49 protein-coding genes and 1 riboswitch (1 of these 50 cut by a window edge) are annotated in these 57671 nt (G+C 29.3%); of the genes, 34 read left to right on the top strand and 15 right to left on the bottom strand.

Features of this window, described 5'->3' with window-relative positions; genetic code table 11:
• Positions 1 to 102: 102 nt before the first annotated feature.
• Positions 103 to 525 (bottom strand): hypothetical protein, encoded by a 423-nt coding sequence (locus KO506_RS04215; protein WP_068356002.1) that lies wholly within the window; start codon positions 523 to 525, stop codon positions 103 to 105.
• 88 nt (positions 526 to 613) lie between these two features.
• On the opposite strand from KO506_RS04215, the gene KO506_RS04210 reads away from it, so the two are divergent.
• On the top strand, positions 614 to 1336 hold the full coding sequence (locus tag KO506_RS04210; RefSeq protein WP_215993636.1) for a tRNA1(Val) (adenine(37)-N6)-methyltransferase: 723 nt from the start codon (positions 614 to 616) through the stop codon (positions 1334 to 1336).
• 1 nt (position 1337) lies between these two features.
• Here the strand turns inward: KO506_RS04210 and KO506_RS04205 are convergent, their stop codons facing one another.
• Together KO506_RS04205 and KO506_RS04200 are read right to left on the bottom strand one after the other, a co-directional pair.
• The gene (locus KO506_RS04205) at positions 1338 to 1769 is read right to left on the bottom strand and encodes a hypothetical protein (RefSeq protein WP_215993635.1); all 432 of its coding nucleotides are present in this window, start codon (positions 1767 to 1769) and stop codon (positions 1338 to 1340) included.
• Between the two features lie 90 nt (positions 1770 to 1859).
• On the bottom strand, positions 1860 to 3227 hold the full coding sequence (locus KO506_RS04200; protein ID WP_215993634.1) for a saccharopine dehydrogenase family protein: 1368 nt from the start codon (positions 3225 to 3227) through the stop codon (positions 1860 to 1862).
• A 71-nt stretch (positions 3228 to 3298) separates the two neighbouring features.
• Here KO506_RS04200 and KO506_RS04195 point away from each other — a divergent pair, with 71 nt between their 5' ends.
• From KO506_RS04195 to KO506_RS04155, 9 genes are all read left to right on the top strand, one after another.
• Positions 3299 to 3679, top strand: a complete 381-nt coding sequence (locus tag KO506_RS04195) for a DUF423 domain-containing protein (protein ID WP_215993633.1) — start codon at positions 3299 to 3301, stop codon at positions 3677 to 3679.
• 84 nt (positions 3680 to 3763) lie between these two features.
• Positions 3764 to 5374 (top strand): phosphoenolpyruvate carboxykinase (ATP), encoded by a 1611-nt coding sequence (pckA, locus tag KO506_RS04190; RefSeq protein WP_215993632.1) that lies wholly within the window; start codon positions 3764 to 3766, stop codon positions 5372 to 5374.
• 98 nt (positions 5375 to 5472) lie between these two features.
• Complete coding sequence (locus KO506_RS04185) at positions 5473 to 6699, top strand: Nramp family divalent metal transporter (protein ID WP_215993631.1); 1227 nt, start codon at positions 5473 to 5475, stop codon at positions 6697 to 6699.
• The gene (gene pxpA, locus KO506_RS04180) at positions 6689 to 7432 is read left to right on the top strand and encodes a 5-oxoprolinase subunit PxpA (RefSeq protein ID WP_252726778.1); all 744 of its coding nucleotides are present in this window, start codon (positions 6689 to 6691) and stop codon (positions 7430 to 7432) included. The genes KO506_RS04185 and pxpA overlap by 11 nt, the downstream gene beginning before the upstream one ends.
• Complete coding sequence (gene pxpB / locus KO506_RS04175; protein WP_215993630.1) at positions 7425 to 8156, top strand: 5-oxoprolinase subunit PxpB; 732 nt, start codon at positions 7425 to 7427, stop codon at positions 8154 to 8156. The genes pxpA and pxpB overlap by 8 nt, the downstream gene beginning before the upstream one ends.
• Complete coding sequence (locus KO506_RS04170; RefSeq protein WP_215993629.1) at positions 8149 to 9000, top strand: biotin-dependent carboxyltransferase family protein; 852 nt, start codon at positions 8149 to 8151, stop codon at positions 8998 to 9000. Before pxpB ends, KO506_RS04170 begins: the two co-directional genes overlap by 8 nt.
• Before the next feature lie 121 nt (positions 9001 to 9121).
• On the top strand, positions 9122 to 9454 hold the full coding sequence (locus KO506_RS04165; RefSeq protein ID WP_068355973.1) for a YtxH domain-containing protein: 333 nt from the start codon (positions 9122 to 9124) through the stop codon (positions 9452 to 9454).
• Between the two features lie 4 nt (positions 9455 to 9458).
• Positions 9459 to 9818: a hypothetical protein gene (locus KO506_RS04160; RefSeq protein ID WP_215993628.1), complete on the top strand. Its 360-nt coding sequence runs from the start codon at positions 9459 to 9461 to the stop codon at positions 9816 to 9818.
• A gap of 7 nt (positions 9819 to 9825) precedes the next feature.
• Positions 9826 to 10026 (top strand): DUF6327 family protein, encoded by a 201-nt coding sequence (locus tag KO506_RS04155; protein ID WP_068355968.1) that lies wholly within the window; start codon positions 9826 to 9828, stop codon positions 10024 to 10026.
• Positions 10027 to 10092: 66 nt separating this feature from the next.
• On the opposite strand, the gene KO506_RS04150 is transcribed toward KO506_RS04155, so the two are convergent.
• Positions 10093 to 11121, bottom strand: coding sequence for a helix-turn-helix domain-containing protein (locus tag KO506_RS04150; RefSeq protein WP_215993627.1), 1029 nt, complete (start codon positions 11119 to 11121; stop codon positions 10093 to 10095).
• A gap of 254 nt (positions 11122 to 11375) precedes the next feature.
• Between KO506_RS04150 and KO506_RS04145 the strand changes: the two genes are divergently transcribed.
• The gene (locus tag KO506_RS04145) at positions 11376 to 11537 is read left to right on the top strand and encodes a DUF1328 family protein (protein WP_215993626.1); all 162 of its coding nucleotides are present in this window, start codon (positions 11376 to 11378) and stop codon (positions 11535 to 11537) included.
• 126 nt (positions 11538 to 11663) lie between these two features.
• Here the strand turns inward: KO506_RS04145 and KO506_RS04140 are convergent, their stop codons facing one another.
• From KO506_RS04140 to KO506_RS04120, 5 genes are all read right to left on the bottom strand, one after another.
• Positions 11664 to 14903, bottom strand: coding sequence for a choice-of-anchor I family protein (locus KO506_RS04140; protein WP_215993625.1), 3240 nt, complete (start codon positions 14901 to 14903; stop codon positions 11664 to 11666).
• 129 nt (positions 14904 to 15032) lie between these two features.
• Entirely contained in the window at positions 15033 to 17420 is a 2388-nt protein-coding gene (locus tag KO506_RS04135) for a sodium-translocating pyrophosphatase (RefSeq protein ID WP_215993624.1), read from the bottom strand.
• Between the two features lie 288 nt (positions 17421 to 17708).
• Positions 17709 to 18242, bottom strand: coding sequence for an inorganic diphosphatase (locus tag KO506_RS04130; protein WP_215993623.1), 534 nt, complete (start codon positions 18240 to 18242; stop codon positions 17709 to 17711).
• A gap of 123 nt (positions 18243 to 18365) precedes the next feature.
• On the bottom strand, positions 18366 to 20876 hold the full coding sequence (locus tag KO506_RS04125; RefSeq protein ID WP_215993622.1) for a DUF5686 family protein: 2511 nt from the start codon (positions 20874 to 20876) through the stop codon (positions 18366 to 18368).
• Between the two features lie 141 nt (positions 20877 to 21017).
• On the bottom strand, positions 21018 to 21995 hold the full coding sequence (locus KO506_RS04120) for a pyruvate dehydrogenase complex E1 component subunit beta (protein ID WP_215993621.1): 978 nt from the start codon (positions 21993 to 21995) through the stop codon (positions 21018 to 21020).
• Between the two features lie 266 nt (positions 21996 to 22261).
• Between KO506_RS04120 and KO506_RS04115 the strand changes: the two genes are divergently transcribed.
• From KO506_RS04115 to KO506_RS04085, 7 genes are all read left to right on the top strand, one after another.
• Positions 22262 to 23035, top strand: coding sequence for a polysaccharide lyase family 7 protein (locus KO506_RS04115; protein WP_215993620.1), 774 nt, complete (start codon positions 22262 to 22264; stop codon positions 23033 to 23035).
• A gap of 146 nt (positions 23036 to 23181) precedes the next feature.
• Positions 23182 to 23928 carry an electron transfer flavoprotein subunit beta/FixA family protein gene (locus tag KO506_RS04110; RefSeq protein WP_215993619.1) on the top strand — a complete coding sequence of 249 codons (747 nt, stop codon included), beginning with the start codon at positions 23182 to 23184 and terminating at the stop codon, positions 23926 to 23928.
• Between the two features lie 118 nt (positions 23929 to 24046).
• Positions 24047 to 25003 carry an electron transfer flavoprotein subunit alpha/FixB family protein gene (locus tag KO506_RS04105; protein WP_215993618.1) on the top strand — a complete coding sequence of 319 codons (957 nt, stop codon included), beginning with the start codon at positions 24047 to 24049 and terminating at the stop codon, positions 25001 to 25003.
• Positions 25004 to 25193: 190 nt separating this feature from the next.
• On the top strand, positions 25194 to 25805 hold the full coding sequence (locus tag KO506_RS04100; RefSeq protein WP_215993617.1) for a bifunctional nuclease family protein: 612 nt from the start codon (positions 25194 to 25196) through the stop codon (positions 25803 to 25805).
• Positions 25806 to 25821: 16 nt separating this feature from the next.
• Positions 25822 to 27225 carry a NupC/NupG family nucleoside CNT transporter gene (locus tag KO506_RS04095; RefSeq protein ID WP_215993616.1) on the top strand — a complete coding sequence of 468 codons (1404 nt, stop codon included), beginning with the start codon at positions 25822 to 25824 and terminating at the stop codon, positions 27223 to 27225.
• A 110-nt stretch (positions 27226 to 27335) separates the two neighbouring features.
• Positions 27336 to 30530, top strand: coding sequence for a VIT domain-containing protein (locus tag KO506_RS04090; RefSeq protein WP_215993615.1), 3195 nt, complete (start codon positions 27336 to 27338; stop codon positions 30528 to 30530).
• A gap of 132 nt (positions 30531 to 30662) precedes the next feature.
• Positions 30663 to 31487 carry a thymidylate synthase gene (locus KO506_RS04085; RefSeq protein WP_215993614.1) on the top strand — a complete coding sequence of 275 codons (825 nt, stop codon included), beginning with the start codon at positions 30663 to 30665 and terminating at the stop codon, positions 31485 to 31487.
• Positions 31488 to 31555: 68 nt separating this feature from the next.
• Here the strand turns inward: KO506_RS04085 and KO506_RS04080 are convergent, their stop codons facing one another.
• The gene (locus KO506_RS04080) at positions 31556 to 31852 is read right to left on the bottom strand and encodes an isoamylase early set domain-containing protein (protein ID WP_068355927.1); all 297 of its coding nucleotides are present in this window, start codon (positions 31850 to 31852) and stop codon (positions 31556 to 31558) included.
• A 302-nt stretch (positions 31853 to 32154) separates the two neighbouring features.
• On the opposite strand from KO506_RS04080, the gene KO506_RS04075 reads away from it, so the two are divergent.
• Entirely contained in the window at positions 32155 to 32643 is a 489-nt protein-coding gene (locus tag KO506_RS04075; protein ID WP_215993613.1) for a dihydrofolate reductase, read from the top strand.
• Here KO506_RS04075 and KO506_RS04070 read toward each other — a convergent pair.
• Entirely contained in the window at positions 32640 to 33074 is a 435-nt protein-coding gene (locus KO506_RS04070; RefSeq protein WP_215993612.1) for a DUF6146 family protein, read from the bottom strand. The genes KO506_RS04075 and KO506_RS04070 overlap by 4 nt on opposite strands.
• Positions 33075 to 33291: 217 nt before the next feature.
• On the opposite strand from KO506_RS04070, the gene KO506_RS04065 reads away from it, so the two are divergent.
• Positions 33292 to 33849, top strand: a complete 558-nt coding sequence (locus KO506_RS04065; RefSeq protein WP_215993611.1) for a DNA-3-methyladenine glycosylase I — start codon at positions 33292 to 33294, stop codon at positions 33847 to 33849.
• A gap of 242 nt (positions 33850 to 34091) precedes the next feature.
• Entirely contained in the window at positions 34092 to 34796 is a 705-nt protein-coding gene (locus tag KO506_RS04060; RefSeq protein ID WP_215993610.1) for a DNA alkylation repair protein, read from the top strand.
• Between the two features lie 2 nt (positions 34797 to 34798).
• Here the strand turns inward: KO506_RS04060 and KO506_RS04055 are convergent, their stop codons facing one another.
• A complete protein-coding gene (locus tag KO506_RS04055) occupies positions 34799 to 35008 on the bottom strand; it encodes a hypothetical protein (protein WP_252726777.1) in 210 nt (69 codons plus the stop codon).
• 104 nt (positions 35009 to 35112) lie between these two features.
• Here KO506_RS04055 and KO506_RS04050 point away from each other — a divergent pair, with 104 nt between their 5' ends.
• Positions 35113 to 35499 carry a nucleoside triphosphate pyrophosphohydrolase family protein gene (locus KO506_RS04050; RefSeq protein WP_215993609.1) on the top strand — a complete coding sequence of 129 codons (387 nt, stop codon included), beginning with the start codon at positions 35113 to 35115 and terminating at the stop codon, positions 35497 to 35499.
• A gap of 7 nt (positions 35500 to 35506) precedes the next feature.
• On the opposite strand, the gene KO506_RS04045 is transcribed toward KO506_RS04050, so the two are convergent.
• From KO506_RS04045 to metK, 3 genes are all read right to left on the bottom strand, one after another.
• Positions 35507 to 38200 (bottom strand): DEAD/DEAH box helicase family protein, encoded by a 2694-nt coding sequence (locus KO506_RS04045; RefSeq protein ID WP_215993608.1) that lies wholly within the window; start codon positions 38198 to 38200, stop codon positions 35507 to 35509.
• A 196-nt stretch (positions 38201 to 38396) separates the two neighbouring features.
• Positions 38397 to 40892, bottom strand: coding sequence for a zinc-dependent metalloprotease (locus KO506_RS04040; protein ID WP_215993607.1), 2496 nt, complete (start codon positions 40890 to 40892; stop codon positions 38397 to 38399).
• Between the two features lie 141 nt (positions 40893 to 41033).
• On the bottom strand, positions 41034 to 42290 hold the full coding sequence (gene metK / locus KO506_RS04035; protein ID WP_215993606.1) for a methionine adenosyltransferase: 1257 nt from the start codon (positions 42288 to 42290) through the stop codon (positions 41034 to 41036).
• 310 nt (positions 42291 to 42600) lie between these two features.
• Positions 42601 to 42731: riboswitch (SAM riboswitch) on the top strand.
• 190 nt (positions 42732 to 42921) lie between these two features.
• On the opposite strand from metK, the gene KO506_RS04030 reads away from it, so the two are divergent.
• From KO506_RS04030 to cobA, 12 genes are all read left to right on the top strand, one after another.
• On the top strand, positions 42922 to 44196 hold the full coding sequence (locus tag KO506_RS04030; protein ID WP_215993605.1) for an O-acetylhomoserine aminocarboxypropyltransferase/cysteine synthase family protein: 1275 nt from the start codon (positions 42922 to 42924) through the stop codon (positions 44194 to 44196).
• A 53-nt stretch (positions 44197 to 44249) separates the two neighbouring features.
• A complete protein-coding gene (gene thrA, locus KO506_RS04025) occupies positions 44250 to 47651 on the top strand; it encodes a bifunctional aspartate kinase/homoserine dehydrogenase I (RefSeq protein WP_215993604.1) in 3402 nt (1133 codons plus the stop codon).
• A gap of 69 nt (positions 47652 to 47720) precedes the next feature.
• Complete coding sequence (locus tag KO506_RS04020) at positions 47721 to 48887, top strand: trans-sulfuration enzyme family protein (RefSeq protein WP_215993603.1); 1167 nt, start codon at positions 47721 to 47723, stop codon at positions 48885 to 48887.
• A 146-nt stretch (positions 48888 to 49033) separates the two neighbouring features.
• Complete coding sequence (locus KO506_RS04015) at positions 49034 to 50239, top strand: polysaccharide lyase family 7 protein (protein ID WP_252726776.1); 1206 nt, start codon at positions 49034 to 49036, stop codon at positions 50237 to 50239.
• 112 nt (positions 50240 to 50351) lie between these two features.
• Positions 50352 to 50765, top strand: a complete 414-nt coding sequence (locus KO506_RS04010) for an RrF2 family transcriptional regulator (RefSeq protein WP_215993602.1) — start codon at positions 50352 to 50354, stop codon at positions 50763 to 50765.
• A gap of 40 nt (positions 50766 to 50805) precedes the next feature.
• A complete protein-coding gene (locus KO506_RS17075; RefSeq protein WP_252726775.1) occupies positions 50806 to 52023 on the top strand; it encodes an acyloxyacyl hydrolase in 1218 nt (405 codons plus the stop codon).
• 226 nt (positions 52024 to 52249) lie between these two features.
• On the top strand, positions 52250 to 52513 hold the full coding sequence (locus tag KO506_RS04000) for a DUF2061 domain-containing protein (RefSeq protein ID WP_215993601.1): 264 nt from the start codon (positions 52250 to 52252) through the stop codon (positions 52511 to 52513).
• Positions 52513 to 53127 carry a phosphoadenosine phosphosulfate reductase domain-containing protein gene (locus tag KO506_RS03995; protein WP_215993600.1) on the top strand — a complete coding sequence of 205 codons (615 nt, stop codon included), beginning with the start codon at positions 52513 to 52515 and terminating at the stop codon, positions 53125 to 53127. The genes KO506_RS04000 and KO506_RS03995 overlap by 1 nt, the downstream gene beginning before the upstream one ends.
• 10 nt (positions 53128 to 53137) lie before the next feature.
• On the top strand, positions 53138 to 54043 hold the full coding sequence (cysD, locus tag KO506_RS03990; protein WP_215993599.1) for a sulfate adenylyltransferase subunit CysD: 906 nt from the start codon (positions 53138 to 53140) through the stop codon (positions 54041 to 54043).
• 116 nt (positions 54044 to 54159) lie between these two features.
• Positions 54160 to 55407: a sulfate adenylyltransferase subunit 1 gene (locus KO506_RS03985; protein WP_215993598.1), complete on the top strand. Its 1248-nt coding sequence runs from the start codon at positions 54160 to 54162 to the stop codon at positions 55405 to 55407.
• A gap of 132 nt (positions 55408 to 55539) precedes the next feature.
• Positions 55540 to 57633, top strand: a complete 2094-nt coding sequence (locus KO506_RS03980; protein ID WP_215993597.1) for a HEPN domain-containing protein — start codon at positions 55540 to 55542, stop codon at positions 57631 to 57633.
• Between the two features lie 19 nt (positions 57634 to 57652).
• Positions 57653 to 57671, top strand: partial view of a uroporphyrinogen-III C-methyltransferase gene (gene cobA / locus KO506_RS03975; protein WP_215993596.1) — the 5' end (the start) only. The gene runs 749 nt beyond the window's last position; the window shows 19 of its 768 coding nt (coding positions 1-19); it begins with the start codon at positions 57653 to 57655; its stop codon lies beyond the right edge, outside the window.

Here is a 57671-nt window from a genome sequence, read left to right as displayed (position 1 = left end):
TAAAATGTAAGAAAGTTTTGTGGATTTTTCCTCCAAAAAAAAAGTAGAATTTTAAATCTTTATTTAAAATTCTACTTTTTTATAATTGAAGTTATTACTTGTTTATATATTTTCTTCCTTTAAAATATCGTAGTTAAATTCAATATTTATCCACTCAGATCCATCACCAGTTTTGCTTTCATCAATAATCAATTCATCATCAACATAAATTTTTAATGAAAGTTGTGTAGGAATAGAGTTTTTTCTATAAATATTTCCTTGAATAAATCTAAAATCGTAATCATCTAAAGTAATAACTACAGGTATTGCGTTGCCAGATGAATCATAATTAAACAGATATTCATTTAAAATATGTTTGTCTTCAATATAGTCATAATAATTAATCTGTACTGCGTCATTTTCTTGCAATGTATTTACTTCTATTCTAACTGTTTTATCTAAAACTTCTGTAGTTTCTTCTTCTGTTTGTATAGTGCCAGTAGTACAACTATAAACAACAAGTAGTAAAAGAAATAATCTCTTCATATTAAATGATTTTAGGGTAATGTACAAAAATACTGCAAACAGTGTAAAAATAAGAATTATTAGAAATAAATATTGTTAATTTTGCAGAATGAATTCAATTTTTAAATTTAAAGAATTTTCAGTAAATCAAGATAAAACAGCTATGAAAATTGGCACAGATGGTGTTTTGTTAGGTGCTTGGTGCACTGTAAATTTTTACCCAGATTCAATTCTAGATATTGGTTCTGGCACTGGTGTTGTTGCGTTAATGTTGGCACAACGTTCTGATGCAATGACTATAGATGCTGTAGAAATAGAAGAAAATGCATACGAACAATCTGTAGAAAATTTTGAGCAATCTGATTGGGGAGATCGTTTGTATTGTTATAATGCCACTTTTCAAGAATTTGCTGATGAAATTGCTGATGAAGAAGAAACTTATGATTTAATTATTTCGAATCCGCCTTTTTATACAGATGATTTTGAAACCCAAGATAAAGCAAGGAATAAAGCAAGATTTACAAGTTCGCTATCTTTTGAAGATTTACTATCTGGAGTTATAAAAATCTTATCTAAAAACGGAAAGTTTACAACAATAATACCTTATAAAGAGGAAGTGAATTTTATTAAACTAGCCAATATTAAAGGTTTGTTTCTAAATAGAATTTGTCAAGTTCAAGGCAATCCTGCATCAGAAATAAAAAGAAGTTTGTTAGAGTTTTCTTTTATTGAAACCGCACTAAATAAAGAACTTTTAATTATAGAAACCGAACGTCATCAATACACCAAAGAGTATATTAATTTAACCAAAGATTTTTATCTTAAAATGTAAATTATTCATCAATTGTATAATTAAAATCTACATGTGCCCATTCTAACTCTGTACCAATACTTTCGGTTTCAAAGTGCAAAACTTCATCAATATAAACTTGAACTTTTAAAGAAAATTCTAAATTATTTTTTCTGTAAGCTTCACCTTCAATTGTGTTATATGTGTAATCATTTAATGTAATAACTATAGGTTCTGGGTTACCTTCATCATCATAAGTAAATTGCATTGGCCCATAAACCCATTCAGACAAATCAAAATCATAATAAGATACCATTATTTCATCGAATTCTAATTGAGAAGTGGTTAGTACTATTTCTATAGTTTTTGCTGTAACTTCTATTTCATCATCTATTTCTTCAATGGTTGTATTTGTGGTGCAAGAAGTATATAATGTTATTAAAACTATTGTAGTTAAGTGTTTTAGAAATTTCATAAGTTGTCTAATAAAGTTTGTTGTTTTTAATTAGACACCAGTAAAATAAAAAAGTTTGATTTTTATTTTAAAAACTTTATTGTTGATTTTTTAACCCATTACATGATTAGGATTATAACCCAAATATTCTACATTTCTTTCTTTAAATTTAATACCATAATTTTCGAGTTCCTTTAAAATAGGCTTATAAACTTCTTTGGTTATGGGTATTTGAACTCCAGGAGTTTTTATTTCTCCTTTTAAAATTTTTAAAGCCGCAATTGCAACAGGTAATCCCACAGTTTTTGACATGGCTGTATAGGTCTGATTTTCGCCTTCAACAACCAAACTGCTTTCAATTTGGAGTTTTTTACCATGAATTTCATAACCAAAAAGGTGCTGCATTACAATCATATCTTTATCGTTTTCTTGTAAAGTCCAAGAATCTTCTAAGATTTTCTGTAAAATTTGAGCAGGTGTAGCGTTTTTAAGTGCTATTTTTTTCTTCGGATTAAAAAGATCAAGTTCAACTAATTTTTCCCACATAATATCATCTTGATCAATTTTTAAATAAGAACGTAATTTTAATTCTACAGAATCTGAAGGAGAATAAGCTAAAAATAAGTTTGTAAAATCACGATAACTCATATACTCAGAATCTTCTATGGTATAAGAATCATCAGTCATACCCAACTGAACAAAAATGTTCCAAGCCCTAGAAAAACCAACTCGTCTAATGGTTCCTCTGTACATAGTTGGTATATCATCTAAACCATAAACACTTCTATATTTTAAAGAATCTCTATTGGCATAAGCTTCAAATTTTTCGTTATCAATTTTTAAAAATTCTGTTCTTCGAAACAATTTATGATATGGAATGTATTTATAAGTACCTTCTTGTATAAACATGGCAGCTCCTCCTTGGCCAGCCAAAACTACATTTCTAGGATTCCAGGTAAACTTATAATTCCATAAATTTGAATCACTTTCAGGGGTAACCAAACCACCACAAAAAGACTCAAACAACAACATTTTAGCACCACTTTCTCTAATTCTATCTATAACTTGCATAGCACTCATGTGATCTATTCCTGGGTCTAAACCAATTTCATTCATAAAAACCAAACCATTTTCTTTGGCGGCATTATCTAGTGCTTTCATTTCTTCGGATACATAAGAAGCTGTAACCATATGTTTTTTAAGTTTGATACAATCTTTGGCAACTTCTAAATGAAATCTTGCAGGTAACATCGAAATTACAAGATCTGCTTTTTCGATTTCTTTTTCTCTTTGATGCGTATCAAAAACATCCAAGATAATTGCCTTAGCATTTTTATGATTGTTGATTAATTTTAGCACATTTTCTGTGGATATATCTCCAATAGTTAATCTTAAGCTTTCTTCATCAGATTTATCTAATAAATATTTAATTAAAGCTGAGCTCGATTTTCCTGCGCCAATTATTAGTATATTTTTCATAAAAGAAAGCTGTATTTTTGTTTTAAACGAAGATAATATAATTGTTTAAAAATTAACAAAATCATTAAAAAATGTTTAAAAACTTAGTAATTACTTGTTTTTTAGGTTTATCAGCAGTTATTTTAGGTGCTTTTGGTGCTCATGCTTTAAAAGAAACTTTAACTGTTGCTGAGTTACAAAGTTTCGAAACTGCAGTTCGTTATCAAATGTATCATACAATTGTTTTGTTATTTGTAAATATGTATGTTGGGTTTTCTATCAAACAAAAAAATACAATTAGTTACTTTTTTTTCTTAGGAATTCTTTTTTTCTCAGGCTCTATTTATTTAATTCAATTAACAAAAATTACAGCTAAATCAATTTGGTTTATAACTCCTTTAGGAGGATTATTCTTTATAATCGCTTGGATTTCAATGATTATAATATTCTTAATAAAAAATAGGAAGAATTAAATAATTCGTAAAAGTTATATAATAAATGGGTTGTTTTAAAATATTCATTAGTTTTGTTACTTATAAAAACCAAAAAATATTGATATGGTAGATACAAATACGAAATCGATTTCGTTAAATAGTCTAGGAATTAAAAATGCAACAATTCGTTATCAATTAACTTCTAGCGAATTACACAAAGAAATTTTAGAAAAAGATTTAGGAGTAGAATCATCTTTAGGCGCAATTGCTATAAATACGGGTGAATTTACAGGTCGTTCTCCTATGGATCGTTTTATTGTAAAAGATGCAATTACAGAAAATGAAGTTTGGTGGAGCAAGATAAATTTACCCTTTGAACAAGATAAATTCGATAAATTATATAACAAAGTTGTAGATTATTTATCTGAAAAAGAAGTTTTTGTAAGAGATAGTTATGCTTGTGCAGATGAAAATTACAAATTAAATATAAGAGTTGTAAACGAACATCCTTGGAGTAATATGTTTGCTTACAATATGTTTTTACGACCAACAGAAGAAGAGTTAGAAAACTTTACTCCAGAATGGACCGTAATTAATGCACCAGGTTTTATGTCTGATGCTGAGGTTGATGGAACTCGACAGCACAATTTTGCAATTTTAAATTTCACAAAAAAAATTGCTTTAATTGGTGGTACAGGTTATACAGGCGAAATTAAAAAAGGAATTTTTTCTGCTTTAAATTTCATTTTACCAATGTATAAAAACACTTTGCCTATGCATTGTTCTGCAAATGTTGGTGCAGCTGGAGATACTGCTATTTTCTTTGGTTTATCTGGTACAGGAAAAACAACGTTATCTACAGATCCAAACAGAAGTTTAATTGGTGATGATGAACATGGTTGGACAGCCGAAAACACCGTTTTTAATTTTGAAGGTGGTTGTTATGCAAAAGTGATTAACTTATCTCAAGAACAAGAACCAGAAATTTTTGCAGCAATTAAAAAAGGAGCCATTTTAGAAAATGTTGTAATGGATGATAATGGAGTTGTCGATTTTTCAGACACTTCTATTACTCAAAATACTAGAGTTAGTTATCCTATTTATCATATAGATAATATAAAAGAGCCTTCTATTGGCGAAAATCCGAAGAATATTTTCTTTTTAACTGCAGATGCTTTTGGTGTTTTGCCTCCAATTTCAAAATTGACTCCTGCACAAGCTGCCTATCATTTTATTTCTGGTTATACAGCAAAAGTTGCAGGTACAGAAGCAGGTGTAACTGAACCAGTGCCAAGTTTTTCAGCATGTTTTGGAGCGCCTTTTATGCCTTTACACCCAACAAGATATGCAGAAATGTTAAGCAAAAAAATGACAGATGCAGGTGTAAATGTTTGGTTGATAAACACAGGTTGGTCTGGAGGTAAATATGGTGTAGGTAGAAGAATGCCATTAAAATACACAAGAGCCATGATTACTGCTGTTTTAAATGGAGATTTAGGTGATTATAGATACGAAGATTACCACATTCATTCTGTATTTGGTGTTGCACAACCAAGATCTTGTCCTGGTGTGCCAACAGAATTATTGAGTCCAAGAGCAACTTGGAATAATGATGAAGCTTATTATGAAACTGCGTTTAAATTATCGAATGCATTTAGAAATAATTTTAAACAATTTGAAGATTTTGCTAATGAAGAAATTCGCAGAGGAGGACCTCAAAGATATGCGCATTAATTTTTAGTAATGTTTGTTTAGACAAAAAACACCTCTTTTGAGGTGTTTTTCTATTTAAAAAAGTATCTTTAGTCAAAGAACTAAAAAATTATTTTTGAATGATTAAAAAATGGTTTCAAAATATTGGACCAGGTACTTTAGTAGCTGCTGCTTTTATTGGTCCAGGAACAGTAACACTTTGCACTTTGGCTGGTGTAAGTTTTGGCTTTAATTTACTATGGGCAATGTTATTGTCTATTATTGCAACCATTGTTTTGCAAGAAATGGCTGCAAGATTGGGTATCATTTCTCAAAAAGGATTATCAGAAGTTATTCGTGAAGAAATTAAAATTCCGTTTTTAAAATACTTTGTTACCATTTTAATTTTAGCTGCTATTGTTATTGGTAATGCTTCTTATGAAGCAGGAAATATTAGTGGAGGAATTTTAGGTTTAGAAACTGTTTTTGGCGAGTTTAAACTCATTTTTGGTGAGTTAACCATTAATTTAATGAGTTTAATAATTGGTGTAATTGCCTTTGTGCTTTTATATATTGGTAATTATAAATTTCTTGAAAAAGCTTTGGTGGCTTTAGTTTTATTAATGAGTTTTTCTTTTGTAATTACAGCAATTGTAACCAAACCCAATGTATTAGAAATTTTAAGAGGATTGTTTATTCCTAAGTTTCCAGAGAAAAGTTTATTAACAATAATTGGTTTAATTGGTACAACTGTTGTGCCTTACAATTTGTTTTTACATGCTTCTTTAGTTAAAGAAAGATGGAACAAAAAAGAGGATTTAAAATTCGCGAAAAAAGATACAATAGTTTCTATAATTTTAGGAGGAATGGTTTCTATGGCAATCATTATTTCTGCAGCTTCAATACCATCTAAAGATATTTTAAATGCTGCAGATTTAGCAGAAGGTTTAGCGCCTTTATATGGCGAATTTGCCAAATACTTTCTGGCTTTAGGCTTATTTGCTGCTGGTATAACTTCTGCAATTACAGCACCTTTAGCAGCAGCTTATGTAGCAAAAGGATGTTTGGGTTTAAAAGGTGGTTTACAATCTAAATCATTTCGATTTGTTTGGATTGTTGTACTGTTTTTAGGTGTTTTGTTTTCTTCAATTGGCATTAAACCTATAGAAATTATAAAATTTGCGCAAGTTGCAAATGGTATGTTATTGCCAATTATAGCCGGAATTTTATTATGGATTATGAATAAAAAGAATGTTTTAGGTGGTTTTGTAAATTCTAAAACTCAGAATATTTTTGGATTTATAATTTTATTAATTGCTGTTTTTCTTGGTGTAAAAGGTATTCTAAAAGTGTTTAATGTATTCTAAAATGATTATTGATATTAATTGCGATGTTGGAGAAGGTGTAGTAAATGAGCATTTACTAATGCCTTATATTTCATCCTGTAACATTGCTTGTGGAGGCCATTTTGGTGATGTTAAAACCATTGATAAAACTATAAAATTAGCGAAAGAAAATAAGGTGAAAATTGGTGCACATCCTTCCTTTCCTGATAAAGAAAATTTTGGCAGAGTGTTAATGCAAATTTCTGATGAAGACTTAAAGAAGAGTATTCAAAATCAAATGAATTTATTTTTAGAAAGATTGTCTTTGTTTGATGCAAAATTACATCACATAAAACCACATGGAGCTTTGTATAATGCAATTGCTGTAGATGAAAAATTGGCTATTTTCTTTATTGATGTTATAAAACCATATTTAAAAGAAACTTATTTATATGTGCCATATAATTCTGTAATAGAGAAAGTTGCTTTGAAAAATAACATCAAGATTATGTATGAAGCATTTGCTGATAGAAATTATAATAACGATTTAACTTTGGTTCCTAGAAAACAGAAAAATGCTTTATTAGTTGATAAAAGAGCGGTTGTGAATCATGTTTTACAGATGATAAAACATCAGAAAGTAAAAACAATTTCTGGCTTAGAAATACCAATAAAATCAAATACTTTTTGTGTGCATGGAGATACTGAAAATGCTATTGAAATCGTAAAATTTATTCATCAAGAAATTCAAAAAGAAGGGTTTAAAATTGATTAAAAATATTACATATAAACCTTTTGGTGTAAAAGCAATTCTAATTGAATGGCAATCTATTATTGATGATAAAATATTAGAAGATATTTTACTTTTTAAACAAAAAATTACATCAACAAATAATACTGAAATTGTCGATATTATTCAAGGTTATAATTCTTTGACCATCGTTTATGAACACTTTGTTTCGAATTTTAATGATGAGGTTCATCAATTAAAATTAATTTATGCATCAACTTTAAAAAAAAAAAAACAAAACAATTTTCAATGGGTAATTCCTGTTTGTTATGATGTTACTTTCGGAATTGATTTAGAAGAAATTTCTCAAAAATCAAATTTAGCAATTGATGAAATTATTCAAATGCATTCATCTGCTTTATATAAAATTTATTTTATTGGTTTTTTACCTGGTTTCTTATATTTAGGTGGTTTAGATTCAAAAATTTATTTTGATAGAAAACCAAATCCGAGATTAAATGTGCCAAAAGGAGCTGTAGGAATAGGAGGTAAGCAAACTGGGGTTTACCCAAATAAGTCTGCTGGTGGTTGGAATATTATTGGTAAAACTCCTGTTAATTTTTTTGATGTAGAAAAAGAAAATCCTTGTTTTGCAAAAGCTGGCGATTTTATCAAATTCAAATCCATTTCTTTGGATGAATTTTATCAACTAGAAAAAGAAATACAAGTAAAGAAATATCAACTTATTAAAACTTTACACAATGCTTAAGGTTTTAAAATCAGGTTTTTTTACTACTATTCAAGATAAAGGTAGAGTTGGTTTTGCTTCAGTTGGTGTACCAATTTCTGGTTCAATGGATAGTTATTCTGCAGATTTAGCAAATAGTATTTTAAATAATTCTGTTAATTGTGCAGTAATAGAAATTACATTAGGTGCTTGTAAATTGGAATTTACTAAATCCACTACAATCTGTATTTCTGGTGGCGATTTTTCACCTACGATTAATAACGTAGCAATTTCTCTAAATAAAAGAATTTTAATTCATCCAAATGATATTTTATCCTTTAGTAAAATAAACTATGGAATTCGTTGTTATTTGGCTGTTAAAGATGGGTTTTTATCAGAAGAGAAATTAAATAGTAGAAGTTTTTATCCAAATATTACCAAAGATTTTTTACTTAGAAAAGGAGATTCCATTCCTTATAAAGAGGTAGATAATGGAATTGAAACATCAAAAGCATCCATCAAAATAAATAGAAATCACTTTATGACTAAGGTAATCGAATGTTATAAAGGTCCTGAATTTGATTTGCTAAATAACCATCAACAAAAAGAAATCTTCAACACCACTTTTACTATTTCTAAAGATAACAGTAGAATGGGATATAAATTAAATGAAGCTATAGAAAATAGTTTGTCGCAAATTTTAACTTCTGCAGTTTTGCCTGGCACTGTGCAATTAACACCTTCTGGTAAATTAATTGTTTTAATGAGAGATTGCCAAGTAACAGGTGGTTACCCAAGAGTTTTACAGCTTACTGAAAAAGCGGTTAATCAATTAGCACAAAAAACTACGAGTGCTGTTTTTCAATTTTCATTAATTAGTATCTGAGTTAATATTCAATTTATTTGAGTTAAGTTCAACTTCACTTATCCTATACTTTTGTAGTGTATTTATTACATACTTAGTAATAATGCAAAGAAATTAAGTTTAACCATTAAAAAATTATAAGATGAGTAATAGTAGTAACACATTAATCGGAATATTAGCAGGAACAGCAATTGGAGCAACATTAGGAATATTATTTGCGCCAGATAAAGGAACAAAAACTAGAAAAAAAATTGCTGATGAAGCTGTACATGTAAAAGATATAATTGCTGATACAGCAGTAGATTTAAAAGAAAGAGCAGCAAGTACTTTAGAAGTACAAAAAGAAAGTTTAGATACGCAAATAGAAAATGTAGTCTCTAATGTAAGTCATAAAACAGAAGATGTAATTACAACTTTAGAACAAAAATTAAAAGAGTTAAAAGCTAAAAACAAAAAATTACAAAAGACAGCCTAAGAATATGAATATTTTTGAAGCTTTTAAAAGTAATTCTGAAGAAGGAGTAGATGCAGGTAAAGATTATGTAAATGCTTCTTTTGAATACGGAAAACTGAAAACTTTTCAGATTCTAACCTATTCTTTAAGTGCATTTACTAAACTTCTTTTAATTGGTAGTTTACTTAGTATAGGATTAATTTTTGTGTCTGTGGCAGGTGCAATTGCCCTAGGTAATTATTTAGGTAATATTGCTTTAGGACACTTAATTGTAGGACTTTTTTTAGCCTTCTTAGGATTTTTAATTTACCTGCTGAGAAAAAGAATTATTGATAAAAAAATTATTAGCGAAATGTCTAATCAATTTTTTGAATCAGAAAAATAGTACCATTATGAAAACATATACTTCTTTTATTGAAATAGAAAAAGATCTTAAAAAGTTAGAACTTGAAAGAGAAATTGCTAAAGAAGAACTAAAAATTGTAAAACACAATTTCGAAGGTATTTTAGAACCAATGAATTGGATTAATTCATTATTTAAAATGTTAAGTAAATATGGTGTTTTGCTTATGATAAAGAAAATATTAAAATAAGTAGTTAATTTTTTTTAATAGTGGTTAGTTGATTTTAAGCCTTGGTATTTTATAATACCAAGGCTTTTATAGTAAAACTACTTTTAACTTCTTTTTAAATTGATTTGGTGTAATGTTATATTTTTCTTTAAATATTTTAGAAAAATAACTTCTACTACTAAAACCAATACTATACACAATTTGAGAGATATTTAAATCGCTATTTTTTAGCATATCTCTTGCAGATTCTAAACGAACGTGTCTTATATATTCTGTAACAGTTCTGTTATATAAAAACTTAAACCCTTCTTGTAATTTTGCTTGAGTTAAACCAGATTTAAAAGAAAGCTGATTTAAAGTATATGGTTTTGAAGGATTTTTTAAAATATCGTTTCCAATTTTACGCACCAATTTTAAATCACTTTTACTTATAGATTCAGGTATAGATTCACCAGCTAAAAGTCTGTTGTGTTGTTGGATGTGCATAGAAAGAATTTCATAAATTTTTGCTTCAATTTTTAAAATTCTTAACATTCCTTTTGCCTTAATATTGTGCAGTTTTTTTATTAATTCTGCCATTTTAAGATCTAAAGTACCATAGCTCGAAAATCTGTTATCATGATCTGTATCTACAAAAACTTCATATAATTTTTGATTTAAAGTAGAAACGTTTGTAGTTCTCTTTTTTAAGAAATGTTTACGAACAATCTGAATTACATTAATTTTTAATTGTTCGTTTTTTGGAAAGATAATATCATTATAACCACCATCTTTATTTGTATAAATTAAAGATTGAAATTGACTAACTTCTTTAATGTTATTATGAATGCCAAATTTATGTTTTATACTGCCTAAAGAAGGATAAATAAAACGAATAGGATTAAACTCGTCATGCGCTTTTGTGTGCATAAAAATCTCTTTATGAAATTTTATATCAAAATCTATGAAATTTACCCCCCAATCAAAAGGAATAAATCTTATGCTACCAATAGCGTTTTCATTATTTATTCTCAGTACAAATTCGCTCCAACGTTCTGTAACTTCACCTCCAATTGCTTCTTGTAGTTGTTCTAAAAAGTCCTTAGGACTATCAGCAATAATTTCAATATGTAACATAGTAATGGCTATATAAATAATTGCTAATGAATAGCATCAGTTAATTTTAGTAAAAGTAGTTTAAAATTAGTTCTAAATTCTTAAATAAAATCATAATTTATTTGATATGAGTTAAAAACTAAATGGCATGCACTAACAACAGGTCTGTTGTCAAAGTATCTTTGAAGTGTAAGAAAAGTAATAAAACACTTTTAGGATGTAAAGCATTTAGCATCTATAAATGAATTAAATGCTCACTTAAAAAAATATATATTATGTTACGTTGGACAATCACATTTGTAGTAATCGCTTTAATTGCAGGAGTTTTAGGTTTTGGAGGAATTGCAGGAGCTGCAGCAGGAATCGCAAAAATTTTATTCTTTGTATTTTTAGTATTATTTGTTATATCATTAATTAGAGGTAGAACAGTAAGATAAATTACAAGCTTATTTATATATAGTTATCAATTATCCAAATAATAGTAAAGCTATAAAACAAAAGCACTTTTTATGTGAATATTAAATTCATATAAAAAGTGCTTTAATTATTTTAAAGAAGTAGTGTTATTTTACTAAAAGTTTCTGACTAAAACCTTTAGTATTTGTTACTACATATATACCAGATGTTAAATTATTAACTTCTATAGATTTTGTGTTTTTAGATACTTTTACCAATCTACCAGATAAATCATAAATTTTGTAATCGTCTTCTTTACTAAAACTTACATAACCATCTGTAGGGTTTGGAAACATGCTAAAAGTTTTATTACCTGCAATATAATCTCCTGTATTTAAAACGTTGTCTAAAGAATATATACTCAAAGTTCCACTAACTTCGTTAGAAACTATTATTAAAGCTGTTCCATTAGGGCTTTCGTTTTTATCAACAAAAACAATACCTTCTGGGCCTAAATCACCACCATCAGTTGTGGTTTCTCTGCTATTTAGATATTGTAAAAATTTAGGCGATGTTGGGTTGGTTACATCGTAAATCATTATTCCACCAATTCTTTCTAATAAAATAAAAGCATAATAAGAACCTTCAATTTCTTTTACCAAAATACCTTCTGGTTCTGGGCCTTTGTTATCACTTCTATTTTTAAAGCTATTGTTGGTGTTACTTGCATTAAAAATACTACCATAAGTATTGTCTGCAGCTGTAATTACTTCAAAATCGTTTCCACTATCGTAAACAATATTACCAGTATTTGCCTCAAAAATACTAAAAGAACGACCGCCAAATACGTGAATTTCTTCGAACTCAGCATCACCATCTGTATTACCAGAAGCATTAGTAACATTAATATCTCCAAGATTTGTAGATAAAGCTAAAATATCTGCATCACCAAAAACTGCAGGATCTAAAGTGTAATCAGAATCGTTTAATTTACGTTCTTCTACTAATCCTCCATACTCTCTTGCATCACCTTCGTTTGCAGTTGCTATGTATGATGTTCCATTTATATTAAAATAAGAAATAGCATCTGGCATATACATTCCGTAAATTGGCCAAGAAGCATTAAAGATAAAGTCAGTTTCATCACTTGTATCTAAAGAATTTTTTGCTAAACTATGGTCTTTTAAACCTAAAGGCAAAATTTTGGTAATTGTATTTGTTGATAAATCAATTACTGCGTATGCATTGTTTTCTTGTAAAGAAACATATGCCATTAAATTATCATCAGAAACAGTTATATATTCTGGTTCTAAATCTTCAGCTACTGTAGATCCTGGTCCAAAAATTCTAACTCCTGCAGTTTTTAAGGCAGCTTCTTGGTTATTAAAAGCTTTAAAATCTAGCGTATTTACATTTGTTTGTGTAATGCCATTTAAACCACCAGTAACATCAATGATAGAAATGCTTCCTTCAGGATCAAAAGAGTAATCATCATTTGGTTGTCCTTCGTTTGCTACAAGTAATTTTGTGCCATCAGGTGTAAAAGTTAACATGTCTGGTAAAGAACCAACAGTTACAGATATTTGGTTACTACCATCAATATCAGAAAATAAAACTATACCATTATCTGTTGCTGGGTTTGCAGCAATTGCAGCAGCTAAAAGTCCATTATAAACAGCTACACTTTGCACGCCAGAAGTGTTTGCTGGTAATGTTATTGTTGAAATAGGTTTTATATCACTTGGATTTGAAAAGTCTAAAATTTCTATACTATTTGAGTTGGTAACAAATAAGCGTTGTGAAACTGCATCATAAGCAGTAATTTCTGCAGTTCCTGATGCATCAACTATATAACTATCTAAATAATTTGCGTTTAAAATAGAGTCATCACTTGTAGGTACATTAGTATCATCATCTAAAATATAGACAGAAAATGTATCAGCACTACCAATAATACTATTTGTTTGATTTTCTAATTTTACCATAAAATATAAATCAGAATCATCTGTATTATTGTTTAGAATAGGAATTGTAAGCGTTTGTGAATCTGTGTTACCTGCAGAAAAAGTTACAGTTTGCGAAGTAGAAAATGTAAAATTAGAACCCTCTGTTGCAGAACCAACAGGTAAAAGAGAAACATTTACAGTTGCTGTTGTTGCAGGAGCAGATGAAATTTTTAAGGTGAGGTTTACATTAGCATCAGCTTCAGAAACTGAAATATAACTTGCATTAAATTCAATTATTGGTTGTATTGGAGGTGAAATATTTCCTGGGGATGCTATATTAGGAACATCACTATTGTCACCACCTAAAGTTTGTGTAGCAATTGCATTACTAGTATTGTTAATTGTACTAAAAGATGCTAGTTCTAAATCGTAAGATTGCCCATCATTGGCAGCTGTATCTGGGTAAACACCTATTGCTATTGTAGATGTTGTAGAAGGATCTCCCATCCAAAGAGCAACAGCATCTCCACCAGCACCTAAGCCAGAACCATCTGTATACCCTACTTTAATTCCTGTTAAATCTACTACAGAAGACCAAACTGTATTGAATGTATTTACTTCATTGCCAGTATTATCTGTAACTAAAACAATTGCTCTTTCTCCTGGTTGAATATCTGTGATACCTTGTATAACAACTGCTTTTGTAGGATCTGCAGAATCGTCATCATAATATAAATCATCATCTGTACCAGAAACCCAAGCTTTGTTTCCTGTATTATGAATTTCGAACCAGTCTGCAGTTAAATCTGTGCCTTTTTGACCTGGAAAAATTTCTGTAATTACTAAGTTTACAAGGCTAACAACATTTCCTGGAGAAGCAATGTTAGGTACGTTATTGGCATCACCTCCTAAAGCAGAAGTTTCAAAAGCGTAACTTGTATTGCCTATAGTACTAAAAGCGGCTAATTCTAAATCGTAAGATTGGCCATCATTAGCGGCTGTGTCTGGGTAAGTGCCAAAATCTGCAAGTATAAATGTACTATTATTTGGGTTTCCTATCCATAGTGTAACAGCATCACCACCTGCACCTAAACCAGAACCATCTGTGTAACCAATTTCTATATTAGACAAGTTAATTACAGGGGTCCAAATTGAACTGAAAGTATCAATTTCATTGCCTGTATTATCAGTTATTAGAACAATTGCTCTTTCACCTGGTTGTAAGTCTGTAATTCCGTTAATTAGAACTGCTTTATCAGCATCTGCTGAGTCATCATCATAATATAAATCTGGGTCTATGCCAGATACCCAAGCTGTTGTTCCTGTATTTTGAATTTCAAACCAATCTTCTGTTAAGTCAGTTCCTTCTTGACCAGCAAAGATTTCTGTTATTTTAAGATTAATTTGAGAGTAAGAGATAATGCTTGTTAATAAAGCAATAAATAAAGTAGTTTTTTTCATTATGGTTTAATTTTTTAGAAGCTTAAAATTACTACCTTATAAAAAGAACTTTATTAACTCTAGGTTACTATAATGTAAAACAAAAAACACCTCTTTTAGAGGTGTTTTTGTTCTTTCTAATAGAGTTTTTTACTCTTCTTTTTCAATTATTACTTCTACTGTTTCTTTAGTTTCTTTTTTATTTTTAGAAACGTTTACGGTAATTATTTTACCAGCTTCTTTTGCTTTTTGTTCAATTTCTTCAACAGTGCCTTCTATTTTTTGAACATCTTCAGTAACTTCTCCATTTACAGTTTTTGTTGTAGTAATAGTTGCCATAGCTAAATCTCCAGAAGTTTTGTTGATTTCTACTTTTACTTCTTTTTTAGTATTGTAATTAGAAACATCAGCAGAATTCATTGCAATACTGGGTGCAATTACTAAAGCTACAACAGACATTAATTTAAGAAGTATATTTAAAGAAGGACCAGATGTGTCTTTAAAAGGGTCACCAACAGTATCACCAACAACAGCAGCTTTGTGAGCATCTGTCCCTTTTCTGCCTTGTTCTTCTATCGTTTTCTTAGCATTATCCCAAGCACCACCTGCATTCGATTGAAAAATGGCCATTAATACACCACAAGTTGTAACACCTGCTAAAGCACCACCCAACATCTCTGCACCACCTATAAAGCCTATAGCAACAGGTACAGCAATTGCTAATAAACCTGGTAAAACCATTTCTTTAATAGATGCTTTTGTAGAAATGTCTACACATTTATCATATTCAGCAACACCATCTGCAGCATCAAAAATTGCTCTTTGTTCTTTAGTTGCTTTTGTCATATCAGAATCTACAGCTCTCATTACTTCTAATGCTGCTTTTAACTGAGGAATATCTCTAAATTGACGACGAACTTCCTCAATCATAGCCATTGCAGCTCTACCAACAGCATTCATAGATAATGCAGAAAATACAAATGGTAGCATTCCACCTACTAATAAACCCGCCATAATTTTAGGCTGAGAAACATCAATAGCAGTAACATTTGCAGTTTTCATAAAAGCAGCAAACAAAGCTAAAGCAGTTAAAGCAGCAGAAGCAATTGCAAAACCTTTACCAACAGCAGCAGTTGTATTACCAACAGCATCTAACTTATCAGTACGTTCTCTTACTTCGCTTGGTAATTCTGCCATTTCTGCAATTCCACCAGCATTATCACAAATTGGTCCGTAAGCATCTACAGCTAATTGAATACCTGTATTTGCAAGCATACCAACAGCAGCAATTGCAATACCATATAAACCTGCAAAATGGTGAGATACAATAATTGCAGCTGCAATTAAAATGATAGGAATAGCTGTAGACATCATACCTACTCCTAAACCAGCAATTATATTAGTAGCAGCTCCAGTTTTAGATTGTTCAACAATAGAAAGCACAGGTTTTTTACCTGTAGCAGTGTAATATTCAGTTACTTTACCAACAGCCAAACCAGCTACTAAACCAGCAATTGTTGCCCAGAAAACACCCATAGAACCAAAAGGTAAACCTGCTACAGCTTCTGGAATTAAAGCGTTAATTATAAAATAAGAAGCAACAACCATTAAACCAGCAGAACCAAACTCACCAATATTTAAAGCAGTTTGTGGGTTTCCACCATCTTTTACTCGAACAAAAAATGATCCTAAAATAGACATTATAATTCCTGTTGCAGCTAAAACTAAAGGTAAATAAACAGCTCCCATTCCATTTAAATCTGGAGTTATGATAAAAGCTCCTAAAACCATTGTACCAATAATAGAACCTACATAAGATTCAAATAAATCTGCACCCATACCAGCAACATCACCTACATTATCACCAACATTGTCTGCAATTGTTGCAGGGTTTAGAGGATGATCTTCTGGAATACCAGCTTCTACTTTACCAACTAAATCTGCACCAACATCTGCTGCTTTTGTGTAAATACCACCACCAACTCTAGCAAATAATGCAATTGATGATGCACCTAATGAAAAACCGGAAAGTACGTTTAATACTAGTGTTAGGTTTTCTGCTCCTGGCCATATATTTTGATAGATAATAAATAGACCACTCAAGCCTAAAACACCTAAACCTACAACACCTAACCCCATAACAGCACCACCTGCAAAAGCTACTTCTAAAGCTCTTCCTAATGATGTTCTTGCAGCTTGTGTGGTTCTAACATTTGCTTTTGTAGCAACCTTCATTCCTATAAAACCTGCTAATGCAGAACAAATTGCACCAATAATAAATGATACTGCAACAATACCACTAGAACCTTCTTCAGAAGATCCTTTAAAGTATAATAAGATAGCTACAGCTACCACAAAAATTGCCAAAACTTTATATTCAGCTTTTAAAAAAGACATTGCACCTTCTGCAATATTTTTGGCTATTCTTTTCATTCGGTCTCCACCTTCATCTTGCTTGGATACCCAAGCGCTTTTAATGAACACAAACGCCAAGGCTAGAACACCAAAAAGCGGTAAAAATTTAACTACTGTTTCCATATTAGTTAGTTGATTTTAATTAAAAATTTTAAAACGATGTTAAAAGTAATAAAATTAAATTGATAAAAAAAGCTTACTTAATTTAAAGATTATTTATTTATAAGCTACTTAAATTATTATATTAATAAAACTATGATTAAAGTCAGTTTTTTTTATATGTTATATTGAATTTAAATATGGTAAATAAATGTTTAGATAATTATTATCTATATAGATTCTTTAGAAAAGTTTATTGCAAAAAAAAACATCTTAATGAATAAGATGTTTTTTTATTAATTTTCGTTTATTTTAGATTGTAAACGTTCTTTTTTTCTTGTGTTCACTTTCATCATAACGTTTAACACATTCATGATAAATATTAATTGCAGCTTTTGCATTTCCCCAACCACCAGTATCAACTTTTTTCTTTTCTAAATCTTTATAAACTTGGAAAAAATGTTCGATTTCTTTTAATCTATGAGGATTAATATCAGCAATATCTGTTTTTTTACTCCAAATAGGGTCAGAAACAGGTACACAAATTACTTTTTCATCTGGTCCTTTTTCATCAGTCATATAAAAAACACCAATTGGTCTTACTTCCATTACAACCATTGGGTAAGTTGGTTGATGACCTAGTACTAAAACATCTAATGGATCTGAATCTAAAGCTAAAGTTTCTGGAATAAATCCGTAATCACCAGGATACATCATAGAAGAAAATAACATTCTATCAAAACGAATTTTATGTAAAGTAAAATCGTATTCATATTTATTTCTACTTCCCTTAGGGATTTCTATTAACACATCAAATGTTACTGCTTGTTTTTGTTCTTTAGTCATTATATCTTTTTAAATTTAACTGATCAGATTACAAAAATAACGAATAAAGAAGTTTATCCAATTATTTTACGTTATAAATTACGCAATGGTTTTAGTGTAATTTTTTTTAATAGGTAAAAATACTTAAAATTTAAACCTTAAACCTGCTGTAATACCAAAATTTCTAGCATCTGGTTTTTCTAAATAATTACCTCTAAAATTAAAATCTACACGTAATATTTTAAAAATATTAGATACACCAACACTGTATTCGTAATATGGTTCAGAATCTGGTGCAATTAATGGAATTTCAAAATTATTACCAGTAGTATTTAGTGCTATATTTTGGTCTGATAAACTTCCCCAAAATGTTTTAAGGCCAATAATTGTTCTTAAGTTGGCTTTTTTTAATAAAGGAATTCTCGAAAATATTCGACCATTAAAATTGTGTTCTAAATGAAAAGAAGCATAAGTGTCTGATACAAATTCATAGAAATCTAGCAAATTAAATGTGTTTTCATACATAAAATAAGTTTGATTTCCTGGAGCTACACTTAATAAAGATAATGGAACTGCACCATAAGTTTTACCAGTTTCTAAAGAAGTGGTTAATCTACCAAAACCACCAATTTTCCAAAGTCTAAAAAATGAAAACTGAACCTTGGTATAATCGAAATCGCTATTAAATAGGTTTTTGGATCCTTTGGTAATTTGTGTATAAAACTTTGTGAAATATGGATTAGCAAATTCTCTATGAACTCCATAACCAGACATTTTTCTCCCTGGATAAAAACCTGCAGAAAAAATAGTTTCAAATTGATTGGTTTGAGATGAGATGCCTGTTGATGCATCAGAATCGTTATAATCTAAACTAAATGTACTAGATGCAGAACTAAGTGTTTTGTAATTTGCAGATAATTTAAATTCTATATTTGGTATTGGCTCTAAACCTAATGTAAAATTAGTTAAGTTTAATTTAGTAAGCTTGTCATTTGTGCCAGTACCTACTAAAGAAGATGATCCATCACTTTGCCCTAAAACATTTGATGTAGCTGTTAAAGAAGTACCAATCTGTTCTACATCATCTCTTTTACCTAAAGAAATTGTGAATCTATTTTTTTTATTTAAAAGCCATTTAGCTTGTACTCCATATTTAAATTTTTGATCTCTTAAACCATAAGCACCATAACCTTCTACTCTAAATAAATCGTTAGAAGTTTTAAAAGTTCTACCACCAGCTCTAATACGTAAACCTTCTACATCATTATAACCAAAAGTAGAAAAAATAGGTCCGTAATCGAAGTTTAAATATTCTATTAAAAAATATCTAGAATAGATAGATTGTCCAACTTTATTTATGGTTTGAAATTTTTTAACTGTTTTTAAAGTGTCTATTAACTGATAAATTCCTTGCTCATTTTTGTTTAAATCTTCAAATCTGTTTTCATCCCAAAAACTTCTGGGTTTATTATAAAGAGAATCACTACCTATATTGTACACTTTTTTGTCGTAAAACTCTTTGTCTTTGATAGGTTTATTAAAAACATAATCTTTGTAAATTGTTGTTTTTTTACCATAAACTCCTCTTGATTTTTCTTTTTTTGAAAGTGAAAAATCAGATAAAAAATAATCTTTTTTTAGTACAAAAATAGAATCGTTTAATAAGTCATATTCTTGTTCTATATAAACATCTTTTACCCAGTTGATATTTGCATTTTTTACAACTTGTAAATTAATTTTCTTTATGGCGAATGTAGTATCACTTACCCAAAAGTCTCCTTTAAAGGTTAATTCATTTTTTCTTCTTGGATAGTAAACTAGGTTATAACTCCATTTTTTGTCTATAAAAGCACTATCTGCTAAGTAATAATTATAGTTGCTTATTCCTGTTTTAGATAATGGACTCACAAAGCTTTTATCGAAAATTTTAATATAATTATCATAGATGTTATAATCTGCATACAAATCATCTATGTAAGCAATTAGTTCTTGATTGTTACTAAAACCTGAGTTTTGGTTTGCTATTAAAATATCTTTTTCTTTATTTAAAGTATTGTCTCCATAAACATTAGATAGAGATTCGTTTAAGAAAACTGGTAGATAACTTTTACCTGTAATGTTAGAAGTATCTACATCATCAAAAATAAATTCTAAATTTTTAAAGATTCTTTTGTCTTTTAATTTATCATCTATTGTATTTAAATCAAATTCTACTTTTTGATATTTTTTATATTGATATTGATTAAAATGTTTTAATCCGTTTTTACGCTTTTGAGCCCAGATTTTTCTTAGAATATCAATTGCAGGATTGTTTTCTTTGGGTTGTTTACCAGTAACAATAGTAATTTCGTTTAAAGATTCTTGTTCTTCTTCTAAAGTAAGAACTAAATTAAACTGAATGTTGCTAGTTAATCTATAATCTAAAGTTTTATAACCAATAAACGATATACTTATTTCTTGCCAAGTTTTATCAGACTCTAAATAAAAAGAACCATTGTCATTACTAGTAGTACCTTCTGCAGAACCTTTAAATTGTATATTACAATAAGGTATTGGTTCTTTGTTAGTGTCTAATACAATTCCTTTTACTTTAGTTTGTGCTAGTAATGAGGTGCTTAGTAGAATTGTAAAGATTAAAAATAGTTTAATTTTCATTTACTTTTAAAAGGATAAAAGAACAAATAAAGAAACAGTTTTTTCTTTATAAAAAGTTAAAAAATAATATATTTTTTAATCATAAAAAAAGACCTTTTTATTTAATAAAAAGGTCTTTTTAATATTGTTTAAACTAAACTCTTATAGGTATAAAACTTCTTTTACAGCCTTAACTACATCATTAGAATTTGGTATCCATTTTTCTAATAAAACTGGAGAATAAGGTGCAGGAGTATCTGCAGTAGTTATTCTTTTAATAGGTGCATCTAAATAATCGAATGCTTCGTCTTGAATTCTGTAAGTAATTTCTGATGCTACACTTGCAAATGGCCAAGCTTCTTCTAAAACTACTAATCTATTTGTCTTTTTTACTGATGTTAAAATTGCTGCATGATCCATAGGTCTTACAGTTCTTAAATCAATAATTTCTACAGAAATATTTTCTTTTGCTAATTCATCTGCAGCCTTGTAAGCTTCTTTAATAATTTTACCAAAAGAAACAATAGTTACATCTGTACCTTCTCTTTTTATATCTGCAACACCAATTGGTATAATGTATTCCCCTTCTGGGATTTCCATTTTATCACCATACATTTGTTCAGACTCCATAAAAATTACTGGATCATCATCTCTAATAGCAGCTTTTAATAAACCTTTTGCATCATAAGGATTAGAAGGTACTATTACTTTTAAACCAGGTGTGTTTGCAAACCAGTTTTCAAAAGCTTGAGAGTGAGTTGCACCTAATTGACCAGCAGAAGCAGTAGGTCCTCTAAATACAATTGGGCAATTGAACTGCCCACCAGACATTTGTCTAATTTTAGCGGCGTTATTTATAATTTGATCAATTCCAACTAAAGAGAAGTTAAAGGTCATATATTCTACAATAGGTCTGTTACCATTCATAGCAGAACCAATTGCAATACCTGCAAAACCAAGTTCAGCAATAGGAGTGTCAATCACTCTTTTTTCACCAAACTCATCTAACATTCCTTTACTAGCTTTGTAAGCACCATTATATTCTGCTACTTCCTCACCCATTAAATAAATGCTTTCATCTCTGCGCATTTCTTCACTCATTGCTTCGCAAATAGCTTCTCTAAATTGAACTGTTTTCATTTGTTTTAATTAGTAGTTTATTGTTCAGAAACAAAAGTAAGAAATTTTGATGTAAACAAAACACTTCTTTGTGCTATAAATCTTTAGATTTTAATATGTTTTCTACTTATTGTAACTCAAGAACTAGATTCCTAAAAAAAAGGAACCTTAAATTTACTTAGATTAAAAATCTATTTTAAAATTTTGGTATGCATTTTGGTGTTGATATAACTTTACAATTAATTATATTTACTGATAAATTAAAATAATTTAAATATTTATATCCAATGAATAAATCAAGATTTTACTTGTCAATTACTTTTTTTCTATTAATGATTTTTTCAAGTTTTGGTCAAAATCAATCAGAAAAATCTAAGTGTAATTTATGTGATACTTTGCCAGGTAAAATTTCAGAATTTGAAGCTGCATTAATAGATTCTAAACTCCATTATTATACAAACAATGGTAAAACCAAATTAGACTTAAAAAAAGCAGAAGAAGTTTGTGATGCAAATTATTTTTATACCTGTAATAATCTAATGGTATTAATTTCTACAGGACATAAAAATGATAGAACAGAAATTAGACAAGATAAAAACTTGAGTTTAAATGATTATAGTGCAATGTATTTTAAAGGAAAATTCGAAAATGCACCAGACTCTAATGAAAGAAAAGGAGTTACTATTGGGCAAATTCATAATGATACAAAAGGTGTTAAAAGACCGCTTTTAAGAGTAGAAATTGCTGGTGGAAATGCAATTAAAGTAATTGTTACAGATAGTTATATTAAAAATGAAGGGAATGTTGAAAATGACTTTTTCACATCATTTAAGAATAAAGATGAGGTAGAATGTAAAATAGAAATCAATGAATCTGATGATAAAGTTACTGTTTATGTAAAAAATATAACTCAAAATAAAGCAGAATCAAAAACGTATAATGTAAGTGATCTTTGGAAAGAGATGGATGGTAATTTTTACTTTAAAGCAGGAGCATATACTCAGGTTTCAGGGCCAAAAACTAAAGTGAGTTATAGTAAATTTCAATTTATTTATGAGTAAAGGTTTATACTTAAAACATACTTTAAAATAATTCTCAATTTTAAAGTGATTTATTTTTATTTCAAAAAATTTATTATGCATGCATAGTATTTTTTAAAAAAAAGACGTAGTTTTGTAACAGATAATTTAAACTAAAAATAGAATTTATGAAAATATTGGTATGTATTAGTCACGTTCCAGATACAACTTCAAAAATTAATTTTACTGAAAATGATACAAAGTTTGATACAAATGGAGTGCAGTTTGTAATCAATCCTTATGATGAGTTTAGTTTAACAAGAGCAATGTGGTTTAAAGAAAAGCAAGGTGCAAGTGTAACTGTTGTTAATGTAGGTAGTGCATCTACAGAACCAACTTTACGTAAAGCTTTGGCTATTGGTGCAGACGATGCAATTCGTGTAAATATGGATGCTACAGATGGTTTGTCTGTTGCAAAACAACTTGCAGAAGTAGTTAAAAATGGTAGTTACGATTTAGTTTTAGCAGGTAGAGAATCTATTGATTATAATGGAGGTATGGTTCCTGGTATGTTAGCTGCTTTAGTAGATTTTAATTTTGTTAATGGTTGTGTAGGTATGGAAGTTGATGGAACTTCTGTTACAGCAATAAGAGAAATTGATGGAGGTAATGAAACTTTAAGCACTTCTTTTCCTTTAGTAATTGGAGGCCAAAAAGGTATTGTAGAAGAAAAAGATTTACGTATACCTAATATGCGTGGTATTATGATGGCTCGTAAAAAGCCTTTAAATGTTGTTGAGCCTGTTGCAGTAGAAAGTGCAACATCTATAGAGTCATTTGAAAAACCTGCACCAAAAGGAGCTGTAAAATTAGTAGATGCAGATAATGTAGATGAGTTAATTAGCTTATTACATAATGAAGCAAAGGTGATATAATCGTAAATTATATCGTTCTGAACTTGTTTCAGAATTTAATAAATTAATAAAAATTTTTTAGGATAGTTTTTAAGTCTAATTAAAAATCTAATGTCTAAAAATCTAAAATTTAAATAATATGTCAGTTTTAGTTTTTGCAGATTCAGCAGAAGGGAAATTTAAGAAAAGTGCTTTTGAAGTAGTTTCTTACGGAAAAAAAGTTGCTGAAGAATTGGGTAGTAATTTAGTTGCTTTAACCATAAATAGTAGTAATAACGAAGAATTATATACCTATGGTGCAGAAAAAGTTGTTACTGTTTCTAATGATAGTTTGGCAACCTTTAATGCAAAAAGTTATGCATCTGTAATAAAGCAAGTTGCAGAAGCAGAAGGTTCATCAGTAGTTATTTTAGACTCAAGTATAGATACTTTATATGCAGCACCAATTTTGGCTGTAGCTTTAGATGCAGGTTATGTATCAAATGTGGTGGCTTTGCCAAGTTCTACTAGTCCTTTTACAGTAAAAAGAAAAACTTTTTCTAACAAAGGATTTAGTAATACAGTAATATCAACAGAAAATAAAGTAATAGGTGTTGCTAAAAATTCTTATGGAGTTTTTGAAAACCCTGTAGATGGTACAACAGAAACTTTTGAGGCAACAATTGCAGATTCAGGAGTAACATCAACAAAAGTAGAAAGAGTTACAGGTAAAGTAACTATTGCAGATGCAGATATAGTTGTTTCTGCAGGTAGAGGTTTAAAAGGACCAGAAAATTGGGGAATGGTAGAGGAGTTAGCAGACGTTTTAGGTGCTGCAACAGCTTGTTCTAAGCCAGTTTCAGATTTGGGATGGAGACCTCATGGAGAACACGTTGGTCAAACAGGTAAGCCAGTTGCATCTAATTTATATATTGCAATAGGTATTTCTGGAGCAATCCAGCATTTAGCAGGTATTAACGCATCAAAAGTAAAAGTTGTTATTAACACAGATCCAGAAGCACCTTTCTTTAAAGCTGCAGATTATGGTATTGTTGGTGATGCTTTTGAGGTTGTTCCTAAATTAATAGAGAAGCTCAAAGCTTTTAAGCAAGCTTAATTCAAATATTCAAACACAGTTTTTTAATGAAAACCTATTAGTTTAATAGCTAATAGGTTTTTTCTTTTTTTAGTAAAAACTATTAAAAATAAAGGAGTAATCTATTATTTTTATTAAATTGTGCCCTCTAAAAAGTGTAAAATATTATCTGTTTTTTTTTGATATTACTTTTTAGATTTGTAGAAGATATATGAGTTTAATACAACTAACCATCAAAGGAATTTCTTACAGTCAAACACAAAGTGGTGCGTATGCATTAGTTTTGAGTGAAATGGAAGGAACAAGAACTTTACCTATAATTATTGGTGCTTTTGAAGCGCAATCTATTGCAATAGCTTTAGAAACTGAAATTAGACCACCAAGACCATTAACACACGATTTATTTAAAACCTTTGCAGATACTTTTACTATTGTAGTAAAAGAAGTTATCATTCATAAATTAGTAGATGGAGTTTTCTTTTCTAGCTTAATTTGTGAAAGAGAAGGTGTAGAAGAGGTGATTGATACTAGAACTTCGGATGCAATTGCAATAGCTGTTCGTTTTAATGCACCTATTTTTACTTATGAAAACATTTTAGATAAAGCTGGTATTTATTTAAAAGTTGAGGAAGAAATGGCCATTGAAAACAAACAAGAGTCACAAGAAATTCCTATAGATTTTGAATTAGAATCTTCTGATGATAAGAGCGATTTTTCTACCTTGTCTTTAAGTGAATTAAATAATCAATTAAACAATGCAGTTGATAATGAAAATTATGAATTGGCAGCCAAAATAAGAGACGAAATTAGTAAACGTTCTTAAAAAAAATATCTTCATTATGAAAAAAACACTCATTGTTTTTCTTTGTTTTTTCTCAGCTTCAATCTTTGCTCAAGAGACTGAAACTTTAGTAGCAACCGCAGAAATAATACCTAGTCAAGGTTTTTCATTTACAAGTTTATGGAGAGGAATTCTTGGTATGTTTGTACTTATTCTTATCGCTTTTTTATTTAGCAGTAACAAAAAAGCCATAGATTGGAAAAAAGTAGGTGTTGGTTTAGCTTTACAATTATTAATTGCTATTGGTGTTTTAAAAGTTAGCTTTATTCAGAAAATATTCGAATTTATTGGTAGTATTTTTATCGAAATTTTAGAATATACAAAAGCAGGTAGCGAGTTCTTATTTGCTGGTATTGTTGCAGATACAAATACATTTGGTTACATATTTGCATTTCAGGTTTTACCAACTATTATTTTCTTTTCAGCATTAACTTCTCTATTGTTTTATTTAGGTATCATTCAAAAAGTAGTAAAAATATTAGCAATTGGTTTGTCTAAGTTTTTAGGTATTTCTGGTATGGAGAGTTTGTCTGTGGCTGGTAATATCTTTTTAGGTCAAACAGAAGCACCACTTTTAATTAAGGCGTATTTAGAAAAAATGAATAAGTCAGAAATGCTTTTGGTGATGATAGGAGGTATGGCTACAGTTGCAGGTGCAGTTTTAGCAGCTTACATAGGCTTTTTAGGAGGTGGAGATAAAACTTTAGAATTAATTTTTGCAAAACACTTATTAGCAGCTTCTGTAATGGCAGCTCCTGGAGCAATTGTAATTTCGAAAATCTTGTATCCACAAACAGAAGAAGTAAATACAGATGTAACTGTTTCTCAAGAAAAAATAGGTTCTAATATTTTAGATGCAATTGCAAACGGTACTACAGAAGGTTTACGTTTGGCAGTAAATGTTGGTGCAATGTTATTGGTTTTTGTAGCTGTAATTGCAATGATTAATGGAATTCTAGGTTGGGCAGGAGAAATAACAACTTTAAATGAAATTATAGCAGTAAATACAGGTTATGACAAGTTTTCATTAGAATTTATTTTAGGTTATATTTTTGCGCCTTTAATGTGGTTAATTGGTGTTGCATCAGAAGATATGGCTTTAATGGGGCAATTATTAGGTATTAAATTAGCTGCAAGTGAATTTGTAGGTTACATACAACTAGCTGAATTAAAAAATGTAACTAGTGTTACTCATTTAACGTTTAATAAATCTATAATTATGGCTACTTATATGCTTTGTGGTTTTGCAAACTTTGCATCAATAGGTATTCAAATTGGAGGTATTGGTTCTTTAGCTCCTGGTCAGCGTAAAACATTGTCAGAATTTGGTATAAAAGCTTTAATTGGTGGTACAATTGCTTCTTTAATGTCTGCAACAATTGCTGGGATGATTATTGGATAATTAGTTCTTACTAATTTTTTGTTTTGTAACATTTTATTACCTCATAAAATATTTTAACATTTTTTTGGCATACGTTTTGTTTAGTTGATAAGCCTAAACCAGCCCAGAAAATGAAAAAGATAACCTTATTACTTCTTTTTATTTATGTAATAAAAGGATACAGTCAAAAATCACCAGCTTTATACATTGGTAAAAAACAATTAGAACTTTCTAACTTAGATATAAGCGTTAAAATTGTAGGAAATATTGCTACAACAACTTTTGATATGTCTTTCTATAATGCTAGTTCAAGAGTTTTAGAAGGAAGCTTGAAATTCCCTTTAGGAGAAAATCAAGAAGTTTCCAGGCTTGCTTTAGAGATGAATGGTATATTAAGAGAAGCAGTTGTTGTAGAAAAAGAGTTAGGTAGAATTGCTTTTGAAGAAATTGTTAGAAGAAGAGTAGACCCTGCTTTGCTTGAAAAAGGGAAAGGCAATACTTATAATTTGAGAGTGTATCCAATACCTGCAAGAGGAAGCAAAAGAGTTGTTATTGCTTATGAGCAAGAATTGTTATTTAAAGATAATGCATATTATTATCATTTACCTTTTAATTTTAAAGACGCTATAAATACCTTTAATCTTAGTATAGTAGCGTTAAATCAAAAAAAGAAACCGATTGTTGTTGAAGGGGAAGAATCAATATCTTTTTCAACTTGGCAAACTTCATTTAAAACTTCATTCAAAAAAGAAAATTATATACCCAATAAAAGTATTTTGATAAAAATACCAGTTGATTTAAAAAAACAGAAATTAATTACTACACCAAATTATTTTTACTTCTATAAAACGATACAACCAAAACTTAAAAAGCGTGATAAACCAAAATCAGTTTCCCTGTTTTGGGATGTTTCTTTATCTATGAAAAATAGAAATTTAGATAAAGAAACTGATTTATTAGAAGCATATTTTAAAGAGTTAGAAAATGTTGAAGTACAATTAGTTTTATTTAGTAATACAATTATCTGTAATAAAAAATATCATATTAAAAATGGAAATTGGACAACTTTAAAAAATAAATTAGGGCAATCAATTTATGATGGAGCAACCTCTTATAAAGAAATAAGTAATCTAAATACTAAATCTGATGTAATCATATTGAGTTCAGATGGCTTAACCACATTGAGTAATCCTTCATTTAATAAAAAAACACCAGTTTTTCTTATAAATAGTAATACAGAAGTTGCACATAATGCATTAAATTATATCGCAAAAAAGTCTAAAGGAGGAATTGTTAACCTGAATATAACTAGCATTAAAAAAGGTTTATCAGTATTAAATAATTTAGCTTTTCAATATTTGGGATTTAATTCAAATAACAAAAATATTGAAGTATATCCATCATTATCATCTAAAGGAGTATTAGATTTTTCGGTTGCTGGTAAAAATTATCTTAATGGAGAAAAAATATCTTTTTTATTTGGGTATGGAAATGTTGTTTCAGAAGAAGTTAAAGTTATTTTAAAAACAGAAAAAGTAAAAGATGAAAATATAATAAATAGAATTTGGGCAAAAAATAAATTAGCAACTTTACTTGATAAAAAGAAAGAAAATAAAACAAAAATTATTGATTTAGCTACTAGTTATAGCTTAGTAACTGATTATACATCCTTAATTGTTTTAGAGAACGTACAAGATTATATTAAGTATAATATTATTCCGCCAAAAGAATTACTAGTTGAATATAATCGACTAAAAAATACTAAAAAAAAGTTTAGAAATATAGCTAATTTACCTCTTGATGATAAATTATCATTTTCCTTTTCAGAAAGAATAGAAGTTGTTGAAGATGAAAGGGAAATTGAAGAAACCGTTATAGAATCGACAGAAAGTGATGAAGGTAAGTCTATTAATATTGAAGATATTGTTGAAGTAGTAGAAGAAGAGGTTATATATGATGTTCCTTTTATGATAATCGAAGAAGCACCAACATTTCCTAACTGTACAGGTAATAACCAAGAAAAGAAAGACTGCTTTAATGAAGAATTGCAAAGACATATTCAAAATACTTTGAACTTAGAGTTAATTAATTTATTAAATTTAACTTCTGGTAGAAAAAGAATTCATGTTCTTTTTAAAATTTCTAAAACAGGGCTAATTCAAGACATTAGAGTTAGAGCACCACATCTTAGCATTAAGAATGAAATAATAAGAGTTCTTAATTTATTGCCTCGAATGATTCCAGGAAAACAAAATGGTATGCCTGTAGATGTAAAATATACAATGCCTATAACAATACAAATCGATAATTCAGGAAAGATTCAAAGCCCTGTTTTTTATTCAAATACACAAAATCAAAGAACATCAATTCAAAGAAAACCTTTTAAATTATATAAAGGAGATTTAAAAGTTGTAGATAGAATTCTAAAAACACCTTATTTAACTTCTTTATCATTTTTTAAAGATAAAGAATCTGCGTATTTATTTTACCTTACTCAGAGACAAAGTTATCAGGATACTCCACATTACTATATTGATGTATCTGATTTTTTTTATAGAAAATTTAATGATAGGGAATATTCTGATCGAATTTTATCTAATGTGGCAGAATTTGATGCGGGTAATTATGAGCTTTTAAGAGCTTTTGCTTATAAATTAGAAGAAAGGGACAAAAAAGAAGCTGTACTTTTTATTTATCAGCAAATATTAGAACTAAGACCAGAAGATGCACAATCTTACAGAGATTTAGCTTTGGCATATCAAAGTGTTGGTTTATGTCAGAAAGCATTTGATTTGTTTTTAAATATTGTTAATAAAACCATTTATGACAACAATAAACACAGAGGAGTTTTTAAGGGTTTACAAGATATTGCAAAGCAAGAAATAATTTTTTTGATAGATAAATATAAAGATGATTTAGATTTAGAAAAAATACCTAAAGAATATTTATCAAATGTTAAAAAGTTAGACTTAAGAGTTGTGTTAGATTGGAATCAAAATGATACTGATATAGATTTACATATTATAGACCCCAATCTAGAGGAATGTTTTTACAAACATTCAAAAACCCAACAAGGAGGTAGAATGTCTAGTGATATGACGCAAGGTTTTGGACCAGAAGAATTTGTATTAGAGAAAGCTAAAAAAGGGTTTTACTATATAAAGATCAAATATTATGGAGATAGAAAACAAAAAATAGAAACACCAACTTTTATGAAAGTAACGATTTACAAAAATCAAGGAAAAGAAAATGAAGAAAAGACAGTTAGAGTAATTAGATTAACAAAACAAGATAAAGAAGAAATTATTGCTAAAATTAAAATTTAGGAGTTTCTTACCGTTAATAACTTTTAAATATTTTTAAAATAAAATTACCTAAATGGTTTCAACCTTTTTCTATTTTTACAAACAGTTTTTTTTAACTTACAATAATATTCAATTAAACGCATACGCACTTTTATGAAACAATATCACGATTTAGTAAAACACGTTTTAGAAAACGGAAATGAAAAAGGCGATAGAACAGGAACAGGTACAAAAAGTGTTTTTGGTTATCAAATGCGTTTCGATTTAAGTGAAGGTTTTCCAATGGTAACTACTAAAAAGTTACATTTAAAAAGTATTGTTTACGAACTTTTGTGGTTTATAAAAGGTGATACAAATATTAAATATCTACAAGAAAATGGTGTAAGAATCTGGAATGAATGGGCAGATGAAAATGGAGATTTAGGTCCAGTTTATGGTCATCAATGGCGTAATTGGAATAGTGATGAAGTAGATCAATTAAAAGGAGTTATTGATACTTTAAAGAAAAACCCAAATTCTAGAAGAATGTTGGTTTCTGCTTGGAATCCTTCTGTATTGCCAGATACTTCAGTATCATTTTCAGAAAATGTAGCAAATGGTAAAGCAGCTTTACCACCTTGCCACGCATTTTTTCAATTTTACGTTTCTAATGGTAAACTATCCTGTCAGCTATATCAGAGAAGTGCAGATATATTTTTAGGAGTTCCTTTTAATATTGCTTCTTACGCTTTATTTACAATGATGATTGCACAAGTTTGTGGTTATGAAGCAGGCGAATTTATTCATACTTTTGGTGATGCACATATCTATAATAATCATAAAGAACAATTAAATTTACAATTGTCTAGAGATATAAGACCTTTACCAAAAATGAAAATGAATCCATCTATCAAAAATATCGAAGACTTTACTTTCGATGATTTTGAGCTGTTAGATTATAATCCACATCCACATATAAAAGGTGTGGTTGCAGTTTAAAAGAAACAAAAAAGAGCTTTCAAAATTTATAATTGAAAGCTCTTTTTTATTTTATCATAATAAGTTAATTATAAACTTAAAACACTGTTATCTGCTCCTGCAAAATCGCTCCAAGCAAAACTATCAGCAGCTTCTTCGTTTACATATTCACCATCAACTAGATATTTAAATTCGTAAGAATTACCAGATTCTAAATCAACAGTACCTTTAAAAGATCCGTTTTTTAATTTTTTAAGCGGCATTGCCTCAACATTCCATTCATTAAAACTTCCTACAACTGCAACACTTTTAGCTTCTTCAGCTGGTACAGTAAAAGTTACTTTACAAACTGGTTTACTTTTTAAAAATTGTTTTTTAATTGCCATAATTATTAGGTTAAATTATGGTGTAAAAATATGCAAGAAGATGTTTATAGCAAACACTATTTGGCAATAAGATTTAAGATTTATCAGTTTAATAATAACAGCATACAAAATATTGATAATTCAAAATAATTATATATCTTAATTATTGTTTATATAAAAATGAGGGGTGTTCTTTTTACTTGATTTTCAGGGTTTTTACTACTAAAACGTATTCGTGTAAGCAAAACATAGTTTAAAATTAACCTAAAACATCAATTTAAATGAACATTTCTGTTATTTTTGTGTAAAATGAAGAGGATTATATGGTAACAATAATAGCTGCAATTGCAGAAAATAATGCTTTAGGAAAAGATAATGACTTAATTTGGCATTTACCTGCAGATTTAAAAAGGTTTAAAAAAGTAACTTCTGGTCATCCCATTTTAATGGGTAGAAATACTTTTGAATCTATAGGTAAACCTTTACCAAACAGAACTACAGTAATTATTACCAGAAATAAAGATTATATAAAAGACGGATGTTTAATTGCTAATAGTGTAGAAGAAGCTTTAGAATTAGTACAAGACAAACCTGAAATTTTTATTATTGGTGGTGCACAAGTGTATAATTATGCCATGAAAAATAATTTAGTTGATGCTTTAGATATAACTAAAGTACATCATGAATTTGAAGCAGATGCTTTTTTTCCTGAAATTGATGCTGATGTTTGGCAAGTAGTAAAACAAGAAGATTTTAAAGCAGACGAAAAACACAAGTATGATTTTAGTTTCTTACGTTTCGAAAAAAATTAATTAATTCTATTGGGTCTAAAACCCCCACCTAAATTCATTTTATATTTTTGTTGTGCAAATAAAAAGTAATTGAATAGTTTATAATTTACTTCATAGCCATAATCTACAAATGACTGGTAATCAATAATATTTTCGTAGATGCTCGCATTAAATTGTCTAGGATTATTTGCTCTTTGGTTCCAGGTAACTACCCATATTTTATTTCTAGCTTCTAAATATTGTTGCGAATAAAAACCTTCTGGTTTTGCAACAGAATTTAAAAAGTTATTAAAACCAATATCAATAATTGTAATTTCGTACTCTAAGCTGTCATTTGCAATAACAACTGGTTCTTCTTTTTTTGTTAGTGTTTTATTTATGGGTGATGATCCACAGGCCCAAAAAAAGACACCAACAGCGAATAATACTAGTATTTGTTTTAAAGTTTTCATAATATCTAAATATATTAAATTTATATAGGTTTTTTGTTAAAAAGGATAATACATCCATTTAATCTTATTCAAAAGTAGGTTAGATTGTTTGTAAAGAAAAACAAGAATGAGTAAAAACTACTTTTTAATGAGTAAACAGAAATAAATGCTCAAAAGTTATTCCAAATTGTATTATTTTTAAATCTTTAATTTTTATTTTTAAGTTAAAATCAACTAAATGAAACAAAGATGTTTTTGGGTTACAGATAGTAAGTTGTATCAAGATTATCATGATTTTGAGTGGGGAGAACCTGTTTTTGATGATGCAACTTTGTTTGAGTTTTTAATTTTAGAAACTTTTCAAGCAGGTGTAAGTTGGATTACGATTTTAAATAAAAGAGAAAATTTTAGAAAAGCTTTTGATAATTTCGATTATAAAAAAATAGCCACATATTCAGAAAGTAAGTTTAATGAATTAATGCAAGATGCAGGTATTATTAGAAACAAATTAAAAATAAGAAGTGCTATTTCTAATGCACAATTGTTTATGGATATTCAAAATGAATTTGGTTCTTTTTCTAAATTTATTTGGAGTTATGTTGATGGAAAACCAATTCTAAATGAGTTTCATAAAAAGGAAGATGTACCAGCTACAACTCCTATATCTGATAAAATTTCTAAAGACCTAAAAAAACGTGGTTTCAAATTTACGGGTTCAACCATAATGTATGCTTATATGCAAGCTGTTGGTATGGTAAATGATCATACAACAGATTGCTTTAAATATCCGAATTAATTAAGGTTTTACAAATCCTTAAACCAGAATTAAAACAGATTATAACTGTTTTTTTATTGTTATTTTAGAAATAGAAAGTACTCCTTTTGGGAGTTGGAAATGGCCAGAAATAGTTTTTGGATTTTTAACCAAACCACAATATACTAAGTGGTATAAAATTATTCTATTTTAGATATTGGTTGTTTTGTGTTTTATATGGCACTCTATAAAACAGCATGGAATAGACTTAAAAATATTAATAATTGAATTTGACTTACGAAGAAATAATAGAAAAGCTTTACGAATTAGAGAATCAAGAAAAAGTGATTTTTAAAGCACAAAAATTTGGTATTATTTCTAACAATTCTTTAGGAATCTATCATAAAGATTTGAGATTAATTGCTAAACAAATTGGTAAAGATAATCAGTTGGCTATTGAATTATTTGATAGCGGAATTTATGAAGCAAGAATATTGTGTAGTAAAATATTTAATCCAAAAGGTTTAACTGAAAACTTGATGGAAAAATGGGTAAGAACTTTTGAAAATTGGGAAGTTTGTGATAGCTTTTCTATGGGAGTTTTTGCGAAAAGTGATTTAGCTTTAACCAAAATATTAGAATGGTCAGATAGGGAAAAAGAGTTCGAGAAAAGAGCTGCATTTGCAATTATGGCTGCATACTGTATGGCAGATAAAAAATCTGAAAATGAACTTTTTAGTCAGTTTTTTAGGTTGATAAAAAAAGCATCATCAGATGAAAGATTGTATGTTAAAAAGGCAGTTAATTGGGCTTTAAGAAATATAGGTAAAAGAAATATCGATTTAAAAAAAGAAGCCATAAAAATTGCAGAAGAACTTTTAAAAACGAAAAGTAAATCTGCTATTTGGATTGCCAAAAATGCTTTAACAGAACTTAAAAAGGAAGAGATTAGAATGTCTGATTATCCTAGAAGTATTTATAGAAATTAGAATTAATTACCAAAAATAATACGAATAGCGATAAAAACAGCAATAATCAATCCACCGTAAATTGCTACTTTTTTACCAGCATTTTTATAATAACGCTCGTGGTTTTTAATATCTTTCTTGTAGCTAATAAATATTAAGGTACCGAAAATTAAAACAAAAAAGACGATAAAAATTATTCTTCCAGTAGTAAAATAAGCATTTATAAACATCATCTTTATTCTTAATAAGTATTAAATTAATCCAATATAAAACTCTTTAAATTATTATAAAGTTTCTATATCTTGTGTTTGCAAAATTACAAATAAAAGTAGACTAAATGAAAAACAAAATAGCAGCAGTTCACGAATTTCACACAGCGTTTAAATTAAATATTCAGAATAAGCCAACTGTAGATATTTCTGATGATAGAAAAAAACTACGTTTTGAGTTGATGAAAGAAGAAAACGAAGAATATTTAGGAGCAGCAAAAAACAATGATTTAGTTGAAGTTGCAGACGCTTTAGGAGATATGCTGTATATTTTATGTGGCACAATTATAGAACATGGTATGCAAGATAAAATCGAAGAAGTTTTTAATGAAATTCAACGTTCTAACATGAGTAAATTAGGCGAAGATGGACAGCCAATTTACAGAGAAGATGGTAAGGTTTTAAAAGGGCCTAATTACTTTAAACCAGATTTTACTAAAATTTTAGGGAAATAAGAAAATACTATCTCCATTTATTTACATGATCTACTTTATCTTGAAACTGTGAGGATAAAGCTTTTATTCTAAATTCAAGTAAAGATTTTCTACCTTCTATTGTTCTCGTAAAAATTAGGGAACAATTACCAACTAGTTTTTTCCATTGATTTTCAAAATACTGAGCTAATTTTTTATTTCTGCCTAGTATTTCTGGTACAGAATGATAATCTTTTTGGCTAAAGAATAACATAAATTTGTTTTTTCTGATAATAACATATCTTGGATTTTCTATTGGAACCACAATTTCGTGAAGAGCGTTTATAAAAATTGATTTTTCAAATGTAGTACCTCCTTCTAAATGACAATAGACAGCCCCCCATTTGTCTATAGTAGTTTCTACTTTTAGTTCTGAATTATTTGTATGCAATAACTCAGCTTTAATTAAAGAATGTAGTAAAGCATCACCAATTTTTTGAATGTCTTTAGAGATATCTCTGTATTTAATATAAAGATGAAGAGTAACAAATGTAAACCTTCCGTAAATTATTACACCAACAATTCCCAAGGCAATAAGAAAATTGTAATACTGTTCTACAGAATTAAAATGTCTAGAAATTCGATTCAAAAGATCTAAGCCTGTTTGCGTAAAACCTATAAGACTAGAACTTAAGGTCGCAATAAGATTTGCTATGGTTTTATTTAAATACATCGATTTTACGGCTCGATATTCTTTTTTCTCAGAAAAAGGAATTTTTATTTCTTCTATAAGAGTAATACCAGATTCTAGAGCAGTATCCCATCTTTTTTTAAGAGATTTTCTATCCTTAGAAAATAAAAACATTTTTGAGTTTTCTTTTTCTATTGCTTCTTTAAAAGTAATGTTATTTGGTAAGTTTAAACGTCCAATTCCATTTTCTATACTTGGTTCTTCTTTAAAAGAAACACCAACAAAACTTTTAAAACGTCTTTTAAGTATGTCTAAATCATCTCCACCATTTTCTGATGTTTGGTCTATAGTTGCTAAATGCCAAATATTACTAGTTTTCTTTAAATTATCTTTCTGTGTTCTAATTGCTCTACCACGCATTTGGTTTGATAAAACAAAAGAACCAACAAAACTTGCTAGAATTAAAGTATTAATTGCAGGTGCATCCCAACCTTCACCTAATAAGGATTTTGTGCCTATTAAAATTTCAATTTCCCCATTTTTAAAAATTTCAGTTACTATATTAATAATATCATTTTTTATTTGTGATGATTGATGAATTAAAATATAGTTATCATCATAAGGTACTTGAGAAGAGTTTATTTTGGTAATTCCATATTGATAAGCCAACGTTTTAAAAGCCTTAAAAGCTGTTTTAGGAATAATGATTATAGAACCAGTTAATACTCCTATTCTTTTATTGTTACGGTTTTCTCTTCTTAATTTTTCAAAAATCGGAATAATTCCAATTTTAGTTAATTCTAAATTGTTTTCATCAGCATTAACAAAAAACTCCTTACGTATGTAATCAGAAAGAATAACCATACGTAAGTTTTTACCAAGTTGTTCGTGTTCAAAATCTACAATTTTTTGAATTCCATTAAGTTTACTTATACTAGATTTTAAAGAGTTTGTAATAAGATTATTATGAGATAGGTTAATGCGTTTTTTTTCGATAGCACCTTTTCTCTTTAATTTATTTAAAATTATTTTTTGATGTTCTTCAAATGGTGTAAAATGTTTTTCGTCTTGAAATAAATAGAAATCTAGAAGTGTTTCTAGCCAATTATAGTCAAGTTCTGGGATTTTAATTTTAGAATCACCAATAATTTCAAGATGTATTTTAGGAATCTCTTTTTTGTTAGCATAAAGAAAAATTAAGCAAGCAGAATAGAAAGAAAGATTTTTATAAATCCAATTTAAATGTTTGGTAGGCTCTATCCAAATTGGGTGTTGTTCAATAGCTTTTATAATTATTACATCTTGTTTTATTTCGTTGAATACTTTTTTTATATTTTCTCTAAATTCTATAATAATTTTGTGCTCTTCGTCTGTAGGTAAAGTAAAATGAACATAATCTTGATGTGGGCATAAATTACCTTCAATTATCAATTCAGGTACTGAAATTTCAGAGTCAACAGGGCCATTTAATTCAATATATCTATTCCATTCATTATAAGTTACATCATAAGGAGGTGTTGCAGTTAAGCCAACAATTACAGGTTTTAACTGTTCCTTTACTTTTGTTAATGTTTTCCACCATTCGTTTTTTAAATGATGAGCTTCATCAACAATAATAGTTTTTATATTTTTAGTTTTTAAGGCATTAATAACTTCATTATTTGCTACAAACTCTTCCTCTTCTTCAATTTGTTTTTCTTTAGAGTTAAAGTCATTACAAGCAGAGTGTAAGCCTTGGTAGGTAACTACAGTCATAAATTCAGGATTTCTAATATTTCTAGAAATCCAGTTTGGCGTTGAATTTGTTTGTAAAAAAAGTTCACAAAAACGTTGTATCCATTGATTTTGAATAGCAATTGTTGGTACAAGAATTAAAACAGGTTTATTAAGTCTTAATGCTACTTCTAAACCTAAAATTGTTTTACCAGAACCAGGAGGTGCAATTACGTGTAAATGTTGGTCAGTTAAATGTTCTTGTAATTCATTAAGTACCCGTTTTTGATATTTTCTCCAGTTGTATTTAAACTTAATGTTCTTAGGGAATTCGTTCAAATTGTGATTTATATAAGTTGATTAAATTTAAAGAGTTTTATATAAAATTTCTTGTTTTTACTTATCAAAGATAAAAATACATTTGTTAATTGCATTTTATTAGAAACCTATTCATCATTATTTTAATAATATTAATTGTTTTTGAACAAAAAAACCTCGCAATTTGCGAGGTTTTTAAACTATATTTTGAATATGATTATTTAGGTTCTAAAATCATATCAATTCTATCAATCACATCTTGTAAGTGGTAACGTCTTAAAGTATTACCAGAATAAGCTGCTTTTTTAGCATCTCTCTGAATACGTTTTAACTCACCTCTTGCTACAGATTTTACATCAGATTGGTTTATAGTAATTCCAGATCTTTTTCTGTAACCACTGTTAGTACCTCTTTGATCTTGTGCTTTATTCAATAAATAATCTAATCTATCTAAATGTGCTCTTTGTAAATTTCTTCTGTATGTATCTATAGATGCTCCAGAATAAATTTCAGACCAAACTCCTTTTCTTACATCACTCATCATATTTACAAGTGTGTATGCTTTAGAAGCACCGTTTAAAGTTTCATTCTCTATCATTCTAGCCATTCTACCAGCGTCTAAAATATTGTTTAAAGTTCTAGCTTGTAATCCACGAACTCTTTCTACAGAACCAGAAAATTCAGTTTTGCTAAAAATATTTTCGTCTAACATCCAAGTAGGAGTTTTAAACAATTCATCAACTACAAACTTTAAAGCTTCTTTTTGAATCGCTTTATCTACATGAGTATACACTGCACCTTCTTGGTCTGTAGTTTTGTAATGTTCGTAAACACCACCAATATTAGCAGAAACGTGCCCCATATATCTATTAAACTGACTTAAAACTTGGCCATACATAGTAGATAGATTTTCGTAGTTTTCACCTTTTTCAGATGTCCACTCTTCTAATCTTGGTAAAATTCTCTGTAAATTCTTAATTCCGTACATAGAAGCTTTCATTGCGTCATCACCTAAGTCTTCTGTTTGAGAACTAGGGTCTACAACACCACCTGCTTGCTGATGCCCAAATCTATACATTGGGTCTCCAGCATGTTTTAATATCCAAGAATCTAAAATTGGTTTTTCTTCTTTTGCAGTTTTATCTAAAATTGGTCTATAACCCCAAGAAATGGCATATTTATCATACACCCCAATATTTGGCATTAATGCAACATCTTTATCTTCTGGTTGTGCAACATAGTTAAAACGAGCATAATCCATAATTGATGGTGCAGTTCCATATTTTTTTGTAAATGATGCAGAACGTAAAGAATCTACAGGGAAAGCAGATGAACTACCCATATTATGTGGTAAACCTAAAGTATGCCCTAATTCATGTGATGAAACAAATTTAATTAACTCACCCATTGTTTCTGTCTTAAAATTATTACTTCTTGCATCAGGATTGATTGCTGCAGTTTGAATAAAAAACCAGTCGTGTAATAAAGTCATTACATTATGATACCAGTTAATATCAGATTCTAAAATTTCTCCAGAACGTGGATCACTTACGTGAGGTCCATTTGCATTTGGTATAGGTGAAGCTAAATATCTAATTACAGAATAACGAACATCTTCTGGGCTATATTCTGGGTCTTCTTCTTTAGTAGGTGCTCTTTTTGCAATAATTGCATTTTTAAAACCTGCAGCTTCAAAAGCAACTTGCCAATCATTTACACCTTGTATAATATATGGAACCCATTCTTCTGGTGTAGCTCTATCTACATAATAAACAATTTGTTTTTTAGGTTCAACTAATTCACCTCTTTTAAATTTCTCAATATCTTCATCTTTAACTTCTAAACGATATCTATCTAAATAAGCAACAGTTTTACTTTTTTGTGCATCTAAACCATAATCTGTTTGTCCACGTGCAAACCAACCAACTCTTTCATCAAAATAACGACGTTTCATAGGTACTTTTGGTAATAATACCATAGAGTTACTCATTTCTAAAGTAATAGACCCTAAAGAACTGTTTGAAGGTGCTTTGTTAGCAAAATAAGTTTTTACGTGTCTTACTTCTATATTTTGAGGATAACTACTTACTCTATCAATATAAGAACGAGTGTTGTCTAATCTTGTAGCTTGGTAAAATTTTCTGTAAAACCCTGGGAAACCAAGAGGTTTTACATCTGTAGAAAATAAAGAAGTTGCATCGATTACAGTTGCTGTAGAATCTTTGCTAAATGCTTTAATAGGAAAAGCAAATAGAATAGGTTCTAAGTTAGAGTTTACAACAGCTTCATGCACAGGTAAAATAGTATCTGCAACAATATTATGAGAAACAACTCTTAATAAAATTTGTTTTTGTTTCTTTTCCCAACGTAAAACTTGGGTGTTTGTTTTTCCACCACCAAAACCAATTCCGGTTGCAGTTTTAGCTATTCTTGTTACCATTAACATTTCTCTTTTTAAAAGAGAATCTGGAATTTCGAATAAGTAAGTGTTGTCTTTTTGATGAACTTTAAATAAACCTTCGTCTGTTTTGTGTTCTTTGGTAACAACTTTAGCATAAGGCTGAATTGCACCTTTTTTAGGTTTTGGTTTCGGAGCAACTTTTTTAGGCTCTTCTTTCTTTTTTTTCTTCTTAAAAATTTGAGCTTCAGCATTAGCAGAGAACCCTAAAACAAGAGCAAAAAGAAGTACTCTCGAAAATATTTTTTTTGTCATAATGTGTGATTTGAATTGTTTTCGAAATTACGCAAACTATAAAAACCTAAACCTTAAATTTTTGTTAAAGGAATAAAAGAGAAAACCCTCTAAAACTTTGTTTTAAAGGGTCTTTATAATTGTTCTAAATAGTAGTAAAACTTATAAATTAAAAGCTTCTTTTATTGTGTCAACATAATCTAGTTTTTCCCAAGTAAAAGTTTCTACTTCTTCAGAAACAGTTTCTCCCATAGGATTTGAAAAAGTAACCGTTTTTACTTCTGATGTTCTTCCCATATGTCCATAAGCAGCAGTTTCTGAATAAATAGGTGTTCTTAATTTTAAACGTTGCTCAATAAAATAAGGACGCATGTCAAAAATAGAAGCTACTTTTTTACTGATTTCTCCATCTGTTAAATTAATATTAGAAGTACCGTAAGTTTCTACATTTATACTTGTTGGTTTTGCTACACCAATAGCATAAGAAACCTGAACCAAAACTTCTTTACAAACGCCAGCAGCAACTAAGTTTTTAGCAATATGCCTTGTTGCATAAGCTCCAGATCTATCTACTTTACTTGGATCTTTTCCAGAAAATGCTCCTCCTCCATGAGCGCCTTTTCCACCATAAGTATCTACAATAATTTTTCTACCTGTTAAGCCAGTATCTCCATGTGGTCCACCAATAACAAATACTCCAGTAGGATTTATGTGATACGTAATATCATCAGTAAATAATTTTTGAATATGAGCAGGTAATTTTGCAATAACTCTTGGTATTAAAATTTCAACAATGTCTTTTTTGATTTTTGATAACATTATTTCTTCTGAAGGATCAAAATCATCATGTTGAGTAGAAATTACAATGGCATCAATTCTTTGTGGAACGTTATCATCAGAATACTCTATAGTTACCTGACTTTTTGCATCTGGTCTTAAATACGTAATATCTGAATTTTCTCTTCGGATTTCTGCCAATTCTTTTAGCAATCTGTGAGATAATTCTAAAGCCAAAGGCATATAGTTTTCAGTTTCGTCAGTAGCATAACCAAACATCATTCCTTGATCTCCTGCACCTTGTTCTTCTGGGCTAGACCTGTCTACACCTTGGTTTATATCTGGTGATTGTTCGTGAATTGCAGATAAAACTCCACAAGAATTTCCATCAAACATATATTCGCCTTTTGTGTAACCAATTTTATTGATTACATCTCTTGCAATTTTTTGAACATCTAAATAGGTTTTAGATTTAACTTCACCAGCTAAAACTACTTGACCTGTTGTTACTAAAGTTTCGCAAGCCACTTTACTTTCTTTGTCAAAAGCTAAAAAGTTATCTATTAAAGCGTCAGATATTTGATCTGCAACTTTGTCTGGATGCCCTTCTGAAACACTTTCTGATGTAAATAAATACGACATAAATTTATATGTATTTTAAATAAATTATAATAATAAATGATTGCTTTGTCGCTAAAAGAAGTAGGTAATTACTGCTTTAGCATTTTTTTTAAGAGGTTGCAATCAGTTCAAATTTTTCCTCTGTATTGAAATGCAAATTTACATCATTCTTATAAATAATTGCATTTATATAAAAAAAATATTCTTTTTTAGGGTTAATTCGTAAAATACTATCAATTTGTTAAATAATATAAAATAAATTGCATTTTACTTGGATATTAAATTTTTCTATTGCAATATTTGTACTCACAAAGTTCAATAACTTATTGAAATGTTATCAAGAAAGGTGAAGGGATTAGACCCAATGAAGCCTTAGCAACCCTTTGTAATGCAGAAATCTATTCTGTATTTTAAAGAAGGTGCTAAATTCTACTCAACTATTTTTAGTTGGATAGATAACAAAAAAGAATATTCCAAGTTTGAATATTTAGTTTTCTTAATAACATTTTTCTAGTAAAAACATCAACAAAAATTGATGAATTTGACTTTTGTTTTAATCTCAAAGCGATTCACAATACAACGTATTGAGTTTCTTTTGAAAATGTCATTCCAACGAAAGTAGGAATCTAAATTAACTCAAAAAAATAGAAAAATGAGTACTCAAAAATTAGCAACAAATGCGTTGCACGCAGGTCATGATGTAAAAGCAAATGGAGGCACAAGAGCTGTGCCTATTTATCAAACATCATCTTATGTTTTTAACAATTCAGAACATGCAGCTAATCTTTTTTCATTAAAAGAATTAGGTTTTATTTACACGCGATTAAACAACCCAACAAATCAAATTTTACAAGATCGTTTAGCAGCTGTAGAAGACGGAATTGGAGCTGTAGTTTTTGCATCAGGAACAGCAGCGATTTCAACAGGTTTGTTAACTTTATTAAAAGCTGGAGATCATATTGTGGCTTCTAGTAGTTTGTATGGTGGAACTTATAATTTATTAAGTGTTACTTTACCAAGATTCGGAATTACAACTACTTTTGTTGATGCTTCTAATCCTGATAATTTTAAGAATGCTGTTCAAGAAAATACAAGAGCATTTTTTGTAGAGTCTTTAGGAAATCCGAAGTTAGATGTTTTAGATTTAGAAGCAATTGCTGAGCATTCTAAAGCTGCAGAAGTGCCTTTTATTGTTGATAACACTGTGGCTACACCAGCGTTATTAAATCCTATTAAACACGGAGCAAATATTGTAATTCACTCTTTAACAAAATATATTGGTGGTCAAGGAACCTCTTTAGGTGGTGCAATAATAGATGCAGGAACTTTTAACTGGGCAAATGGAAAATTCCCAGAATTTACAGAACCTTCTGCAGGTTATCATGGGTTAAAATATCACGAAGTTTTGGGTGCTGCCTCTTATACGTTTAAATTAATTTTAGAAGGATTACGTGATTTTGGTGGTGCTTTAAGTCCTACAAATGCATTTAATATTATTCAAGGTTTAGAAACTTTATCAGTTAGAATTAAACAGCATTCAGAAAATGCATTGGCTTTAGCAACTTGGTTAGAAGCACAAGAAGAAGTGGCTTGGGTTAATTATCCTGGATTAGAAAGCAGCAAGTACAATGGTTTGGCTAAAAAATATTTACCAAAAGGACAAAGTGGAATTGTAACTTTTGGGCATAAAGGAGGTTTTGAAGCAGCAAAAACTATTGCAGATAAAACAAAAGTTTTCTCTTTATTAGCAAATATAGGTGATACAAAATCATTGATAATTCATCCAGCAAGTACAACACATCAACAATTAGATGAAGAAGCACAAGCAAGTGCAGGGGTTTCTCAAGATTTAATTCGTTTGTCTGTTGGTATTGAAGATTTAGAAGATTTAAAAGCAGATTTAAAAGCGGCTTTTTCAGAAATATAAATTGTATAACCTGCAAGGTTTCTAAAATCTTGTAAGTATTAATTATAAAAGATTTGACACAACCATTAGAACATATTAAAATAAAAGATTTTACCACAGAAGCTGGTGTACTTATCTCTGAATTAAATTTAAGTTATCAAGTTTTTGGTAAAGAATTAGGTTCAGCTCCTGTGGTTTTAATCAATCATGCATTAACAGGTAATAGCGAAGTTGGTGGTAAAAATGGTTGGTGGAAAGACATTGTAGGCAAAGAAAAAGCCATTGATACAACTGTTTATACAGTATTATCTTTTAATATTCCTGGTAATGGTTTTGATGAGTTTCTGATAGATAATTACAAAGATTTTATTGCTAGAGATATTGCAAAACTTTTTTTACAAGGATTATCCGTTTTAAAAATTAAGCAATTATTTGCTTTAATTGGTGGTTCTTTAGGTGGTGGAATTGCTTGGGAAATGATGGTGTTAAATAATAAATTAACGCAACATTTTTTACCAATTGCAACCGATTGGAAATCAACAGATTGGTTAATTGCCAATTGTCAAATTCAAGAACAATTTTTGGTAAATTCTAGTAATCCTGTTCATGACGCACGTATGCACGCGATGTTATGTTACAGAACGCCAGAAAGTTTTAAAGAACGTTTTCATCGATCTAAAAAAGAAGATTCAGATATTTTTGATGTAGAAAGTTGGTTATTACATCATGGTAAATCTTTACAAGAACGTTACCAATTATCATCTTATAAATTAATGAATCAATTATTAAAAACGATAGATGTAACAAAAGGTGGTGTAAAGTCTGATGAAATTTTGGATAAGATAGATGCTAATATTCACATTATAGGTGTAGATTCTGATTTGTTTTTTACAGCAGAAGAAAATAGAGAAACGCATAAAAAAATAGCATTAACAAAAGACAATGTTACCTATAATGAGATAAATTCAGTGCATGGTCATGATGCATTTTTAATGGAATATGATCAACTACAAAAAATTATAGAACCAATTTTTAATAAAGATTATAGAGAAAAGAAGATGAAAGTTTTAAAGTTTGGAGGTAAATCTTTAGGGAATGGAAAAGGCTTACAAAATGCTATAGAAATTATAGTTAGTAAGTTTAAAAGCGGAGATAAAATTACGGTTGTTGCTTCTGCAAGAGGAAATTCTACAAATGATTTAGAAGCTATTTTACAAAATGCAGCTGCAAAAAAGGAATATAAATCTAAATTTTTAGCATTTAAAGAATATCAACAAGAACCTAATAAGGCAGTTGATTTTTCTCAAGAATTTTCTAAATTAGAAACCATTTTTGAAGGTGTTTCTTTGTTAGGTGATTATAGCCAGAAAATTAAAGATGAAGTTTTAGCGCAAGGTGAATTATTATCAGTAAAATTAGTGGCTAGTTTAATAGAAAAAGAATCTATTTCTGTAAACCCTGTTGATGCAAGATCGTTAATAATTACTGATGAAAATTTTGGTAACGCACAACCTATTCAAGGAGTTTCTAAAGAAAATGTAATTCAATATTTTAAAGAAAACAAATCTACAATTAACATTGTTACAGGTTTTATTTCATCAAACAAAAAAGGAGAAACAACCACTTTAGGTAGAAATGGAAGCAATTATACTGCAGCTTTATTGGCAAATTATTTAGATGCAGATGAACTTCAAAATTATACACACGTAAGTGGTATTTATACTGCTGATCCAAAATTAGTTGCAGATGCTAAAAAAATAGATCAATTGTCTTTTAATGAAGCTAATGAGCTAGCTACTTTTGGTACAAATTTGTTACATGCTAAAACAATTATTCCGTTAATAGAAAAAAACATAAACCTTAGAATTTTAAATACTTTTAATTTAAAAGATAAAGGAACTTTAATTTCATCTACTTCTGCATCACAAGGGATTAAAACAATTTCTACCATAGAAAATATGGCGATGATTAATTTTGAAGGTAGAGGTTTATTAGGTAAAGTTGGTGTAGATGCTCGTATTTTTAATGCATTAAGTAAAGAAGATATTAGTGTTAATATTATTGCACAAGGTTCCTCTGAAAGAGGTGTTGGTTTGGTGATAAATGCCGAAAATACTTTACGAGCTGTAAATGCATTAAAAGATGAGTTTGAAAGTGATTTTCAGGCACAAGATGTAAATCAAATAACAGTTTTTGATGAAGTTTCTGTAATTTCTATTATTGGACAAGATTTAAGTCAATTTCATCATCCATACAATGCTTTAATTAAAAATCAAATTGTACCGCTTTTATTTAATAACACAGTTACAGGTAAAAATGTGAGTTTGGTGGTTAAAAAAGAGCAATTGTATAAAGCTGTAAATGTAATTCATGGTCAGGTTTTTGGGGTAACCAAAAAGATAAACATTGCTATTTTTGGTAAAGGTTTGGTTGGTGGAACATTAATCGATCAAATTATAGAAAATACACAATCTGTTTTAGAAAGACGCAAATTACAATTGAATGTTTTTGCAGTTGCAAACTCTAAAAAAGTATTGTTAAATAAAAATGGAGTTTCTAAAAACTGGAAAGAAAATCTTTTAGAAAATGGTGAAGAAAATGTAAAAGTTAGCGATATTATTGCTTTTGCAAAAGCCAATCATTTCGAAAATTTAATTGCGGTTGATAATACAGCAAGTGTAAATTTTGTAGGCAATTATATTCCGTTAATAGAGTCAGGTTTCGATTTGGTTTCTTGTAATAAAATTGCCAATACGTTATCTTTTGATTTTTACAAAGAAGTAAGAGCCAAATTAAAAGAATATAAAAAACAATATTTATACGAAACCAATGTTGGTGCAGGTTTACCTTTAATAGATACCATTCGTTTATTACATGAATCTGGTGAGAATATCACTAAAATTAGAGGTGTTTTTTCTGGAAGTTTAAGTTATCTTTTTAATACTTTTTCTGCTGAAGATGTATCTTTTTCAGAAACTTTGCAAGAAGCCATTGATAAAGGATTTACAGAACCAGATCCAAGAGAAGATTTAGGAGGAAATGACGTTGCCAGAAAATTATTAATTTTAGCAAGAGAGTTAGAATTAGAAAACGAGTTTGATGAGGTTAAAATTAAAAACCTAATTCCCGAAAATTTAAGAGAAGGTGCTGCAGAAGATTTCTTAGGGAAATTAGCCTTATTGAACGATGAATATCAAACCATAAAAGAAAATCAAGAACCTAACAACGTTTTACGTTATATTGGCGAATTAAGTGGAGATTTATCACAAAATAAAGGTACTTTAGAGGTGAAATTAGTTTCCACAAACAAAAATACACCTTTAGGTTCTTTAAAAGGTTCTGATGCAATTTTTGAAATTTATACAGAATCTTATGGAGAACAACCAATTGTAATTCAAGGAGCAGGAGCAGGAGCAAGTGTAACAGCAAGAGGTGTTTTTGGAGACATATTAAGATTAGCAAAACATAACAACTAAAAAAGGGTTTTAGTTTTTGGTTATTAGTAAAAACCATCAATCAAAAACTATCAACCAAAAATCATAATAATGAGTAAACATTTCGAAACAGAAGCAATTAGAAATCAAACAGAAAGAAGTCAATTTTCTGAACATTCTACACCTTTATATTTAACATCAAGTTTTGTTTTTGATGATGCAGAAGACATGCGTGCTTCTTTTGCAGAAGAAAAACAACGTAATCTATACAGCAGATTTACAAACCCTAATACAACAGAATTTGTAGATAAGGTTGTAAAAATGGAAGGTGCAGAAGCTGGTTACGCATTTGCAACTGGTATGTCTGCAATTTTTTCGTCATTTGCAGCATTGTTAAATGCAGGCGATCATATTGTTTCTTGTAGATCTGTTTTTGGTTCTACACACAGTATGTTTACCAAATATTTGCCAAAATGGAATATAGAAACTTCTTATTTTAAGGTTGATGAAGTAGATTTGGTAGAAAGTTTAATTAAAGAAAATACAAAGATTCTTTATATAGAAACACCAACAAATCCTGCTGTTGATATTTTAGATTTAGAGTTGATAGGTAATATTGCCAAAAAACACAATCTAATTTTTATTGTTGATAATTGCTTTGCAACACCTTATATACAACAACCCATAAAATTTGGTGCAGATTTGGTAGTCCATTCAGCAACTAAATTAATGGATGGCCAAGGAAGAGTTTTAGGTGGAGTTACAGTAGGTAAAGAAGATTTGATTCGTGAAATCTATTTATTTGCTAGAAATACTGGGCCAGCAATGTCTCCTTTTAATGCTTGGGTGTTATCAAAAAGTTTAGAAACGTTGTCTTTACGTGTAGAAAAACATTCAGAAAATGCTTTAAAAGTTGCCTCTTTTTTAGAAGAAAATAATAATGTAGAGTTGGTGAAATATCCTTTTTTAGAATCTCATCCACAGTACAAAACTGCCAAAAAACAAATGAAATTAGGAGGCAATATTGTTGCTTTCGAAATTAAAGGCGGAATTGAAGCTGGTAGAAAATTCTTAAATAAAATTAAGATGTGTTCTTTATCAGCAAACTTGGGTGATACTAGAACTATTGTCACACATCCATCTTCTACAACTCATGGACGTTTGTCAGAAGAAGATCGATTAGAAGTTGGTATTACAAACGGTTTGGTAAGAGTTTCTGTTGGTCTAGAAAATGCAAGTGATATTATAGCAGATTTAAGTCAGGCTTTAGAAAATTAGTAATTTACAACATTACTTTTCTCAAAGTAAAGTATCTATGATAAGGTTTTTATATAGCTAAATAATAATTTTATTTAAAAATAACATAAATTGGTTAACCAATTTTGTATTTTTAAAAAATCAATTATAAAGTTATTATTTGTCTTATGAAAAATGCCTACAGATTACTTTTTCTTAGTTTTTTATTAATGTCTTTTTCTGCTTGTGGTTCTAGCGAAACAGAAGAAGAGTTAACAGAAATTTTAGAGGTAACTACAGTTAATGAGTTTTCTGCGTATCAAGAAACTCAATTACTAAATATTACTGCAAATATGTATTGGTTTACAGAGATTGATGTGAATTGGATATCAATAGAACCAAGATATGGAACCAATAACGCTATAGTAGAAGTAACTGTATCATCAAATACAATCTACGAAAAAAGAACAGGAACCATTACTGTTAAAGGCGGTAATCTTACAAAAACGATAACAGTAACACAGGCTGCCAGAGAAGAAAATACAGGTGAGTTGGATGCAAATAAAGCACCATCAGAAAATTTTGATTTATCCACTTGGAATTTAAGTATTCCTGAAGATAAAGGTAATGGTATAGCAACAACAATTACAGTAAGTGAAATTAATAGTGCGTATGTAAATAGCAATTATTTTTATACAGCAGAAGATGGAGGTATGGTTTTTAAATGTCCAGTAGATGGATTTAAAACATCAGAAAATACGAGTTACACCAGGGTTGAATTGAGAGAAATGTTAAGAGGGACAGATACAAGTATTAGTACGCAAGGTGTAAATAAAAATAATTGGGTTTTTGGTTCTGCACCGCAAGCAGATATAAATGCTGCAGCTGCTTATGATGGAGAAATGTCTGCAACTCTTTCTGTAAATTATGTAACGACTACAGGAGATTCTAGTCAGCAAGGGCGTGTTATTGTAGGGCAAATACATGCAAATGATGATGAACCCATTCGTCTTTATTATAGGAAATTAGCTAATAATACTTTGGGCTCAATTTACTTTGCTCACGAACCAACAGAAGGTAATGGAAATGAACAATGGTACGAAATGATCGGTTCTAGAAGTAGTAGTGCTTCTAATCCTTCTGATGGAATTGCGCTTAATGAAAAATTTAGTTACACAATTAATGTTATTGGAGATAGTTTAACTGTAACAATTATTAGAGAAGGTAAAGAAAATGTTGTTAAAACTGTTGATATGAAAGATAGTGGGTTTAATGTAAGTGGGCAATATATGTATTTTAAGGCAGGTGTTTATAACCAAAATAATTCTGGTGATGCTGATGACTATGTGCAAGCTACTTTTTACGCATTAGAAAAATCTCATACCACAAATTAAGAAATTTTTTAGACACCAATTTTTCTTATTAGTATTTAGTTATAACTTTAGGTTTAAAGTTTATCCTAGTGTTTTAGTATAGTAATTGCATTAAATTATGTAGTTTTGTAATATGCTATCTAAAAAAACAAAATACGGGTTAAAAGCGCTTACTTATTTAGCAAAACAGGAAGATAAAATACCTGTATCTATAGCTACAATTTCTCAAAGTGAAAATATTTCCCTTAAATTTTTAGAAAGTATCCTTTTAACACTTCGTAAAAATGGTTTTTTAGGTTCTAAAAAAGGAAAAGGTGGTGGTTATTATTTAATTAAAGAGTCATCAGAAATTCAAATGACAGATGTTATGAGGATTTTAGAAGGGCCAATTGCAATGGTGCCTTGTGTGAGTCTTAATTTTTATGAAAAATGTGACGATTGTCCAGATGAAAATACCTGTACAGTTCATAAATTAATGACCCAAGTAAGAGACAATACTCTGCAAATTTTTAGAAATACAACATTAGCAGATTTAACCAATAATTAATATTAGTTTTTTTATTTTTGATGAAATTGCTACAAATTAAATGAAAAATAAAAATCGATCTCTAGTCCTAATTTTCTTTATTTCACTTTCTCTTTTTAGTCAAGAAAAACAAAGAACAAAATTTACTAATTTTTTAGCCAACTCCTATTATAGTGTCAATTTCGGTGGTATTTTTTATCCTTTTTCAAATGATAATTTAATTGATGGTTATAAAACAGATAGCTTTAGTAAAAACTGGTTTTCTGGTAGGTTTATGTTAGGTCATAAAATAACTGACAATTTATCTGCACAATTTGGTACAATGAGACCTGCTTCTTGGTTTAAATACGATAATGTAAATAATATTGGTTATGATAGAAGTGTATGGATTAATGCTTGGTTTCTATCACTAAAAAAAGATTTTTATTTGTCAAACAAAACCTCTTTTTATGCAGAAGCTGGTATTGCTAATTTAACCAGATTTGGTTTTTCTATAGATGATAAAGTTATTTATAATGATGCACATTATGCAAGTTTAATTTACGGTCTTGGCTTACAATATAAGTTAACCAACAAATGGCGATTATCTGCAAACGGAACCTTTTTACCAAAATCAGAAAAACAAAATCAACCATTAATTTCTCAGTTTTCTTTAGGTTTTGAATATCATTTACAACAGGTTGATGATAAAATTGCAGAGGAGTATTCAAATAACGATTATTTTTTTCCGAACAACATTTTTCAAGTGAGTTATGGTACAGGAGACATTGGTTTTGGTGTAAATGAATTTTTTGGCATGAGTATGAAGGTTGGTAATTTCGATAGTTTTGGGATTCCTGTTTTTTGGGTTGGAGAAATAAAAGCAAAGCATGCTTTATCTTTAACTTACCAGAGATTAATTTATAGGTCAGAGAAAATATTCTCTTTAGATTGGGGTGTGAGTGCTACTTATTTTCAATCTACAAGAGGAAAAACAGATGTATTTGCATTTTCAATTTTTCCTGTTTTGCGCTTCTATTTGTTAAGAAAAAAAGATTATGATTTTTATACAAATTATTCAATAATTGGACCAACTTATATTTCTAAAAGTAATATAGATAACACAGAAACTGGTCCCAAAAGCACTTATCAAGATACAATGGGTTTTGGTGTGTTTTTTGGTAAAGAAAGAAAATACAATTTAGAGTTGCGTATTATGCATTATTCTAATGGAAATATTTTTACTAAAAATGATGGAGTAGCAATACCTCTTCAATTAACTTTTGGTAAAACTTTTTAGAACATTGATACCTACACTATATTTTTCATAAAATTAGGGTAAAATATTTTCAACTACAACCTTTTAGTAATAAAATATTCACAATTATTAGCTTCATTTATTATTAATCTACTAATTCAGTAGGCTTTAAGTAATTTTTATGTTTTTATCTCGACTTTTTGTTTGTAAATGATGTATGTTTGCATACCCTACTAAATAAATAGGGTATTAATATTAATGAATTCTTATGATTGCAGATCAAATGATTTTTAGCAAAAAGATAGCAAAACAAAGTTTCGAAGAAGATGTAACTTCAGAAAAACCTGTAAGAAGTATTGTAAAAGCATTAAGTTGGAGAGTTGTTGGTACTTTAGATACCTTAATAGTATCTTATTTTTTAACAGGTAAAATAGCCTTAGCAGCATCAATAGCATCCGTAGATTTTTTAACGAAATTAGTTTTATACTTTTTTCACGAAAGAATTTGGAATAAAATAAAATGGGGAAAATAATGAGCCTAGATTTAGATAAAATAAACAAAGAATTAAAAGATAAAAGCCCTGCAGAAATTATTTCGTGGGCTATTTCTTTAGCAAAAAATGCAGTAATTACTACTAATTTTAGACCTTATGAAGTTGCAATTTTAAATGCAGTAACAGAAGTGAAAAAAGATATAAAAGTAATTTGGTGCGATACAGGTTATAATACTGTACAAACCTATAAACACGCAGAAGATATAATTGAAAAACTAAGTTTAAACATTCAATTATATGTGCCAAAGCAAACTGCTTCTCATAGAAATGTAGTTTTAGGAGTGCCATCAATAGAAGATTCTAAACATGCAACTTTTACAGAGCAAGTAAAATTAGAGCCATTTGCAAGAGCAATGAAAGAACATCAACCAGATGTTTGGTTTACAAATTTAAGAAAAGGGCAAACTGCATTCAGAAATAGTATAGATATAGTATCTCAAAGTAAAGACGGAATTGTAAAAGTAAGTCCATTTTACAACTGGTCAGATGAACAATTAGATGCGTATTTAGAAGAAAAGAATTTACCAAATGAATTCACTTATTTCGATCCAACAAAAGTAGAAAGTAACCGCGAATGTGGTTTACATATATAAAAAATAAGACATGAGTCATACAACAATACAAGTAGATGCTTTAGAAAGCGAAGCAATTTATATTTTTAGAGAAGTAGTTGCGCAGTTCGAAAAACCAGTGTTATTATTTTCTGGAGGAAAAGACAGTATTACTTTAGTGCGTTTGGCACAAAAAGCATTTTATCCTGCAAAAATTCCATTTCCTTTAATGCATATAGATACTGGTCATAACTTCCCAGAAACTATAGAATTTAGAGATAGGTTAACAAAAGAATTAGGTGTAGAGCTTATTGTTAGAAACGTACAAGATAATATCGATTCTGGTAGAGTAAAAGAAGAAACAGGTAGGTATGCAAGTAGAAATATGTTGCAAACAGAAACACTTTTAGATGCTATAGAAGAATTTGGTTTCGATGCTTGTATTGGAGGAGCCAGAAGAGATGAAGAGAAAGCAAGAGCAAAAGAAAGAATCTTTTCTGTAAGAGACGATTTTGGTCAGTGGGATGAAAAAAACCAACGTCCAGAAGTTTTTGACATGTTAAATGGTAAGATAGATTTAGGTCAGAATGTACGTGTTTTTCCAATATCAAACTGGACAGAATTAGACGTTTGGTCTTATATAGAACAAGAAGAAATCGAAATTCCATCTATTTATTTTGCACACAAAAGAAAAACATTTGTAAGAGATGGTATGATTTGGTCTGCAGACGATGAAGTTGTTTATAGAGATGAAGAAGAAGAAGTTGTAGAAAGAATGGTTCGTTTTAGAACAGTAGGTGATATGAGTTGTACAGCAGCAGTTTTATCAGATGCAATAGACATCAATAAAGTTGTAGAAGAAATTAGAGATTCATCTATATCAGAAAGAGGTGCAAGAATTGATGATAAACGTTCTGAAGCAGCAATGGAAAAAAGAAAACAACAAGGATATTTTTAAAAATTTGTTTTACAAATTTTTCGCATTTCGCTTTTGGCAATTAGCCATCAGTATAAATAAAAGAATATAAAATTAGGCGAATAGCTATTTAGCGAAAAGCCAACAGCTCAAAAAAAATGAAAGTACTAAAAATAGCAACAGCAGGAAGTGTAGATGATGGTAAAAGTACCTTAATTGGTCGTATTTTATACGATACCAAATCATTAACAGATGATAAGTTAGAAGCCATAGAAGAAAAAAGTCAGCAAAGAGGTTTTGATTATTTAGATTTTTCTTTAGCAACAGATGGTTTAGTTGCAGAACGTGAGCAAGGTATTACAATAGATGTAGCACACATTTATTTTTCTACACCAAGCAAAAGTTTCATTATTGCAGATACACCAGGTCATATAGAATATACAAGAAATATGGTTACAGGTGCTTCTACAGCACAAGCTTCTATTGTTTTAATAGACGCTAGAAATGGAGTTGTAGAGCAAACTTACAGACACTTTTTTATCAATAATCTATTAAGGATTAAAGATGTTGTAATTGCTGTAAACAAAATGGATTTAGTTGATTATTCAGAAGAAAAATACAACGTAATAAAAGGAGAAATTGAGTATTTAGCAAGCAAAAGCGAATATAAAGGTCAGAATTTAACTTTCATTCCTTTATCAGCATTAAAAGGAGATAATGTAGTTGCAAAATCTGACAATATGAGTTGGTATCAAGGAGAAACACTAATGCATCACTTAGAAGCTTTAGATACAGAAGATATTAATGACGAATCACAAACACGTTTTCCTGTACAAACTGTTATCAGGCCAAAAACAGAAGAATACCATGATTTTAGAGGTTATGCAGGTAAGATTTACGGAGGAGATTTTGAAGTAGGAGATGAAGTAGCAGTTTTACCTTCTTTAACAAAATCGAAAATTAAAACAATCAATTTCTTCGATAAAGAATATCAAATAGCAAAAAGAGGAAGCTCAGTTACCATAACTTTAGAAGATAATGTAAATGTAAGTAGAGGAGATATGTTAGTAAAAACAAATGAGGAGCCAAAAATTGCAAAGCAATTAGACGCAACAATTTGTTGGATGGATAAAGAACCTTTACAAGCATCACAAAAATACTATATCAAACATGGTGTAAATGATGCACAAGCAAAAATTACGCAATTATCAAGCATCATTAAAACCGATTTTTCTGGTATTGAAGAAAATCCATCAGAATTAGAATTAAATCAAATTGGTGATGTACAATTAAAATTGAGTAAACCTTTAGCGTTTGATGCTTATAAAAATAACAAATCAAATGGTTCATTTATTTTAATCAACCCAAAAACGAATAACACTGTTGGTGTTGGTTTCATAAAATAAAAGCTTATTTAATCCTTTAAAAAGGAAAATAATTAAGCTGATGAATAAAGAATAAAAAAAATAATTAACAATATTTTTACTGCCCAAGTAAAAATCCCTTCTCATTTTAGAAGGTTAGGATGGGCTATTAGCATGCAAAGTTTTAGAACAGAAATAGAAAATCCGGTTGTAGAAAAAGATATTATTGAATTAGCAGATAAAATTGCTGCATTCAATAACCTACAAATTGATGAAGAAAAATTTAGAAGTCTTCGTTTAGCAAGAGGTGTTTACGGTCAACGTCAAGAAGGCGTGCAAATGATTCGTATTAAGTTGCCTTATGGTAAAGTAAAAAGCAATCAATTACGTAGAATTTCTGAAGTTTCTGATGAATATTCTAGAGGAAGATTGCATATTACAACTCGTCAAGATATTCAAATTCATTATGTAGATCTAAATAGAACTCCAGAATTATGGGCAGAATTAGAAAGAGATGATGTTACTTTACGAGAAGCTTGTGGTAATGTGGTTAGAAATGTAACTGCTTCTGAAACTGCAGGTATAGATGTAAACGAACCTTTTGATGTTTCTCCTTATGCAGATGCATTATATAAATTCTTTTTACGTAACCCAATTTGTCAAGAAATGGGTCGTAAATTCAAGGTTTCTTTTTCTTCTACTGATGAAGATACAGGTTTGTCTTATTTACACGATTTAGGTTTTATTGCTAAAATTGAAAATGGCGTAAGAGGTTTTAAAGTAATGGCAGCAGGAGGTTTAGGTTCACAGCCAAGACATGCAGAAGTTTTATATAACTTTTTACCATCAGATAAAATAATTCCAGTAATGGAAGGTGTTTTAAGAGTTTTTGATAGATATGGTGAACGTAAAAGTAGAGCCAAAGCAAGAATGAAATTCTTATTAAAAGATATAGGTTTAGAAGCTTTTAAAGATTTAATTGCTCAAGAACAAAAAGCAATTGAATTAAAAACAGTTGTTATAGATGCAGATGCTTATGTTGCTTCAACTCCAGTTTCTGTTGATGTTCCTCAGGTTGCAATTAAAAACCAAGAAGCATTTGAATTATGGAAATCGACAAATTTAATTCCGCAAAAACAAGAAGGATTTGTTGCAATCGGAATAAAAGTGTTGTTAGGAGATTTTTATACAGATAAAGCAAGATTATTAGCAGATTTAGTAGATGAATATGCAGCAGGAGAAATCAGATTAACTTTACGTCAGAATATTGTAATTCCGTTTGTCAAAGAAGATTTAGTACCTTATTTTTATCAAGAATTAGAAAAGTTAGGTTTTGTAGAAGCTGGTTATAACAAAGCAGTAGATATTACAGCTTGTCCAGGTACAGATACATGTAATTTAGGTATTGCAAGTAGTACAGGTATTGCAGAAGAATTAGAAAAAGTAATTGCTGCAGAATATCCTCAATATTTAAAAAATGAAGATCTAGTAATTAAAATTAGTGGGTGTATGAATGCTTGTGGTCAACACAATATGGCAAACATCGGTTTTCAAGGGATGACAGTAAGAACGCCAGATAAATTAGTTGCACCAGCATTGCAAGTTTTATTAGGTGGAGGTAATTTAGGAAATGGAAATGGAGCTTTTGCAGACAAAGTTGTAAAAGTACCAAGTAGAAGAGGTCCAGAAGCATTAAGAAGAATTTTAAACGATTTTGAAGCAAATGCAAACGGAAAACAATTTGTAGAGTACTATAAAGAAAAAGGAGAAAAATATTTCTATAATTTCTTAAATGATTTACAAGACGCAACTAATTTAACTCAAGAAGATTTTATTGATTGGGGAGAATCTGAAAAGTATGTTAAAGAAATCGGAATTGGAGAATGTGCAGGTGTTGTTATCGATTTAATTGCTACCTTGTTTTTAGAAAGTGAAGAGAAAATTGATAACGCAAAAGAAGCTTTAGAAAATGGAATATATTCTGGTTCAATTTACTATACATATCAATCAATTGTAAATTCGGCAAAAGCATCTTTATTAGCAGAAAATAAGAAAACAAATACACACGCAAGTATTATTTCTCAATTCGATGATTTATTTGTAAAAAGTAGTAAAATAGAATTAGGTACATCTTTTTCAGAATTAATTTATCAAATTAATAAATTTGCACCAACAGCAGAATTTGCACAAAAGTATATTAATGATGCCAATACTTTTTTAGAAAAAGTTAGAGCATATAGAGCAGCAGAAACTGCAATTACGCAGTAAAAAGCTTAAAAGAAAAAGCATGAGTTTAAAAACACCAA

It is taken from the genome of Polaribacter vadi (assembly GCF_018861005.1).
In the GTDB taxonomy this organism is placed as follows: domain Bacteria; phylum Bacteroidota; class Bacteroidia; order Flavobacteriales; family Flavobacteriaceae; genus Polaribacter; species Polaribacter vadi_A.
This window is presented reverse-complemented; position numbering and strand designations above follow the sequence as displayed.

What these genes read in the sequence shown, in the direction of transcription:
- KO506_RS04215 (WP_068356002.1), bottom strand. Translation starts at nt 525, where the DNA reads ATGAAGAGATTATTTCTTTTACTACTTGTTGTTTATAGTTGTACTACT.
- KO506_RS04145 (WP_215993626.1), top strand. Translation starts at nt 11,376, where the DNA reads ATGTTACGTTGGACAATCACATTTGTAGTAATCGCTTTAATTGCAGGA.
- KO506_RS04095 (WP_215993616.1), top strand. Translation starts at nt 25,822, where the DNA reads ATGAAAAAAACACTCATTGTTTTTCTTTGTTTTTTCTCAGCTTCAATC.
- KO506_RS04135 (WP_215993624.1), bottom strand. Translation starts at nt 17,420, where the DNA reads ATGGAAACAGTAGTTAAATTTTTACCGCTTTTTGGTGTTCTAGCCTTG.
- KO506_RS03980 (WP_215993597.1), top strand. Translation starts at nt 55,540, where the DNA reads ATGCAAAGTTTTAGAACAGAAATAGAAAATCCGGTTGTAGAAAAAGAT.
- KO506_RS04185 (WP_215993631.1), top strand. Translation starts at nt 5,473, where the DNA reads ATGATTAAAAAATGGTTTCAAAATATTGGACCAGGTACTTTAGTAGCT.
- KO506_RS04165 (WP_068355973.1), top strand. Translation starts at nt 9,122, where the DNA reads ATGAGTAATAGTAGTAACACATTAATCGGAATATTAGCAGGAACAGCA.
- KO506_RS17075 (WP_252726775.1), top strand. Translation starts at nt 50,806, where the DNA reads ATGAAAAATAAAAATCGATCTCTAGTCCTAATTTTCTTTATTTCACTT.
- KO506_RS04125 (WP_215993622.1), bottom strand. Translation starts at nt 20,876, where the DNA reads ATGAAAATTAAACTATTTTTAATCTTTACAATTCTACTAAGCACCTCA.
- KO506_RS04090 (WP_215993615.1), top strand. Translation starts at nt 27,336, where the DNA reads ATGAAAAAGATAACCTTATTACTTCTTTTTATTTATGTAATAAAAGGA.
- KO506_RS04030 (WP_215993605.1), top strand. Translation starts at nt 42,922, where the DNA reads ATGAGTACTCAAAAATTAGCAACAAATGCGTTGCACGCAGGTCATGAT.
- KO506_RS04155 (WP_068355968.1), top strand. Translation starts at nt 9,826, where the DNA reads ATGAAAACATATACTTCTTTTATTGAAATAGAAAAAGATCTTAAAAAG.
- KO506_RS04100 (WP_215993617.1), top strand. Translation starts at nt 25,194, where the DNA reads ATGAGTTTAATACAACTAACCATCAAAGGAATTTCTTACAGTCAAACA.
- KO506_RS03995 (WP_215993600.1), top strand. Translation starts at nt 52,513, where the DNA reads ATGAGCCTAGATTTAGATAAAATAAACAAAGAATTAAAAGATAAAAGC.
- KO506_RS03985 (WP_215993598.1), top strand. Translation starts at nt 54,160, where the DNA reads ATGAAAGTACTAAAAATAGCAACAGCAGGAAGTGTAGATGATGGTAAA.
- KO506_RS04130 (WP_215993623.1), bottom strand. Translation starts at nt 18,242, where the DNA reads ATGACTAAAGAACAAAAACAAGCAGTAACATTTGATGTGTTAATAGAA.
- KO506_RS04170 (WP_215993629.1), top strand. Translation starts at nt 8,149, where the DNA reads ATGCTTAAGGTTTTAAAATCAGGTTTTTTTACTACTATTCAAGATAAA.
- KO506_RS04140 (WP_215993625.1), bottom strand. Translation starts at nt 14,903, where the DNA reads ATGAAAAAAACTACTTTATTTATTGCTTTATTAACAAGCATTATCTCT.
- cysD (WP_215993599.1), top strand. Translation starts at nt 53,138, where the DNA reads ATGAGTCATACAACAATACAAGTAGATGCTTTAGAAAGCGAAGCAATT.
- KO506_RS04110 (WP_215993619.1), top strand. Translation starts at nt 23,182, where the DNA reads ATGAAAATATTGGTATGTATTAGTCACGTTCCAGATACAACTTCAAAA.
- KO506_RS04070 (WP_215993612.1), bottom strand. Translation starts at nt 33,074, where the DNA reads ATGAAAACTTTAAAACAAATACTAGTATTATTCGCTGTTGGTGTCTTT.
- KO506_RS04200 (WP_215993634.1), bottom strand. Translation starts at nt 3,227, where the DNA reads ATGAAAAATATACTAATAATTGGCGCAGGAAAATCGAGCTCAGCTTTA.
- KO506_RS04150 (WP_215993627.1), bottom strand. Translation starts at nt 11,121, where the DNA reads ATGTTACATATTGAAATTATTGCTGATAGTCCTAAGGACTTTTTAGAA.
- pxpA (WP_252726778.1), top strand. Translation starts at nt 6,689, where the DNA reads ATGTATTCTAAAATGATTATTGATATTAATTGCGATGTTGGAGAAGGT.
- pckA (WP_215993632.1), top strand. Translation starts at nt 3,764, where the DNA reads ATGGTAGATACAAATACGAAATCGATTTCGTTAAATAGTCTAGGAATT.
- KO506_RS04205 (WP_215993635.1), bottom strand. Translation starts at nt 1,769, where the DNA reads ATGAAATTTCTAAAACACTTAACTACAATAGTTTTAATAACATTATAT.
- metK (WP_215993606.1), bottom strand. Translation starts at nt 42,290, where the DNA reads ATGTCGTATTTATTTACATCAGAAAGTGTTTCAGAAGGGCATCCAGAC.
- KO506_RS04105 (WP_215993618.1), top strand. Translation starts at nt 24,047, where the DNA reads ATGTCAGTTTTAGTTTTTGCAGATTCAGCAGAAGGGAAATTTAAGAAA.
- KO506_RS04065 (WP_215993611.1), top strand. Translation starts at nt 33,292, where the DNA reads ATGAAACAAAGATGTTTTTGGGTTACAGATAGTAAGTTGTATCAAGAT.
- KO506_RS04210 (WP_215993636.1), top strand. Translation starts at nt 614, where the DNA reads ATGAATTCAATTTTTAAATTTAAAGAATTTTCAGTAAATCAAGATAAA.
- KO506_RS04160 (WP_215993628.1), top strand. Translation starts at nt 9,459, where the DNA reads ATGAATATTTTTGAAGCTTTTAAAAGTAATTCTGAAGAAGGAGTAGAT.
- KO506_RS04080 (WP_068355927.1), bottom strand. Translation starts at nt 31,852, where the DNA reads ATGGCAATTAAAAAACAATTTTTAAAAAGTAAACCAGTTTGTAAAGTA.
- KO506_RS04040 (WP_215993607.1), bottom strand. Translation starts at nt 40,892, where the DNA reads ATGACAAAAAAAATATTTTCGAGAGTACTTCTTTTTGCTCTTGTTTTA.
- KO506_RS04120 (WP_215993621.1), bottom strand. Translation starts at nt 21,995, where the DNA reads ATGAAAACAGTTCAATTTAGAGAAGCTATTTGCGAAGCAATGAGTGAA.
- KO506_RS04075 (WP_215993613.1), top strand. Translation starts at nt 32,155, where the DNA reads ATGGTAACAATAATAGCTGCAATTGCAGAAAATAATGCTTTAGGAAAA.
- KO506_RS04020 (WP_215993603.1), top strand. Translation starts at nt 47,721, where the DNA reads ATGAGTAAACATTTCGAAACAGAAGCAATTAGAAATCAAACAGAAAGA.
- KO506_RS04115 (WP_215993620.1), top strand. Translation starts at nt 22,262, where the DNA reads ATGAATAAATCAAGATTTTACTTGTCAATTACTTTTTTTCTATTAATG.
- KO506_RS04000 (WP_215993601.1), top strand. Translation starts at nt 52,250, where the DNA reads ATGATTGCAGATCAAATGATTTTTAGCAAAAAGATAGCAAAACAAAGT.
- KO506_RS04015 (WP_252726776.1), top strand. Translation starts at nt 49,034, where the DNA reads ATGAAAAATGCCTACAGATTACTTTTTCTTAGTTTTTTATTAATGTCT.
- KO506_RS04195 (WP_215993633.1), top strand. Translation starts at nt 3,299, where the DNA reads ATGTTTAAAAACTTAGTAATTACTTGTTTTTTAGGTTTATCAGCAGTT.
- KO506_RS04085 (WP_215993614.1), top strand. Translation starts at nt 30,663, where the DNA reads ATGAAACAATATCACGATTTAGTAAAACACGTTTTAGAAAACGGAAAT.
- KO506_RS04055 (WP_252726777.1), bottom strand. Translation starts at nt 35,008, where the DNA reads ATGATGTTTATAAATGCTTATTTTACTACTGGAAGAATAATTTTTATC.
- KO506_RS04050 (WP_215993609.1), top strand. Translation starts at nt 35,113, where the DNA reads ATGAAAAACAAAATAGCAGCAGTTCACGAATTTCACACAGCGTTTAAA.
- KO506_RS04010 (WP_215993602.1), top strand. Translation starts at nt 50,352, where the DNA reads ATGCTATCTAAAAAAACAAAATACGGGTTAAAAGCGCTTACTTATTTA.